Raw genomic sequence first — 57671 nt, forward strand, 5'->3', positions numbered from 1 at the left:
GTTGTTATCAATCTGTCAAAGATATAATTCTGAAAGCAAATCACAACTAAACGAGGAGTGTCTTTAGGCCTTCTTCTGTTGTTATCAATCTGTCAAAGATATAATTCTGAAAGCAAATCACAACACCATCATTTGCCTGAAGATATGCAGCTGTGTTGTTATCAATCTGTCAAAGATATAATTCTGAAAGCAAATCACAACACGCTCAAAGGTGTACTTTCGCTTGGCGACGTTGTTATCAATCTGTCAAAGATATAATTCTGAAAGCAAATCACAACCTCTCCAAATTCAGGAGAAGATAAAACGGAGTTGTTATCAATCTGTCAAAGATATAATTCTGAAAGCAAATCACAACACTCTCAACTAAAGGAGAAAAACAAAATAAGTTGTTATCAATCTGTCAAAGATATAATTCTGAATTAACAATCACGAGGACGTAAAGCCGCAAATTCAATCAAATTCACAGCAATTTGACTATAGAATAGGTCTGTCCCGGAACCGTCACTGTTACTGTGTTGTCCTTTTTCTGTAACTTCAACGCTTTACCAGCCAATACGGATGTTTTGGCATATTTCAACGGGAGATCGAAACGAGCTGTGGCTTCTTTGCCCGAAGGATTCAAAATTACGAGCACGACATCCTTTTTGTTGGCACGGGCATATACAAACGGATAGGTTTTCGACTGCGCGAACAAGGGAATAAATTCGGCATAATTGGCAAGTGCCGGTTCGGTGTGTTTCAAGGCAATCAGTTTACGTGTTTTGTTCAACAACGAATTCGGATTCTTTTCTTCGTCTGCAACATTGGGTGCATTTTTCGCCGAATCAACAGGCAGGTACAGTTTTTCGGATGCAGCCGTCGAAAAGCCAAGATTTTTACCCGATGTCCATTGCATGGGTGTACGTGCTCCGTTTCGGGGACGGTAAGCGCCTTCCACCTGTGGCCAGTCGGATAGCATTTGCTTCATGCCTATTTCGTTGCCATAATAAATAAATGGGACACCCGGCATGGTCAGGCCGAATGCGTAAATCATTTCCAGATCATCATCACTGCGGTTGTTTCCAAGACGCGCATTATCGTGATTGCCCAGCGGTAGGCTGATATATCCTTTGCCTTTGGTCGGATTATACTGAACCATAAAGTTGTCAAGGAAATGTTTGATATCGCCCTTCCCCTCCACGTCAAAATAGCTGTGACCTTCGGAAACGCCGTTCAGAATACGCCAGCCCTCTTTTTGGAAAAGATCGTTGTAGCCGTCAAACCAATGGAAAAAGTCAGCATTGAAACAGCCATCGAGGGCATCTAGCGGATACGACCATTCGGATACCGTGAAAGCATTCGGATACTCGTTTTTCAGCATAGCACGCACCTCTTTCCAGAATTTTTTGGTAGCATCTTCATGCGTATTGAAAAACTGCTGGTTGCCCTGAATATTGGCAGTTTTGGCCAGTGCACCCGCCATGTCGGCACGAAAGCCGTCGGCTCCGAGAGCCATCCAGAAACGCACCACATTTTTCATCTCTTCGCGCATCGACATCACATCGGGATGATTGGTTGGTAATTGCCATTTGCAGGCAGTATCGGGCAATGCAAAGCCATAATTGAGAGCCGGTTCGCAATAGTAAAAATTACGCATATACTGACCGTTGCGGGTACCGTACCCCTTTACAAACGAATCGAGATACCGGCGCGGAGGATTTGTCCAGATATTATCGGTCCAGATATACCAGTTTGTATAGCGATTTTTCTGCTGCTGAGCCGAAGCCTTAAACCACGGATGCTCCATCGACGTATAACTTGCCACAAAATCGAACAAGACATGAAGCCCTCTTTTATGCGCTTCGGCAAACAACGTTTTGGCATCGTCGTTGGTGCCGTAACGGGGCGCTACCTTATAGTAGTCGGAGATGTCGTATCCGGCATCACAAAATGGAGATTCAAAAAAAGGATTGAGCCAGATAGCGTCCACGCCAAGGCTTTTGATATAATCCAGCTTTTGGGTAATTCCTTGGAGATCGCCAATGCCATCGCCATCGGAATCGTAGAATGTTTGGGGATAAATTTGATAAAACACGGCATTTTTAGCCCAATCGGGACAATCGGGAATGGTGTAATTACCCGTTATTTTATTCGCTTCCTGCGTCTGACTTTCGGCACGTTGAAATGAAAGCAGAGCAAGAAAAATAAAAACCACGATAATAAGACCGTTATTTTTCATGAGTAAAAGATTAAAGTTATAACTGTAAGGAGGTTTCAAAGATACGACAACTTTCATAGTTGAACAATAAAAAGCACTTTACTTCTGTGTTTCTAAGGCATTAAGCCACACAAAAGCAAAGTGCTTCTTGTTTCAAATATATACCGCTACCGTTGGGAATCGGTATCTAAAAATTTATTTTTCGGCGCTGACGTACGATGAAACCTGATCGGCAGGTCCGCCAACGTATTTCGGATAGTTGGGATAAGAGCACAATAAATAACCTGCACCTTGTTGTTTCGGGCTGATTCGCCCTTTCGTATCCACCATTAATGTTTTAGCCGGAGCTTGTTTCTTTTCAACCCAGTTTACGAGCATATCCATATTATCATCACCATTGGGAGACGGAATATTCTTCACCTCTACAGGTTTACCTTCTCCATTCATCTTATAACTGCGTCCCGACAAACCATGGCCTGCCTGTGGCACTACATACAAACGGGCAAATTTATCGATTGTAGGACGTCCCATCTTGTCGAGCAACGACTGATAATAATCGAGCTGAGCACCCGGCGACGCAATGTTGTCCATCGTGCCAATGGTAAGAATCATTTTACCACCGTTTTTATAGAAAGTCGAGAGATCGGGATTGGTAGAATCGAGCCATTCCGAGAGCAATTTGCGACGGTCATTCCATTTTCCACCTTCCACATAATCGAGCGGATTGGCCTTTATATCCTGCATCAAAAATCCGGTTACACCCAGCGTGCCCATAAAGTTATGCATCGGAGCGTTTTCGGCAGCTCCCTCCTGACCTTTATAACGACGACCATCAATCATACCAAAACCATCGGGTTCAATCGTGGGCAACCACATGCCAAAGCTTTTTACGCCGTTAGCCAAAGGAGTAGCAAACTTATAGTTGCTGTATTCAAACTCCATTGTTTTAATTTGCTCGTCGGTAAGTTTAGCCGAAGCGGATTTATCAGACGGATCGGGATCTGTATTGTTCGGGGCACGCAAAGCTGCCCAGGGATCTTTCGGGCCAATGCCATCGTTTACGTTGAAAATAGCACGGGCAGCCATGTAGTTGTTGATAATGCCGTCGGAAAGGCCATCAAGGGCATCACACTGACGGAGGAATTCGGCACGAATGGCGTTCACTTTGGCAGGAGTCACCCAGTTTTTTGCCGGTATTTCCTGAATGCGGATCAATTCGGGAGCCAACATCAGGCTAGAGAAGTTGACAATGGGCACGTTCGCAATAATTCCGTTATAATCTTTCGGGTAACGTTGTGCTACAGTCAGAGCTTCGAGGCCTCCGTGCGAAGTTCCCACATAGTAGTTGTAAGCAGGACGTTTTCCGTATAATCTTTCCATAATCACCATAGCGGCATCATGCGTCTTTTTCATCTGCATGTATCCCATGTTTTTGATCGCCTCATCGTTCATGGCCCATTCATCACCCGGAGTTGGACCCGAAGCCAATGGTTTTTGTTGTGCGCCGCCGAAGCCCATACCACCAGCCTGGTGTCCGGAATCACTTCCATAAAGCGCAAATCCCTTATTGATCAACGGATTTCTACCTTCTCGTACGGTAATGGTTCCATTCATACCTCCACCACCGGCCTGCATGGCATGTTGTGTCCAGCTGGCAGGAAGAAGCACCCGAAAATTAATCGGCCAGCCTTGCGGATCGACCGGGAATATGGAACCTTCTACTACTGCATAAGCCGAAGTAGTTTCAGTGGCTTCGATCCAGCGTGGCTCATACAGTTTTACCGACCCTACCGGTTCTCCTATCTGAGAAGGAGCTATGGAGGTGCCGACTTTTTTCAAATCGGCTTTTGTGATGGAAATAGCCTTGTTCTGTGCAAAAGCCATATTCCCAATCAAAAGAAACGATACAAGAATAATACTACCTATTTTTCTCATGTTTTTAAGATTAATACCGGATGAAAGCCGCATGATAAAATTCATCCTTATGCATAAAAAACGAATCATGCTCGTCCGCATTGATAATCAAACATCAACACGCAAATCATTTATTTACTTAATAGATTAAAATTAAATCAATTGCAAATATACAATTTTACAATCGTTTTTTGGAGGCCTTTAAACACTATAACAGGACAGCATATTGCTTGCCGTCCTGTTAAAAACAATATTCAAACACGAATAACCCTTCTACTTTTGAATCTTAAGTTGCAGAATATTGACCGAATAAGGAGCCAGTTTCTGCGAAAACGTCGTCCCGATTCCCTTGATAGCGAATGTAGCAGGCACAATCTTCTGTGGCTCAGTGATGGTATTGGTATCTTCTGGTTTTGAACCCTTAATCACCACCATCGTTGCTTTCTTATCCACTTTCGCCAACCCTTTCAGATTGATTTCCACCGGCTGTATTTTACCCGAGGCATTCACCACTTTCAGATAGATCGTTCCGGTTTTATCATCCTGCGTAGCCGAGTAAAATATGACAGGCACCGGAGCCGGTTTGGTTCCGTTAATGCTGTCCCTTTTAGACAACGGAGGATTCTGAGTAGGAATATTAATCGCTGTCGTCGGTACGATTTTATTGCCAAGATATTCGCTGAATGCTTTCTGAACGTAATAAGACGGCGACCCGAAAGCGCTCAGAGCATTGTAACCAATCAGGTCGGAATCCCACTGCCAGGCTTTGGGTGCGGTAGCTGTAGCCGTATTTACATTGACAAACAGCGGTGCATAACACGACATAATCACATGATCGGAGTTGCGCTCCATACCTGTCATCCAGGCAGCATCGCCCAACGCAGCATGCAGGTTAGTGGTAGGGGCACCTTCGCGCGTAGCCCATTCGCCCACAAAAATTTTAGAACTGTTACGGTCGTATTTATCGTATTGAGATGCATTGGCAAACATCTCCCAAGAAGAGCGATAGTAGTGCTCGTCCATAACATCCGGCTTTTTGCCGGTCACTTTCAGATCGGGGTTCTGCGTATCGGTAATGGTCGAGATGCAGGTCAGTTGCGAATATTTTTTCTCGATAGCTTCGCGGAACTGTTTGAAACGTCCGTCGTAACTGTTGGTACGGTCGAACCAATCTTCGTTACCAATTTCCACGTAGGTAAGCTTAAATGGCTCAGGATGTCCGTCGGCAACACGTTTAGCTCCCCAATAAGTCGATTTGTCACCTATAACATATTCAATTTCATCCAACGCATCTTCCACGTAAGGTTTGAGCAACGGCCCGGGATCCACATGGTCTCCGTTGAGCGAATATCCGGCATACACACCCAGAATAGGTTCTGCACCAATTTCTTCACACCACATCAGAAATTCATAAAGTCCCATGCCGTCGGTGGGTCGGTAACCCCATGAACCTTTATGGCCCGGACGGTTATCAATAGGTCCCAACGTCGTTTTCCAGGGAAAAGCATTCTCAAAGTCGGGCCCTTCAAGAAAATTACCGCCCGGAAAACGCAGAAATTTCGGTTTCATATCCACCATCATTTGCATCAGGTCGATGCGGTTACCGTTCGGACGGTTATTGTAGGTTGGAGGGAACAACGACACTAAGTTGAAATAGTAGAGACCAGTACGATCAGTCGAGATCACAAAACGGGCATCGGCGGTAGGTTCCACATTTGCAGCGGTGGTCAATGTCACCTCGTATTTTTTCCAGAAAGTGCTTTTTTCAAGCGTAACGGTTCCCGTTGCATACACTGTTTTGCCATCATTACTCTCAATGGTAACGTTTATCGGACCGGCGGTATTATTTTCAATAACGGGAGCCGGGGTGGCATTCTGTGGTCTTGCCGGCATACCCGGGCGGCGAGGAAACTGCATACTACCGGTACCTTTCATGTAAAATGAAGCTTTGTAAGTAGTCGACGGCTTAACAGGAATGCCCCAGTAGCCTTCGTTGGCAACCCCTACCCGACTGCCGCCTTTGGCTACGGTAAGTCGCAAGCAAGTGGTAAGAGCTGTATTGATGGAATGCCTTCTTTCGTCGAAAGGAACGTTATCGGGGTCAGCTGCAATCAATTTGATAGAAGCTCTTGAAGCGGTATCTTGTTGAACCAAACTCCATCCTTCCGGTTTGGTTTTGTTGTCTTTGAAAATGCGGTTGCGAATCAATTCGCCATACAAACCGCCGTCGTATGAGTGGTTGATCTCTTCGGTCATCAGTCCGTAAAGCATCGGACTTACATTGGCGCCGGGCTGGGTGAAGTCCAGAGTTAATTTGGTTTTCTGAGCCGAGACAATGGGGCACAGTAACAACATTGCTCCCATTGATAAACAACAAAGAAAAACCTTCGTAGAAGTTAGTTTTTTCATGGAAATATAGGTTTAACAGATAATAAAATCAAAACGGGAAAATAAAAACAAAAATTTAGACTACAAATGAGATAATCGGTTTAAAAACAACCCCGTTTTTTTATCAGTTAGAACTTATATTCGCTGTGGCAATTAATCCGACACGTAATAGCGTATTTATAACATCAATTTAGCCATACGAAAAAGAACTTATCCACTTAAAACTCAATTTTACAAGAACAATGAGTAAATTTTTGTCTATCTCAGTTCGAAATATTGAGTCTTATCTATAAATTTGTGTTTTCCACCCGTAGTGCAATTGTGGTAAATGTTATAAGTAGCGGTATATTAAATGACTCACATTGTAATCTTATCTAACCCCTCCGCTTCGCTCGTCCCCTTTATCCAAAGGGGACACACTGTCGCGAAGGTTGAACTGTATTTTAGGATCTATTGCTAAGATAGCAGATTAGTCTTCCCTTCAGATGAAGGGAAGTACCCGGAACGGGGGTAGGGTTTGATAAGTGGATTGATTTTTGAATAATATATACGCTTGTAATGTAGCGCTTTAATACATTACAAACTTATTTGTGTCTAAATGCACTACGGGTATTTTCAATGAAAAAATAATCTTCAAAAACACTGTTTATGCACCTACAGAATCAACATCTTTTATCGGAACCGGGCAAGTGGTTGACACAATCGGAATTTACGGATGCTGACGGTCGAATCTCAAAAGCATCGGGAGAAACCCACATTTTGATTAAAGGCAGCGAACTGAAAAATAACAGCTGGATAGATCTTAACGGAAAGAAACTTTCGAACGACTATACCATTACCCAAATCAACGAGCGATTATACGAATACGTCTCGAAGAATCCTGCCTTAGGCCTGCAACGAGGGACTTTCAATATCGACCGTAACCGTATCTATTCGAAATTCGTCATCGAAAATACCGCATTCAACGGGTTTGAGGTTATTGTGCGCCGGGGTAACTGTTGCTACAGCGAAGGAGCATTATACGATGGTGATTCGCTGGTTAACATCTGGACCTGTGTAATGGAAAAAGCCTGAAACTTATGACCATTCAATATACTTCTTTTGCCTATACTGAATCCTATTGCCAGGCTGTTGACGCTGTGGCTCGTGAAAGAAAATACCTGGGCTCGACCGAAGGTTTTCCCCTCGATGCTTCGTTTTCCTATGCCAAAGCTATCATTGAGAATAATCTGGCGCAATATTTTGCTATAGACAACAATCAGGTGGTGGGTTGGTGCGATATCATCCCGAAGAGTTACGAAGGATTACGCCATGTTGGGGTATTGGGCATGGGCATTCTGCCGGAATACAGAGGAAAAGGGTTGGGGACATTGCTCCTACAAAAAACAATCGAACACGCCCGCAACATCAATCATCTTGAAAAAATCGAGTTGGACGTATTCGAATCAAATAGCTCTGCCATTGCCTTGTACCAAAAGTTCGGCTTCGAGGTGGAAGGCAAAAGAGAAAACGGAAGAAAACTGGACGGTGCGTACGACACCATTTTGCTAATGCGAAAGTTTATTTGATCAGATTTTTCATTCTTCGCACACTTCACACGTTTTCTTGGCGATAATTTTTTCCACCACACGGATAATTCCTTCAGTGCACTCTTCCACGCCAAGAATATCTGTCCGCACGGAAAGATCATATTTTGTTGCATCCATCCATATCTGACCGGTAAACTGATGCACATATTCCGATCTCTTTTTGTCGCTTTCCTGAATCATTTTCTGAGCTCGCGTTTCGGACACACTGCAATCTTCACACAAACGTTGAATCCGGAACGGAGTAGCGGCATGCAGAAAAATGCTTATATGATTAGGATGGTTGCGCAAAATAAACGAACCACACCTTCCCATTATCACTGCCGAACGCTCGGTTGCCAAACGTTCGATCACTTCCTTTTCGGCGACAAACAACTCCTTATCGGTGGGAGGCAAAGGTTGGTGTTCTATCCGGTCGGGAGTGCGGGTAATCGATTGCAAGAAAGTCTGCCAGGCTGTGATGATTTTTTCGTCACGGTGAGCTATATCTCTTTCATGCAGGGATAATTTCTGCGCCGTCTGGGAAATTATATCGCGATCGGCATACGATATACCGAAATGACTGGCAAGCGCTTCGCCGATATAAGCTCCTCCGCACCCGAGCTGACGGCTAATGGTGATGATTAAAGGCATGTTCTGTGACATAATCTAGTCCTCCTTAGTTTACGCCCTGATTTATTCGCAAAAGATACACATAAATCAGCCTGATTTGCAACTATTTTGCGTTAAAACATTTCCATACTTTCATGCAAAGCCCGCAAAACCGTCGAGGCTATTCCTTAGTACAATTGCAACCATATTTTTTCACTCCGAACAAGACCGTTACTTTGAGCCCCACATAAAGAATATTCAACCTGTTTGAGCTAATGTTATTCAACAAATAGCCACTGACAGCGGGAGTAAAACCTCCTGTAGCCGAAGTATTGACAAAAAGGGACGTTGGCTTCTCTATCCCTGCTAAAGGAGCAAAACCATAGTCGCAAATCATCGACAAACGAATTTTCGGCTTGTTCTTTATTGAATAATCTTCGGGGTTTTTGCCAAACGTATAACCAGCTTCTACCGAACCTGAAAAGATAGCATGCAACCGTAACGAACTGTTTACCGATCGTGTTTCTGTAAAAAGTCCGTGATTTATCATATTGCTCAATATCCCTGTGTTGTTATAGCCGATCAAATTTTCGTAATAAGCTGTTGAGGTGACTGTAGTTGTAGCGCGGCTTTGTCCGCCCAGATTGAGCATGGCCTTGCCGCCTACGGCAAAATAGAGTCCATTGGGAGACTCGTAACCAATCATTAACGGAATTCCCACATTCAAAATCTGCTGCATATCGTGTGTATTCTGAAACGCAAAATGACCGTCGTACAAATTGTTTTCCGTATCTATCATCGGCACCACCAGCAAGGTATCCTGCCGGTTCATTCTTGAAGTCAGACAGGACAGTTCCAACCCTGTTTGCAGCAGTATATTATTCTTAAAGTGCATTTCAAAACCAGCTCCAACTGCCCCGCCAGCATTGCCAACTGCATTTGTAGCAGGAGCATCGTTACTGATGCGGCTATATCCGCCCGAGCCCCAAATCAGAAAATTATTCGTATTGACATTGGATTGAGCAGTCACATTCACAGCATAGCATACCGATAGTACAATGAGTACCGGCATTATCGTCAGGCGTATGATTTCTCTTTTAATCATCATTTCACAATCAATAATTGTTTCTTGCTTTCGCCCTTGCTATTGGTAAGCACTAACACATACGTACCTGCGCTGTCAGGTGCTCTCATGCTATTTTCTCCCGGATTCAATGCCTGCTGCTTAATTTTCAACCCTGAGATATTGAGCAACAACCCTGACCCCTTCTCATCCATTTTTATGGTCACCGGACTTCCTCTCGACAACAAGGTCGGATATACCAATACGTCGGTATGCAGGGTAGGTTGAAACGGACAGGTGAATAGCGAAACACCATCAACGGCTCTGGTTACTTTGACCTGATATTGAGCATTTGTATCCAGTTGTCCGTTCTCTATATAAAGGTAAGATTCAGTAGCGCCATCTATAACCTGGCCATTTTTATACCATTGAAAGACTGAAAAGTCATACCCACCATTGTAACTGCTATTAAGTAATGCCAGCACATCGTTCCATTTTTGCAGAATAATCGACGAGGAATAATTTACCGTAAAACTCACCGGCTGTGTCTTTGTCACCTGACTATTCTCGAATATCACGGAGGCATTATAAGTATCAGGCGTCACGCCGGATGGCAATGGCACATCGATATAACCGTTGGCTGACTGTTTCAAAATATCAACAAAGCCGGCTTGTTGAGCTTTACTGTCAAACACCACAGAATGATAATCGACAGTCCCATATGCGACATCGTAGCTTAAAGTAAAATTCTTATCGTTAGCACAAATCTGAGGCGAAGCTTTCATTGTGGCTGAAAAATCGGGCGATACCGTCAGTTTCAATGTCACAATACTGTCGCACCCGCCCAGAACACTCACAAGAGTTTCCGGATAATCTCCGGTAGCACGGTATTTCTTCCCATTCCATTCGTAGGGCAACTCATTCGTATAAACAGTAACCGTTTTTACCCCTGTAAGCGGAGAATTAAGAACTTTCACGGTTGCAGTATCGGTAGCATCACAACCATCGGCGCTTACATGCACTATGTATGCACCCGATTGAGCAAGAGAAGCACTGGGTACCTGGTAAGAGGGTGTTGCATTAGACGGCGGGAAAGATTGTCTGCCTCCCATTCCATCCGGAACATCCCAGGAATAAAGGACAGAACTCGGATCTACCGTTCGGGAAACGGTAAACGTGGGAGTCAGGTTAATCGGATTGCCCTGACATACATAGACCATTCTGGGATCGAATCTTGCCTGCGAAGACGAATATTCAGAGAAATATCCGAAACGGCAACCGGAACCACTTGTCCCGTGAATAATCCCTACATGAAATTTATTCGTATTGTTTTTCAATGTAACAGTTGCCCCCTGTGGTATTTGCGCTGTAGTGAATGATTTCCTGGCATACAAATATTTTCCGCCTGTTCCCGGAACCGGATTAAAATCGGAAGCGGTAAGTGTGGCACCAGCACCACTGGAGGTCGATATGGTAAAGTTACCTTCTCCTCCGGCTTCAACCAATACGGTAAGATAATAATTATCAGAAGTTGACCGGGCCAGGGTCACTTCGCGCGAGCCGGTACACGACAATTGAGCCAACACGGCAAAGTCTGTCTCACATCCGAAACCACTCATTTGCAGCACACTGATATTTTTATTGGCCTTGATGTAACAGGCATTTTCGGACTGTGTCATATTATACCGGTATATTTCTCCCACATTCGTGATTGTGGTTGTTTTTGAACCGTTAATATAGATATCCGTATTGGGTTGAGTTGCCATCACAAAGACCTGATCTCCATAAAAAGAACTTATTCCCACCCCAAAATTGCCCCTTACAGCGATGTACTCCTGACCCAACAAACTCAAAGGAATAATCTGGTCTCCGCCTTCGTTATAGCAGGTACCTCCTATTGCTGCGCCATACATTGAATCGTCGCAGATGGTAATAGCCACAGGCTTGTCGGAGGTAACGCGGCTTCCTCCAAGATGATTTGCTGCCAACTGAGAAGTTGCCACTGCAGCATATGTCTGTCCTTTGTTCAGGGTAATAGTAAATGGAACTCCGGCCGCATGGCCTGAAATTGCATTTTGGGGAGTTATTGTCACCCTGGTATTATCCGAGGCGGCAACAATGTGAAATGAGTTATATGGCTTAGGGTTGACTGTAGTAACATTGTCCAACAGGTTTTGCCCCGGAATAAGGAAAGATGTGCCCAGAGCATTATCTCCTTTGAGGGCATAAATAGCGGGATTATTCGATCCATTTTCTTCATAATAAACGGAGATGTATTGATCGGAAGTAATCAACAAGCCTTTATTGTTCACATTGTTGTCCGGTGAATCCTCTACCAGACCGAGAAATGTCGTCAGATCACAAGAGCTTAAAGAATTATGAGGAACTGTCAATGTTATCGGAGTAAATCCGGAAGGGTTTGCCGGTTGCGAAATAGTCACTTTCGCGTCGACCGCATTACCATTGACAAGGCGGAACAATATGGGGCTTTCTTCGTGTCCGGAAGAGAGGTCGGGCGCTACAAACCAGAATGTCTTACTTGTTTGTGCCTGCACGCAATTGGAAACACAGATAAAACATTGCACTAAAACCAATGCAAGAATAAAGGAGGTACGCTTGTTGACCATCTATTTGTGTTTTAACGGCTCCCCGCATCCAGACGTGTTTTTTGCAATTGTCATGTCGTTAAACAATCCGAAAACTGCAAAGACATTACAATATACTGGCTCTTTTAGATTTAGGGTAACTTTCGCCACAAAGATAGAAAGATACCCAGAGACTACGAAAATTTATCTGCTTTATTTTAGCTGTAGAGATTTTGCACTTTCATCAATAAAACACAAACTACCGACTTCTCTCATAATATCGATTAAATTCTTTCATCATATCTTCCGACTCAGCCAAAACCTGAGCTATATGAGTTGAATAAAATAAGAAACGATTATTACTCATTATCCATTTAATAGTAAGCAACATACAAATCTTACCTAAAAAAGCGCAAAAATAAAAACCTTTATAGATTATATCTAGAGCACTCTGCAAAGCCACTACAGAAGAATCATCTACCATTTCATTACTAACATATTGATTTAACAGGCCCAAGGGATAAAACATTTGCAAAGCAGCATATAAATATAGACTAAGAATCATCCACTGAGGTATATCCATAAAACTACTATTGAGACGCCCAACCACAGCAATCATGGATATACTTGCAATTAAAGATATTATAAGCTGAATCACTAATTCCCACAAATAATAAGATTTCGAACCATCAACAAAAAGTGCATTAAAATCAAACAATATACATACTAGACCTAAAAATAATAATATAATAATGTATCGATGCATCTCTTTCAAGCTATGATTCGGCACAGCTTGTTTCACTGTTGAAATTGTTATAACAAGGTAAATAAAAAAGAAGGCTCCGCTATTTATCAAATTACAGATATTTTCAAACAAACCCTGAATCTTATATAAATCTATCGAGTTCAGTCCTGGACTGTATGAAAAGTGATCCATTCTAATTATAAATATTAGCTTACCAATATATAGTATAAGCCACACAATCCACACAACAACCCACGAGTAATAGAATTGTTTACACCCCTTACTCATACGCTGATACAACGCCTCACGACCTTCCAAATAAAGAGAGCTTCCACTACCGAATTTATCTTGTACATATCGAGTCAATCTTTCAGCCTTATCATAATCTTTCGAATTCAGTAGAAAATTACTACTTGTTACAACTAAGAGACCAGCAACAATAAACATTATATTACATATATCATAAATATACATACCCAAATAATCATCCTTTGCTATAATGGACAAAAAATGAGGAGTTCCTAATAATCTAACAAATGGGTTTATCAACAAAGGCAAAATAGCACAAAATATTGCCAAAAAAACAGTAAACCGTTGCCCCTTAATCCACTCTCCAAATTCATTACTTACTGGTTTCATATCCCTTATTTTTATTGAATATTCTCGCTAAAACATTTGGTTGGCTAGGTTCCCAATATTTATCTAAACTTCGGATATCGTAATTATCCACACGATTTTCATTTAAACAATATTGATGGAATTCTTTATGCGTTTCACAATAAAATAGTTCTTCCATCTTTTTCACTTTACAAGCATATATATGACTTGGCGCATTATAGCCATTATATTGTTCGACATATATATGAGTCTCTTTTTCAACACGTTCAGTACAAATCACATTATCAGCTAACATGCGTAACTCATCCACATAATTAGAAGTTCGGTCACAAAGAATCACTAAATCCTTTTTATATTCCTTACAAATAGAAACAAGTGTCGTTAAGAATAAGTGATCTCTTTTCAATAAAGGAAAGCTATAATTAATACGCGGAATATTATCGATGATTATTTGCTTTATCTTCGGTTGACTTTCGAATTGCTGAGTGAGATAATAAAAAAATTCATCCGAAGTAATGTTACCCATGCGAACATCCCAAAAATGTATACCTGCATAACAATCGCTACAGTCCAAATTCCCTGATTCGTTATCACTTACTGAATCATGTTCTTTGTACTTGCCAAATTGTTTTATATTGGTTCCTGATTTGGCATTACGATATTCCCAAGTAGGACAAACCATCGATTTTCGCAGTTTCTCGGCATCTTGATCAAGCAATATATACAAAGTATGATTTCCCACAAACGAAGCACTAAACGTTTTGGCTAACGAGAGAAAGCGTTTATATGAATTTGCAGATCCTATTATAGCTGTTGAAGTACCATCAATAGCTTTGTCAACTAATATTTCGGACAGCACACTACTTGTTCGAAGATCTTTTCGTAAAGAATCATATATTTTATGAAGTCTATCTTTTGAGTTTCTCGCTTGATCCTTTTTGAATTCTTCGTAGCGTTTGCATATGTAGGATTGCAAACATTTATCGTCTGCATTATTGTCCTGATTCACATAACGATAATTATCAATATATTGTTGAAATGTGTCTGAGAGGATATCAACATTTGCTCTTGCAATGGCTTTAAGCATATGTCGTCGCCGTTGAAGCAAAACGTTTGAACTTGGATATACTTCAATACCATAATCACGGTTTTTATACTGATGCCAACCCAGTGCTGAATTCTGTAAGATTGCCTTCCGTATTGTTAGTTGATTTATCCAATAATCAATTTCTGGATTTTCAGCAACGCGTAAATCAAACCACACATCCGGATTGATGTCTTTAATCTTGTTCTTCGAATTCTCCAGATATATTACGATTAACGATTGTGGCGCCTTAGAATACAACTTCATGTATTGATCATAATTATCTATCACAACACAGGGAATAAATTCAGTATTAGCAATGCCTAAAGGTGAATATATTTTCTCTCCATTTTTAGTTTTATCCTTTACGCACAAGTTCGGAGCCTCAATCTGACCATAAATATTCACATTGAAGAACTCGCAGGATAAATCCTTTGGTAACATCTGTTGAATATCAGGTTTAATATATTCGTTCATTGAATTATATTTACGACGCGCTATTAAATCATTGATATCAGCATTTGCGCTATTCTCCATATAGGGCTCATAAGGTGTTGTAAAATGTAATGCATTTGTTCTGTTATTATATATCACAACTTCTTCACCAATATACCTATCCATCTCATCAATATCAAACTGACAAATAGATGTACATCCATCAAAATCAAAGATTGAAGAACTAAATTTGTGTCTAATGATTTGACAGTTCTCCTTATTCAAGTTGTGTTTAATAATACGTCTTACACATTTAGCAATAACCATATCTAGCAATATATCTGATAAATTCTGCTCCTGTTTTTTAAAGCTTATAACACAAGGAGCGACCAATGTATATTGCAAAGATTTCTGATCAGGCTGCATCTCCGGTTTACCCTGTTCTGAGTCTTTGAATTTATTCTCTTCAACATCTCTCGGAAATTCATTTTGCAGCTCCATAGAAAGTCCATGAAGCAATTGCATGCCAAATAATGTCCTATATGTTCCACTTTCTCCTGAAATTACAACAGTTAGTGGACGATATGACATTGATTCCCCTTTTTTCGGCATCGGAGGCAACTGTAATCCACCAAAAAGTAACCGATCCAACCCCGGAATACCTGTTTTTATCTTATTATCAAACATAACTAGTAATATTTTAGAATCCAATCTTTGCACTACTGTGGGTCTCCTGACTACATGTATTCGGAAGACCCGCGATTGCGAAGAGCTATTTTTTAAATGTCGTCTGGATTAAGCCATAATTCGTCTGGTTTTGTTATAAGTCTTGCATTTTGATAAGCAGCATCTAATGGTAAAATAGTCTCAGGAGTGTAAATACCATCTTCTAAATCTAGAACTAATGCAAAGTCTGGACTACTCGTAAAAGAACCCGACAAATATATTGGCATGAGCAGTTGTATTTTAGCTTCTTGAGGTCTGTACATTGGAATTACAAGTTTATAATTTCTTTTCGCTATTGCAATTGCATAGTTGATTGAGTTATCTAACTTTCTAGCTAATTCAGTACTGTCTCGCTCTTGGTCTTCTCTCGGGAATCTATCTCTACGTTCCTCTATAATGTGAGTAAATTTGTCATAATTTCTATCAATTTCAATGTCCGGGTGAAAAATAACTTCATTGATATTAGTGAAGAAAGTTGCTGGTTCAGGTAAATCATCTTGTTTTACAACTCTTTTTCCATTCATAGTAAATCCTATCCTCGTCAAGTCTGTCAGACTATTTAGAATGTAAGGGTTTCTGTAAAGCGTTTCGCCTCCCTCTTCAAGCACATGAACAATAATGAAAATTTCGTGGAAAAATTTATCTAAGAGACCTGTATTAAAAACAATATATTTTTTGTCATCACTTTTTATAATTTTTGACCCATTATCTTCAACTTTTAGTTTTTCAAAAGTATTTTCGATATATGATTTTAGGATTGGGTGAGGGATGCCTGATTGGTGACTTTTATAATTCCACTTTTCTGGAATACATTTAGTTTTTAAATCTTCAAGGAACTGTAATCCATCTTGCCAATTTTCGAAATTTAGTGCACCTAGTCGAAACATTAAATTATCTTTTACTTCTTTCTCAAACTCCTTCTCTGTTGTAAAATAGATACCTGTCCAGCCTTTCTCAACTCTTGCTCTGTCATAATATGCAATTAATTCTTTTCCATTAGCTGCCTTTTTAGCAGTTTTGAATAATGCATAAACAGCGTTCTCAACCGTCGTGTTTTTCCCAAATTTATTTTTATAAATGACAGTTTTTTCTTCTGTAATTTTATCTATTAAAGCATTAAAATCAAACGCTCTAAAAGGAGTCTCACTTTCCGCCAATAAATCATTCACTTCTTGAATAAATGTTCTAATATTTGTCACAAAGCCAAAATTTGTCACACCTTTTCTAATTTCTCTTTCATTTGCCATAATCTCATTTATTTTTTTGTTTTTTTATTTTTTCAAACAATAGCGCATAACAATCCCCTAAATAAAACTCATTTTCGCTATGGAAAACTCCGTTTTCCATAACTTCCCCTTACTGGCGCATGTTTAGCGATAGCGTAACTTGTACCCAAAACTAAAGTGGATTGCATCCACAACCAGTTACAAATTGTTTCTATTTTGCGTCCAAGCTACACTTCGTTAAGCTTGAACGAATACCTGCAATCTCCATTCTTGGGTCAAACGGGGTTAGCTAACTATAATCCGTTTTTATCAATCAAAGGGAGCAATCCCTTTCGGCATTACTCCCTGTTTTTATTCAACTCTTCACCAGTTTTATATCTAAACTGCACAAGGCATCGGAGGCGACGGTAGCCGTGATGGTTTGTGGTTGGTAGCCTATCTTATTGATGGCGATGGTGTAGATTCCTTCGGCCATGCTCCGTACCATTATTCCTCCCTTGGCGGCGGTTTGCTTTACAAACTCCGGCTTACTGTTGCCATTGTATGTAAAGGATAGCTTTACATTGGCTATCGGCATTTCGGTGGTGGCATCTTTTACTTTGGCACGCAATTGCACGGTGCTGTAAGATGGCTCTACCTTACGCAGATTTTGGTAATCGGCATAAAATTGCGGGTCTGAATTACGTACAATCTCTACCAACAGGTCGAGATTGTCGATAATCTCATTGGCACTGTCAAAGTTTTCACCCAGTTGAGTTGTCACATTTTTCTGATCGAGTTTCCCTTTTTTGATTTCGGGGATAGCCGTTTCGTAGAGCATAATGTCTTTGAGAAACGTTGCCTGCGTATCGTCCGTCAAGCCGTAAGGGGCAAGATTCGGTAACTGAGCGTTCACTTTATCATACAATCCTTTGGCAACCTGTATCAGTTCCACATCGAGCAGACGGTTGAGATCACTCTCCGTATATTTGGTAGCTTTCTGCAAAGCGCTATCCTTGGTATATACGGCATAGGGTTGAACCTTACGGGATGCATCAAGCACATCCTGCTTCAGATTGTCATGCAATTTGGTTTTATAATCCGTCAGGTCGCTCGTACCCTGTTGTTGCAGCTTACTATTAGCTTCAATCTGCAAGATCACGGCATCCAGTTCGGTTAAAAACTCGTTTACGTTAGGCAACTTGGCAAGCATCCCGGGATTTGCCTTAAACAAAACCCGTAACGTTTGATACATTCTCATTTTCTGAATTTGTAAATTCGTCATTTTACAATGGTTTTAGGTGTAAAATATGCACATTTTACAGAAAAAATCATCTTACATAATCAACCCTCACTTTTCTGTATTTCAAAAATCAGTGTTCGCGGTTTTCTCAATCATTTCTTGTAATAAGAAGCTATTCTTTTTTCAATAAGATATACAAATAATTATATCCATCTTGACTTAAATTACTTGTACCAATCCATTTATTTACCAACTGAGGATAATGTTCTATCAAATAATCTTCAAGCGCATTAGCATTTTTATCAGATGATGTAACATATTTAACAACCATTCGATCCCAATCATAATTTTTTAGATGTTCATCAAATCTATCTTGGGGATCTCTTCCTGTAATACCAACTTTCACTTCTTTATTATATGAAAGTAAAAGACCAACACTCATTTTTAAATGTGATAACACATTCGATAAATGCCCTGTAACATAATTGTATTCAACAATTTTCTTTTCCATATAACACTAAATTATTTTTCAATTTATTCGTTTTTTGTACAACTTTAAGAGAATGCGAAACCAATAAATCATTTTTTCTTCCAACAAATTGGTTTGTTCTTTAAATAAATGACTTTGATTTCAAATTAAACGGTTCTGATTTCAAATTAAATGACTTCGATCGTCCAACAAATGGCTCTGTTTTCAAATTAAATGATCTTGATCGCTCAATAAATGGTTTTGTTTCTTCAACAAACAGTATTGTTTTGCAATTTTATTGAATCGGCAATCTATTTTATTTGTTAATTTACGATTCATAAAATTTTATTTTAGAAAACGGATAATAATTTTAGTATACAATTCAGACTCCTTTTAATAACACATCCGAAGCTCTACGAATAAAACAATCACATGCTAATGTCTATTAATTATCAATATATACACAAATACTGTTTTTTATCACTATTGTTTTCACCATTCAAAGGTCAAAATAATTAATTAAAATCCAAAGCTCATAATTATATGTTTATTTATATTTAACATTATATTTATCAACATAAACCGATGCATTGTTTACAAGATTATCCGCATAGCGACCTCACAGTTTCAATTAGCTCCGTCTGTAGAGCGGAGTTATACCAATTCTGTAGAAGGTCTATTAGAAATCATCTTGACTTTTCGTTATCTACTCTATATTGTGTAAAACAGGCATAAAGTGTCGTACCTACGGCACTCTATGCTACCCCTGAAACATGTCCTGCTATAAACCTATCGTCCCGATGGGACTTAAAATGCCATAGGTATGACAGGTTTATAGAAAATAGTCAACAAATCAAACTAAAAGTTCCGTATGAACGGCAGGGGTTGAAGCATCAAAACAGCTTACACCTTGTTTGTTTTAGCAAATCACCGACCTTGCAAAGAAAGCCAAGACGACTTATTATAAAACAGGCAAAATAAACATTATACCGATTAATATCCATAAATTTCAGCATATGACCTCTCCCCAACCCCTCTCCCAAAGAGAGGGGCTTTGTGCCTGCTTTAATGAGCATTATCTCACAATTTTACTGTCGTGTTCCTCCTCGCCTTTGGAGAGGAGGTTAGGTCAGACGATAAATGTCAGACTCCGACACGAAGTCGTCGTGAGAGGAGAGGTCTGAATAAAAAAGCATTAATCAACTTCGGAACAATCTATTCGATGAAGTCTTCTTGACTTTTACGAATCACACAGGGATAAAAAAATGTCAGTTTACAAGCAAATTCACTTGTAAACTGACAACAGGGTTAAAAACAATTATCTGTAAGATTATTCAATACAAATCACCTCACCTCTTTATACAAGAAGTAAACGACACTTCGATTATTCCTTTGTATACACGGTCGTTTCTCCGGCATCTGTATAATCGCCATCATTGTTATTATCGGTTTTTAGGGTCATTTTAGATCCCGAAATTTCATACACCGATTTAAAGGCCTGTGACTGTCCGGTCTGGGAAAACAAGGAAGTAAATATGTCACTCCCCTCTTTATACATGATAATGGAGCCAGTTGGATAACCTCTGAGATCAAAAGTTGAAACGCCAATCTCTGTCGTTTTAAGATTCATAGTATTGCCGCTCACCGCCATTGTTCCGTTCAGTTTCATATAATCAATAAATCTTCCTGTTGACGGATCACACAGTTGAAGCAGGTCGCTAAAGCCACTTTGAGTAAAAGTGATTTTATCTTTACACTGAATCGAATTACCGCTTTCGGATACAGTAGCCAGTGCGCTCCAGGTACCCATGTAATCTGCCTTTACTTCATCGTCTTTATTGCATGATGACAACATAATTACCGGCACGATAATCATCAACAAGGTTTTACACCATTTTATCACTTCAGTCTTTCTCATCTTTCAGTTCCTCCTGTTTTTAATATTGCAAACGATCAAAATCGTCATTTTCTTCTACTCCGATAGAAGTAAAACTTTTGATATAGTTACTCAATTCTCTTTCTATTGCAGCTACATTTTTCCCTTCCGCCTGTGGCCTGAGGGATATAGCAGACTGCTCATTCTGTTTACAGAAATGGCTTACCGAACCATAATAGATTTTATTCGGATTTCGCGATTTCAGCTGAAGAACACGGGCCTTAATAGTAAACGGAAACCCGGCTATTGGTTCTTCAAACTCTTTTACAATCAACCATTCTTCGTATATCATATATGTTTTGTTTATTTACATCCGCGACTTGGCAGATACTGAGACGTATTCATAGAAATCTTCTACCTTTCTGATCTATTTCAGCACATGTGATGCTAGAACCTTATGCACATCATAAACATTGACAGATTTGTTGAATTGTTTGGTGATACTTGGTAGCTGTTCGCTCGAAATCCATATCTTCAATTCTGCATCCAAGTCAAATGTTCCTGCCGTCTCGATACTGAATCGTGATATGCTCTTATATACAATTGATTTATATTCAGTTTTACTACCTGTAATTCCTTGCTTATCAATGAGAATAAGTCGTTTGGTAGTAAATATAAAAAGATCCCGAATCAATTTGAAACCCAATTCTATTTCCTCTCCTTCAACAAGAAGTCTTCCATACTCTTTCTTCAGATCTTCCTGACTGACAGCTCCGGCATTACCGATTAATGCAGAAAATAATCCCATAATATTTTAATTTTAGGTTTAAGAATCTTCAAAAAATTGCCATGAAACAAAAAATCCCAAAGTCGTGTTCGCTTCAGGCTTAATCGCATTGCACAACAATCTATACTCTACGAATCTCGAAAAGTAATGATTATTTTACTAGAAGTTGGTTAGGTAGGCGCAACAGGAAATCGGTGCATAGACCAAGAACGGACAAAAGAGAGTCTTTTCCTGTGTAAATTTAGGGTATCAAATTTGAAACTATTTTTTTATAACACAAAATAAAACTATTTAATTTTATCATTTTTAACCAATAACTATGTTAAATCAGTCGAATCAACACATAGTTTATACTGAAAATCAACCAACAGGCTGCGCAGAGTAAAGTAATAAATTCTATCTTTGCATTATCAGGTTCAAACTGGCCATCTTTGATTACTCACTTTAACACCACACATACTATGTTTGTACTGATTCTGAAATATGTAGCTCCTATCGAAAAGATAGACGAACTGATACCCGCACATCGACAGTTTCTTGACAAATATTACCTTCGCAACAAGTTTATATGTTCAGGGGCACAGGTTCCGCGCACGGGAGGCATCATCCTGTGCAACGCAACTGATAAAGAGGAGGCAGAACAGATCATTGCCGAAGATCCGTTTTACATTTTCAAAGTTGCGAAATACAACATCTTAGAATTCACTCCATCAAAGTATGCTCCCGGTTTCGAATCGTTTATATAAATCACATTATGAACACTACAGAAAAAAAACAACAATTAGCTATCGCTACGTTTCAAAGCGGTTACAACTGCGCCCAATCAGTATTATCTACCTTTTCCATCAATTTCGGACTGGAACGGGACAGTTTACTAAAACTCGCCTCTCCTTTCGGGTCGGGCATTGCCAAAACTCAGGAAACATGCGGCGCTGTTACGGGCGCATTGATGGCCATCGGCCTGAAATACGGAAAAGGAATTAACGGAAAGGAGGAGGACAAACAGCAAGCTTACGCACTTGCTCAAAAACTGATGACGGAATTTTCGAGCATACACGGTTGCACAAACTGCAAGAAGCTATTGAATGATCTGGATATGAACAACGAAAGTGAAATGGCAAAAATTAAAGAGCTTGATCTTTTCAATACACATTGCCTCAACTATATTCAAACAGCAGTAAAACTGACCGACCAAATTCTGGAAAATAAATAGACACCGGTATCTATAAACTCAAAAATTACATACATTTGTAACAACACTGTATGTAGCGGCTATGTCAACTTTACACTATAATAAGCAACTGTTTATTGCTGGTCTTATTTTTACCCTGCACAACACAGAAGAGGCATTCGGATTCCGGCAATTCCGTTATCCGGAAGGAATACTCAATCATACTCCGTCTGCCAAAGAGATGATAACCGCCATTGTGTTAATCACACTATTTGCATGGATAGCAATTATATGGACAACGGTTCAAACAAAGGCAGGACCAAAAAAGTTTTTATTGACCACTTTGGTTACTGCATTTCTGTTTAATGCATTCATTCCGCATATTCTTGGAGCCATATATTTCGGAGGCTATTTCCCGGCAGTAGTCACAGCGGTAGTACTTTATTTACCGTATGTGTACTGGATATTACCCAGGTTGTATAATGAATTTGAAACCCGGAAAGCATTTTTCAGAACTGTAGCTCAGGGCATAAGTCTGGCACTGTTTCTTGTATTCCTGACTCAGGCTGCAGGATATTTAACCCAAATTCCGCAATAGCGGAATTTGCCCGAAGGGCTGACGAAAAATAATATTTTTGTCAGGGTTAACCCCGACATTTTTGCAGGTAATCTGCAAAAATCGTCGATTAATCAACATAAATTTTTCTATGATTAATTTGGGTTTAATTTACAAATTATGATTAAACTTCCGAACTATCTGATTTTACCCCGAAACGAATTGTATCGCATCAAACCGCTTTGGGAGAAGCTCAACGAGATTCACCTCCGCGACTCAGTCCATTTCAAGGATCATTACTCATCGTTTACGTTCGAAAAGCGAATTATAGCATGGACATCGCTACCCGACGAGAGAGTATGGATTCTGGTTGGAGAAGTAAATGATGAAATAGTAGGCTATTGTGTCGCCACATCCACCGAAGACGGCAAAGGAGAGATAGATTCTCTCTGCGTAGACGAAGCCTGGCAAAACAAAGGTGTGGGAGATACGCTGGTTCGCGAAAGTCTGGCCTGGCTGCAAAGTCAGAATTGTTCGCCCATCCGCCTGATCGTGAGTTACGGGCATGAATCGGTGATGGGATTTTACGAAAAACTGGGATTTTATCCGAGGGCTACTATTCTGGAATTGAAGCAGTAAGCGCCAAAATCGAGTTAATTACCGTCAGGACAACACAGAATTTACCAAACCGTTTAAAATAAAAATCGCCTGCACCTTACTCCGGAGAAGAGTTTGATGCAGGCGATTTTTTATTGTTTTATCAGAACCTTCCGGCGTATTTCTTTTCGCGCAGCTCTTTAATATCTTCGCGGGTAATGTATTCGTCGTATTCCATCTGTTTATCAATAATTCCGAAAGGAGTAAGTTCGATAATGCGGTTACAAACGGTTTGCACGAACTGGTGGTCATGCGACGAAAGCAATACATTGCCTTTGAAATTCTGCAAGCAGTTGTTGAACGCCTGAATCGACTCCATATCAAGGTGATTGGTAGGCGAATCGAGCACCAGACAGTTGGCATTCTTCAACATCATCTTAGCAATCATGCAGCGCATTTTTTCACCTCCGGAAAGAACCGATGCTTTCTTCAACGTCTCTTCGCCAGAGAACAACATTTTACCCAGATAACCTTTCAGATAAACTTCGTGCGTATCGTTTGAATATCCGGCAAGCCAATCCATCAGGTTCAGGTCGGTATTAAAGAACTCGGTATTATCCATCGGCAAGTAAGCCGGCGTGATAGTCACACCCCAGTTGAAGTGCCCTTTATCAGCCTTCATCTTTCCGTCCAAAATCTCAAACAAGGCCGTCATCGCACGCGGGTCGCGTGAAATAAATGCTACCTTATCGTTCTTCTCGATCATGAAATTCACATCATCGAACAGCACATCGCCTTCAACAGCTTTAGAGAGGCCCGATACTTCGAGAATCACGTTTCCGGGTTCGCGTTCAGGGGTAAAGATGATACCCGGATAACGACGCGAAGAAGGTTTGATCTCCTCCACGTTAATTTTTTCCAGCATCTTCTTACGACTGGTAGCCTGTTTCGATTTGGAAGCGTTTGCACTAAAGCGAGCAATAAACTCGAGCAACTCGGCCCGCTTCTCTTCCGCTTTTTTGTTCTGCTGCGCCTGCTGACGCGAAGCCAACTGGCTTGATTCGTACCAGAAGCTATAGTTACCGGTGTAGATTTCAATTTTTCCGAAGTCGATATCGACAACGTGTGTACAAACGGCATCGAGGAAGTGGCGGTCGTGCGACACAACAAGCACCGTGTTGTTATAATTGGCCAAATAATCTTCGAGCCACATCACTGTGTCAAGGTCAAGGTCGTTGGTAGGCTCATCGAGCAACAGGTTGTCTGGATTTCCGAACAGCGCACGGGCAAGCAACACACGCACTTTTTGTTTACCGCTCAGGTCACCCATCTTCATGCCGTGAAACTCCTCTTTAATGCCCAAGCCACTCAACAAAGCAGCCGCATCACTCTCTGCATTCCAGCCTTCGAGTTCGGCAAATTTTTCTTCGAGCTCAGAAGCGCGAATACCATCAGCATCAGAGAAGTCAGCTTTGGCATACAAAGCGTCTTTTTCGGTCATAATCGCATACAACGTACTGTGGCCCTGAATAACCGTATCGAGTGTAGTCAAGTCGTCAAACTCGTGGTGATCCTGCTTCAACACCGAAAGACGTTCGCCCGGCTGCATCATAATGTTACCCTTGGTAGCCTGTAAATCGCCGCTGATAGCACGTAAAAATGTAGATTTACCGGCACCGTTTGCACCGATAATACCGTAGCAATTGCCGGCAGAGAATTTCAGGTTCACATCCTGAAACAAAACCCGCTTGCCGAATTGTACGGCGAGATTGGAAACTGTAATCATTGATTCAATTTGAAAATGTGCCGGGATGGAAATGTATCTTTGAGAGATTGTCACTCCACCAACGGCTTATACTTATTAGCAATATTTCTGAAGTTAGTTTGTGAAAGACAGCACAAACAATGTAATTTTTCTGTCAATTCGGAGATTCTGACCTCTCCCCAACCCTCTCCCAAGGAGAGGGAACAATCTGCCTGTATGACTTCGACAATCCTGTATTCAAATCTCTTCTGAAAAGAAAAATCATAAACTCAGGAAATACCTACTGATTCATTGGCACATTAGCTTCGCTGAACGCTGTTTGGCATATTATCGAATTGACACATAGTATCACTTTTTCGGCTTGCGTTTCTTAGGCTTGCCGTATTTAATTCGCATCAGTTCGGCATGACGCACCTTCTGATTTACCTTTTTGTTTTTATCTATCTTTTCGTGGAAAGCACCTCCACCCTTCAACGGATTGGTGAGTTTCAAACGAATATTTTTAGTTATCTTCTTTTCGAGTTCGTCGGGAGTCAGCACATCCGACAGTTCGAGCTCTTCGGGCAGTTCGTGCATTGGAATCTGATACTGCATCAGCTCTTCCACTGCCAACTGACGTTCCTCCTCGACAGGCGACACCAGAGAAACAGCAGTTCCCTCCTTGTCGGCACGTCCCGTACGACCGATACGGTGAATATACAACTCCGGTTCGTCGGGCATGTCGAAGTTAATTACGTGTGACACATCGGCAATATCGAGACCGCGGGCAATCAAATCGGTGGCGATCAGCACCCGATACGATCCCTCCTGAAAACGTCTCACCGTCTCAAAACGGTTATTCTGCGCCTTATTGGAGTGAATCACCCCGATTTCGTCGGGGAATACATCGGCAACGCGTTCATAAATATTGTCTGCCAGTTTTTTGGTCAGGGCAAACACCAGTACGCGTTTATATTGTTTGCTATGCGAAAGCATAAGCTTCAGCATATTGATTTTTGAATTGAAATTGGGTAACTGATATGCACTCTGAACAATCTTTTCTAGTGGTGTACCCATCGGTGCAGCTTCGATACGTTCGGGTGTATCAAAGAAATCGTGCATCAGCGTTTCTACTTCTTCCGTAAGCGTTGCAGAAAATAGGAGGTTTTGGCGTTTAACCGGCAAAAGATCGAAAATGCGCACCAGCTGAGGACGGAACCCCAAATCCATAATTTCGTCCACCTCATCTATCACCAAACGTTTCACGGACTTTAGGCGAATTACTCCATTGAGCGTCAAATCAAGCAAGCGACCCGGCGTTGCCACCAGCAAATCGACGCCATCCTTCACCAACAACACCTGTTTCGACATATTCACTCCACCATACACTCCGGCAACGCGGATATTCATGTAAGCTGCCAGTTTCTTCGCTTCTTCAACCACTTGCAGCACAAGCTCACGGGTTGGAACAAGGATCAGAATCTGAGGATGTTTCTCTTTGGTGAATTTCCATTGACGAAGGCAAGGCAAGAGGAAAGCAACCGTTTTTCCGGTTCCGGTTTGGGCAATACCCACCACATCACGTCCTGACATGGCCACCGGAAAAGCTTTTTCCTGAATGGTTGTAGGATGAATATAACCAGAATCATCAAGCGCGTTGAGCAATGGTGTATTGAGATTCAATTCTTTAAATGTAGTCATGGGCTATTGTCAATTGGGGTGCAAAGGTAGTGATTTTTACCCGTATTTCAGGTATTTTATTACAGCAAATGCTATTCAGGCATTCAACACAATAAAAACGGGTCTAATGACGGTCACTATACGACAAGGCCATTCAAAATCAGGTCATCAAATCACCAATACTTGATTTCCAAATGCAACAGCAAACATATTTCAATGTGATTGCGCCCGCACCATAATCATCACCGGAAAATGATCGGACGGGCATCGGGCCTTAAGTGGTTGCTGCGAAACATTCCCGGAAGGAGTCCCCGATTCGGGTACATCAACACGATAGGTATCCGTAAGAATACCATATTTCAACACCGAAAACCGATTTGTAAGAAAAATGTGATCGATACGTCCTTTCGATACGCCATTGATATCAAATTCGTTGAACGTACCCGGCTGATCATAGACCAACGCAGCTTTATCATACGAATCCTGTAAGATTCCCGACCCATTCAGCAATCGATAAGAAGGAGAGAATTGGTCGACATTGAAATCGCCGCTTAAAATAACCGGCATATCTTTAGGCATAGCCTGAATCTTCTTCAAAATTAATTTAGCGCTTTCGGCACGTGCCACTACACCAATGTGGTCCATGTGCAAATTGAAATAGACAAACGTAAAGCCGGTACTTATCTCTTTAAATTTTCCCCATGTACAAATACGAATGCAGGCCGCATCCCAACCCCGATTCGGACGAGACTGATCTTCGGACAACCAGAAATCGCCGTGATCCAACATTTGGAATTTATCTGTGCGATAAAAAATGGCCGAATGTTCTCCTTTTTGGTGCCCGTCATCGCGTCCCACACCAATGTATTCGTACTTAGGCAACATTCGCTTCAAATCCTCCAACTGACCATAGAAACCTTCCTGCGTTCCGAAAATATCGAACCCATGAAACTGCACAAGCTTGGCAATATAAGGAACCCGCTGCCCCCATCCATTTCCATTTACAGAATCTTCGTGATTGGCTTGTCTTAAATTATAAGTTGCCACAGTAAAATCCACCGACGATGCGGCTTCAACCGCTCCGGCAAAACCAAAAACAAGTAACACCAAATAAAATAGTCTCTTCATTGTAAATTCATTTTATCGGACTCAAATATAAAAAATTAATTTTTCAAACAATTCCACCAGAATACTTCCGAAGTGACATTGCAATTTTCAAAGGCAACTTCAGAAGTTTTATCCAGATCAGAAAGTTTGTAAGAATATTCAAAGTTAAGCTTTTTCGCCTACAATTCATTGATACCGGTTAACTGCTAAACAGTCAAAAGCCACAGCATTTCTCAATGCCATGGCTTTTCTTAATCACAAGTAAAACTAAAATCCTATTATCTAATGCATGAATTTGAATATTCAGAACTAATCCAAACCGTTAACTCTTCTAACCTATATTGATTGCTATTTACCGCTACGACTTTGTTCTTCGCTCGATGCCGTAGAACGGTTGGCGCGGGTTTTGAAAGAATCTTTCCCGAAACGATAAGTAAATGACACATTCACCCCACGGCTGTCCCAGTGGTTGTCAACATTGAAATCTACATTTCCGTATTTTGCAAAACCTCCGCCTTTATTGGTATTAAAGATATCATCCACCGACACCTTCAAAGTTCCCTTTTTATTGAAAAGGCTCTTCTGCACTCCAAGATCGACAGAATATTGTTCGTAGATGGTAAAGTTACCCCAGAGTTGTTTTGAGCGATAACGTCCGGCCAGCTCCATACTGATGTCGCATGGCAATGTAAAGCTTTGAGTTGTGTTGGCATTATAACTCCAGCGTTTGAACTTATCGGCTGTCGCATCGTTAGATGTTACCGATTTATACATAACGATTGCCGAAGCATTGAAGTGCCACCACTTGGTAACGTCGAGCTGAACAGTCTGCGAAGCATTCAGGTCTATCGATTTGCTCAGGTTGTCTTTGGTCTGATACATTACTTTGGTAATATCGTTTTGTTTGATCACATCGGTAAACAAATCGTTGGTACGGTTCATGCCGATAGAAGTAATAAACTTACTCTTGTAGGTATAATTCAGTCCGAGAGAGTGTGTAAACTGCGGACGAATAAACGGATTTCCCTGATTATAGGTAAATTGATCAAGCAACCACATGAACGGGTTTAGTATCTGATAGCTTGGACGTCCAATGCGATAACTATAAGTCAATCCCAGTTGATTATTTTCGTTCAGGTCTCGTTTAATAAACAGAGACGGAAACAGATCGGTATAATGCTTCGTATCCACACGATTCATCGATTTTGAATCTCCTTTCGAGTTGGTATTCTCCACACGCAAACCTAGTTGTACTGAGGTTTTACCGAATTGCCCTCTGGCGCTGACGTAAGCTGCATTGATATTTTCGGTGTAAATAAACTGGTCATATGGTTTCAGGCCGGTATTCCACACCACATTTGTCGGGTCATCTACCGTAAACTCTGACTGACTGTTTGTTTTTACAAAGCTGGTTTTCAAACCACCTTCGATCGAGAATTTTTTCCCAATAGGATGTACGTAGTCGGTTTTTGCCGTGAAAATATTGATAATGCGTGGCTGATATCCCAGTATAGTAGAATTGATATTCATATCATTCCCGTTTCCATCTACATAATTTCCATGCTGATCGGTTGAAGAATGGTATTTGAAGCGTGCATAATCGGCATCGAATGTCAATGAAGTTCCGGTGCTGTCAATATCCCATTTATAATTTCCATTGAAAGTAATATTGCTCCAGTGTTCGTTTTCGCCCGATTTGGTATGAAGCGCAGAATCGAGCTTCATTGTATTATCAAAAAAAGACGTTACCGAGTTTGTTTTACCGTTACTATGCCCATCAGAACCACGAACCATAAAACTGATTACCTGGTTTTTTGCAACATAATAGTCGGATCCGATTTTATAATTATGTCCGTTACCATTATAGTCGCTACGGTTATATATCTGTTGAACAGCTCCCACATAAGGCCCTGTAACATAATTCCGGACGGCATCCATCGTATTCCAGCCACTCCATCCGTTGAACGAATAGTTCCCGTAAACATTCAGTTTCCCGAAATTCATATTCAGATCTAAACCAACATTTTCTCCAAACTTGCCGCTATATCCTCCACCGGTATAGAAACTACCGTTAAAACCAGTACGCTTGTTGTGCTTTGTTTTGATATTGATAATGCCTGAGTTTCCTTCAGCATCGTATCGTGAAGACGGATTTTCAATTACCTCGATTCGTTCGATATCTTTTCCCTGCATACCTTTCAGCAACGTAGCCAACTGATCGGCTGAAACATACGTCGGCTTGTCGTCGATCATAACTTTCACACCTTCTTTGCCTTTCAAACTAATATTATTATTGTTGTCAACAGTGACGCCCGGAGTCTTTTTCAAAATATCCAGCACGTTTTCCGATGCTGTTGTAATGGAAGCTTCAGGGTTAATCACCATTTTGTCTGCCTGTTGTTCGATAAACTTGCGCTTAGCTACCACTGTAGCCTCTTTCAACATTTGAGTATTTTCTTCTAAAACCACATCTCTCTGAACATCTTTTTTGCCATTAAATGCAAACTGTTCGGTTTCAAACTTCTTATAGCCCACCATCGTCACCGACAAAATATAAGTTCCCTCGTGCACTTTATCGATAACGAAGTCGCCGGTACTGTTACTTTCACTGCCTTTTATCGGCAGTTTGGTTTTTGCATTGATAAGAGCTGCGGTTGCAAATTCAACCGGACGATGATTTTGATCAAGGATCCGACCCTTTACGGTTCCGTCTGCTTTTGCGATTCCGATGCAAAGCATCGCCATAAGCATAAAACTAGCTATTCGTTGCAAACAAGTCTTTGTTGCCATAAAATTTTACTGATTTTTGTGTGTTTCGTTTGTGATAAGATGAAGGAGTAGCGGATCCATTTCTACTCCTTCGTTCTGTTTTTTGTAAGTTAGACGTTCGCGGTTATGCGTTTGGATGAATGTTATGTTTTTTTTAGAATTCAATTTAATCCAACAATCCTTTCAATTCTCATATTATTCCTAATACTTTGCCAATATGAAAATTTTCCATTGCAATAATTCTCGAACATTTTTAATGTTCTACTTTGCCTGCGGCTGGCCTTACTTTTTGGCGCAAAAAGTAAGCAAAAACAGTGACGGAAAGAACTCGTTCGTTCGGCCATGAAATATTTTCTCACTTACAAACTTCTGTAGCTGGCCTACTCACTCAAACAGCTTTCCGTCAGTTTGGTATTTTTGTTTGTCCCTTCGGGCCTGGTTGTCTATACATTATAAAAATAATCCGTTTATATCTTTATAAATCTTGCTCATGCAGATTGGAGCGGCCTTGTCCGGTGAGCAAAAAAACAAGTGAAGCGACGCAAAAATCGTCCTTGTTTGAAGTTTCCGACAAAAGGAGGAAACAAGTTTGGGCGATTTCCGTTGATGAACGCCGGTTTTTTGAGCGAAGCGGGCATAGCCTTGAATTTTTTGTTTACTTTTTGTTTCAAGACAAAAAGTAAAAGGAATATGGGGATTAGCCCAATACAAAAGCAATTATAGCATAGCTCTCTAACACTCAGACAACACTCTTCAACAAATTATTTATCAACAGGTTGTTCAGAGCTTGCAAAAAAAAAATAGATTACCCTACAAACAGGAATGAAAAGTTATTATTCAGGTTTAACCACACCGGTACCGTGCTTACTCAGATGTTTTACCACAGGGTTGCCTTTGTAGGTTATATTGCCTGTACCACTGGCATCTATTGAAATTTCTTTACCGGCAAACAAAGTCACATTGCCTACTCCGGAGAGGTGAACATCCAACACATCCGCTCTGAAATCGCCCGCACGAACGTTCCCTGTAGCCGAATTATGAATTTCGGCATGAGCAGCACTGCCCGATAGATTTACGTTACCTATCGCTGAAAAGTCGGAGTTTAATTGTGTACAATTCAGGTCAAAGTTTATATTACCGGCAGCATTGACCGTCAACTGAAGCATTTTTCCGTGCAGTGTATTCTTGGTTTGAATATTTCCAACTGCCTTAAAATAAGCATTTGTCAGATTACGAACTGTGATATAAACATCCAGTTTCCCATGCCAGTTATGGAGGCCTTTGGTTGTAACCGTGAGCTTATTACCACTATTCTTCACTATAATGTAGTCGGACACGTCTTTGTTTGACTCAATCCGAACCGATTCTTTATTACCCTGAATAAGGTAAACATTACCAACTGTGCGTACATCCAGTTCAGAAAATGCACCAACCGATATTTCCTGAATAACATTAGCGGCCCGAAGGCTAAACGGGACGATCAGCAAACAGATCATTCCCAACAAAATTTTCTTCATAACAATTTGTTTTTTAGATATTTATTTTTATTCCGCTTTTACCGTTCCAATACCATCTTTATGAATATCGGTAAAACGAGGATGACCCCGATAAACGACCTTACCGATACCACTGGCATTAACCGTTATCTTTCCTTTTGCATACACATCCACGTTCCCAACACCCTTAAAACTCACAACAGCCTCATTCGCAATCAGGTCGCTCATTTGGACATTACCGACGCCTTTAGCATCAAGATCCAACCTGTCAGTATTACCTTTAACCGTAAAACTTCCAACACCGGCAAACTGGACATTCAATTGCTTACACTGCAAGTTGATCGACACTTTACCGGCAGATGTCATTGAAAAGTTAAGCGTATCGGTTTTCAACTCGTTGGTACTTGTAACAGCTCCCACATCCTTAAAATGAACATCCTGCAAATGGACAACCGTGATATAAATGTTCATTTGTGGTTTAGCTGCATGTTTAAAATCAATGGTTGAGCTTATCGTCAATTTGTTTTCTTCATTTTCGAGTTCCACCGTACTCATGGTAGTGGTATCTGTTTCAATTCTCACACTTTCCCGATCACCCTGAGTAATGAAAATATTTCCCAAGCCCCGTAATTCCACTTCGTTGAATGAACGAACCGGAAAATCTCTTGACACCAGATCTTTTGCAAACACATTGTTGTTGATTAACAGAAAAAATAGTACCCCTGCGACAGTTTTAACAGGATTGAATTGCATTGTGATTAAGTTTTAGATGATTTGTGTCTCTTTTTATCTGCTTTGTAAAGCAGCGAACATATAGATGACGAAGCCAAAACAAAAACATAACATCGGTTTTAATTTTTATTTTTGCTTTAAAATCACGGACAGAATTATTTCATATCTTTGCAACAGCAAAAAGCATCAGTTTCGTCCCGAAACTAACGATGCTTAACCGTCACAAAGCAATAGGTGGTTATATGAGTAAAAGATTGTCGGCTGTACGTCTCTTTATTCTGATTCTCTTTTCTGCAGGAATCAACCACACACTTTCTGCCCAAAAGTTACAGGACGCAACTATTCTCGAAGGTCGCGTAGTCGATGCTCAGACCAATGAAGGAGTTTCTTTTGCCACATTGATGACTGTCCGTACTGGAGAAGGAACCATAACTGACGAGAACGGCAGGTTTTCCCTCAAAATTACCCGCTCTACAGGAAAAATCAAGTTATCATGCGTCGGCTATAAAACAGACACCGTAACTTACCGAAAAGGTGGAACAACTCCGTTTGTAATCAAGCTCAAACCCAAAATTCAGCAACTTCAGGAAATTGTAATAAAACCGGCAAAGAAACGGTATAAAAACAAGGGAAATCCGGCAGTTGAACTGATTGAAAAAGTAATTGCTCACAAAAAGGACAATCATCAGGGCAACTGGCAATATCTGGAAAATACCAAATATGAAAAGATCATATTCGGACTGAGCAACTATACATCTAAATTTCGTCCTGACAACACGCCAAAAAGTTTTCATTTCCTTTTTAATCATACCGATACCTCTTCTATGAAAGGAAAGAAGTTGCTCCCGCTCTATATTCAGGAAAAATTGTCGGACAACTATTTCAGCAAGTCACCCGCACACGAAAAAGAGGTGGTAAAAGCAACAAAAACGGTGGATTATGGCAAATATTTCAGCATGGAAGGCATTTCCGTATATCTGAAAAATATCTACGAATCCATTGACTTGTATGAAAACAACATCAGTTTTCTTACCAACCAGTTTGTGAGTCCTATTGCCAATGCAGCTCCGACGTTCTATAAGTATTTCATTATGGACACGGTAAAGCTCGATAATATTTCTTGCGTACGCCTCTATTTTTCGCCGCGCAACAAAACCGACATGCTTTTTCAGGGCGATCTCTATATCACCCTCGACAGCTGCTATGCTGTCAGACAAGCCGATTTCAGCGTCAACAGAGACATTAATCTCAACTGGGTAAAAGAGGCCAATATCAACCTGACTTACAACAAAAACGCACAAAATGAATGGCTATTGGAATCGGATCATGTAGGGATTGACTTCGGGCTACCCAAAACTGAACTAGGCGTGTACGGGCAGCGTACAACAACACACACCAACTATAAGATCGACACTCCGCGCGATGAAGCGTTTTACAAAAAGCCAGCAGTAGAGACCGACAGTACCTCTCTGCACTCCGACAGCTATTGGGCGGCAAACCGCCCCCAACCACTTTCAACGTCAGAATCCGGCATCTATACGATGATCGACAGCCTGAAACAGGTGCCCACCTTCAAACGTTCAATGGATTTGGTGTATCTGTTGTTGTACGGATATAAGTCGGTTGGACCATTTGCCATTGGGTCGCTCTACAATTTCGTAGGGTATAATCCGGTGGAAGGTTACCGGGTACAATTCGGAGGCAAAACCACCAGCCAGTTCAACGAACATTTCTATCTTTCTGGCTACGGAGCCTATGGATTCCACGATAAAACATGGAAATATTCGTTTACGGGCGCCATCGGAATGGATTCGAAAAGCATCTTTCGCTTTCCGGCACATTACCTGAAGTTAAGCTACCAGTACGACGCAAAAACACCGGGCAACGAGATGTCGCTCAGTCAGAGTTACAATTTCATTGCAGCTTTGGTGTGGGGCAATTACAACAAATTTTTCTACAACCGGATTTTTCAGGCCGAATATCTCCACGAATTCAAAAGTCATTTTTCATATACTGCCGGCTTTCAATATGTTCGCGAGACTCCCCGCGGAATGCTTTATTTCAACCATTCGGATTACAGCCAGCAAACAAACGACAAGGCATACCTGCCCATTGCTGAAGTATACGGGAAACTCCGGTACGCTCCGCACGAAAAATTTTATCAGGAACAATTGAGTCGCTTCACAATGCCGACCAGTTATCCGATTTTCGAACTGGAATACCGCATCGGGAACAAAGCTTTTGGAAACAGCTACAACTACCAGAAAATCAAATTAGCGGCATTCAAACGGTTCAAATTATCCGTATTGGGATATTCGGATGTAGCGCTGGAAGGAGGCAAACTATTCGGTACGGTGTCGTATCCCTTACTATTTATCCACCCGGCAACACAAAACTACATGTTCGACGACACCAAATACAACCTGATAAACTTTCTTGAATTCGTCAGCGACCGTTATGCTTCACTAAGTATCGACCACAATTTCAACGGATTCTTTCTGAACAAAATACCTCTGCTCAAGAAATTAAACTGGCGTGAAGCCATCACCTGCAAGGTATTGTACGGAGATGTCGGCTCCCGCAACAATCCGGCATACAACGATCAGCTATTTCGCTTTCCCGAAAACAGCGACGGAAGCGCAGCAACGCACAAACTAGGAAGCACACCTTACGTAGAGGTGAGTGCCGGCATCGGCAACATTTTGCGTATCTTTCGGATCGATTTCGTTAAACGACTAACCTATCTCAACAATCCTAACATTTCCGACTTTGGAATACGTGCCAGCATGAAAATGGACTTTTAATAGGTGGTGAGAACGTAAGGTAGTGAGAATGTGAGGTGGTGAGATAGTACGCAGTATTCAGTATTCAGTACGCAGAAAATCGGAATTTTGAATCGAAGATCAGCGAAGCTAAATCTGGGCTAAGCATGTCTTTGCTCTTTGTTCTTTACTCTTTGTTCTAAAAATGAAACATCAAAAAACAAACGCGGCACGAATCCTTGACCGCATGGGAATTACATACGAACTGGTTGCTTACAAGGTTGAAGAAAGCGACCTGAGCGCGGTGCATGTTGCCGCGCAACTTGGCCAAAATGTGGAACAGGTATTCAAAACTATTTTGCTTCGGGGCGACCGAAACGGCGTTTTCGTTTGTATCGTGCCCGGTGCCGAAGAGGTAAACCTGAAACTGGCGGCTTCTGTTTCGGGCAACAAAAAAGCGGAAACAGTTGCCATGAAGGAACTGCTTCCGCTTACAGGTTATATTCGGGGAGGATGTTCGCCACTCGGGATGAAAAAGCCCTACCCTATTTATTTACATTCATCTGCCAGCGAATTTCCGTTTATTTATATCAGTGCCGGGCAGCGTGGATTGCAGCTAAAGCTTGCTCCTGCCGATCTGATCAAGGCTGTAAATGCTGCAGTAGCCGAACTGATTTAGTTAAAAACGACCGTTTTTACTCTGCCATTTGACAGGTAAACTCTAATTGTTTCACAGTTTGGATCTGCTTCTACCCGCGTCACCTGATTCAATTGTTGAGTAGTCCACTTTTCATTCGCATTTTTCCATAGCATCAGCGTGACGTAAACTTTTTTGGTGCCGTTGGCCGGATCAAAATGATCAAAAGCATCTATCACGGCACTTTCGTTTGCTACCGGATTCAAGCCTTTCGTTCTCACCACTTCGGTGCCCTGCCACCCTTTGACAGGAATCATTGCCAACTGGTATTTCCCGTTGTTGACAACATGAAACTCTTTCCCCTGAACTTTACGGAGCTCATCTTTTACGGGAGCTCCAATTTGTGGCAACGAATAGTGCCCCAAACGAATATCGGCTTTTTCTGTTCCTGAGACAACATCCACGCGAAGAATTCCATCAGGCAGTGTAATATCAGCCAACCGAAACGCAAGATTTTTATTGAACTCCATTTCCACATTCCGATAATAGATCCCATTTTCATAGCGATTAAACTTATAGAGATGGAATGGCTCCCATCGGTTTGTCGAAGCTGTTTTTACAACATAATTCATGGCAACTTCACCATTTTTGCCGTCGGCTTGCCAGGGGAAAGCGCTATTATAAGCCAAGCGATTGTAGGATTCCTCTCCACGAAATGGTTCCGAAACTTTGTCAATCTTAGCATCACACCACGCTCTTAATTCGGCTGCCCCGATATTGGGATAGTCGGTAATCAGGATATGCGGACCTTTCTCAAATTTATTGACCACGGTTCCTTTCGCCAGTTCTCCGGTCGCCCAGGGGCCTTCGTTTTCTTTAGCGCTCCAGTATGGATTACTTTCGGGCAAAAGCAGTCCGAGAAAAGCCTTGGCACACCAATAAACGCTTCCCCGGCAGCTGTACGACTGCACGGCGGCATCGAAAGGCCCGTAAAACCCTAAAGTCGGTACATTATCTTTCAAAAAATCAGGATTCTGAAGAAACTGAAGTAAAGCTCCCGATGCAATGCGTCGCATCCAACCATAATTTGTAGAAGGATCGTTTTCAAAGCCCATAAAAGGGAACGGCGCCGTCGCTCCGAAACGATAGGTAATACTGCGCCCCCACATAATCATATCGCCATTACGACCAAACATGTAGGGATAGTTTGACTTCATTGGCTTGAAATTTTCGGCAAATTTGGCTGCGTACTCCGGATAATTTTTTTTGCCAAAATATTCCGACCAAAACATTCCGTACATCTGAAATGCCCACATGCTGTAGTAATCATACGCCGGACGGTCGTTATACCACCCATCGCCATCGTAATGAGCAAGCGCTTTTTGGACATACTCGTTGAGCAAAGGCTCATTTACTTTATAACCCTGATCCTTGAAAAAACTCAGAATGAAAATGTTGAAAAACTTCCAGTTTTGAGGAATGGTAGGACCGTCTCCATAACTCACCATTGTGGCTTCAAGCGCATCCTTTTGTTGTTGTGTCAAGGGATTCCACAAAATTTCGGGAATGGCAAACAAAGAGACAGATAAACCTCCGAATTCCACCAAATTCTGATGAGGCCCCATTTCCAGAGAACGGGGTTTTATATAGGTTGGGCTGGCAGGATCAAGTAGTTTAAGAATCTGATGACGATAATAGTCGGCCACCCTGATACCGTTAATCTCCAGCTGCGGATTCTCTTTCAACAAGGGAGCAGCCATAAACAAGGTTCGGCACAACCCTTCCAGCTTCGCCGTCGGAATTTGTCCATCATTGCGGGGATAGCTCTTACCTTCCTGCTTGGGAAAATACATCGGATCGTCCAGCGTTTTCACATAACTGAAAGCACCCTTCAACAAATATAGAGCAGCCTCTTTCCAGTGTTCTCGGGTCATTCCCGAATAAGGACTTTTCTTTAAATCTGGATTTTCGACCTTAAACACATTGGAATTCGCCGTTTGCCCTTGCGCAAACGTTGACATACAAATAAAAACTGACAACAAACCGGACAGAACAAACTTAAAATACAGATTGAATCTCATGACAAGTATTTTATATGATTTTTGATGCTCAAAGATATTCCGAAGCCTTGAAAACAAAGGACAGAATCATTTCAATATTGGATACAATATGTTCAAACTCTACGCAGTCTGATGCGAATCTCTATACTCACGTGGAGTCATTTCAAATTCAGACTTGAAACAACTACTAAAATATTTGGGATTGTTAAATCCTAAGGCATAGGCAATTTCAGAAATAGGATCGTTGGTACTTACCAGCATTTCGCAGGCATGTTTCAATCTCACGTTACGAATAAATTCGCCGGGAGAGAGGTCGGTCAATGCTTTCAGTTTGCGGTGCAGGGTCGATTTGGAACTGTTCATTGTTTCGGCAAAGCGGTCGAAATCAAAATTAAAATCGGACATATGTTGTTCAACCACTAACACGGCCTTTTTCATAAACTCCTCATCCAAGGAACCGTAATGCATGGCAGAAATATTAACTTCTTTATTTTTCCGAAAATCCATGACGTTCTGCCTTCTACGATTAACCAGATTATTGACCCTGGCTGCCAGCACCTTCAAATCGAACGGTTTAGGCATATAAGCATCGGCTCCGGCATTGAAATAATCCACCTGATCGTCGGCAGAGCTTTTAGCCGTCAGCAGCAAAATATCGATATGGCTTGTTGCAAGATCCGATTTAAGGGTTCGGCACAATGTCAGTCCGTCCATTTCCGGCATCATTACATCCGAAATAATCAGGTCGATAGAATATTCTTTGATAATATTCAACGCGTGCAACCCATTGGTAGCACTGTGCACTGTAAACCTGTCGCACAAATGATCGACAATAATCTGATTGAGTTCTTTGTTATCTTCCACCACCAGAATATTGTAGGAAGCGTGCTCTGGTTGTACCATCGTAGCCACTTCATTCACATCGACAGACTCTTCATAAGCCGGAGTCTGCGGCGAAACCTCGGTATCCTCCGTTGCAAATTCTTCCTGATCAAAAGCATCCTCCGACACCGGGATTTCAAAGGTAAAAGTAGTACCTACATGCAATTTACTCACCACATTGATTTCGCCTTTGTGAATTTGCAACAAATCGCGCACCAGCGAAAGGCCAATCCCGTTACTTTGACTTTGATCGGATGAGTTGCTGATATAGAAACGAGAGAAAATATGCGGTAAATCTTTTTCGTGTATTCCTTCTCCGGTATCGCTTACCGCAAGCTGCAAAAAGGTCAATCCTTCTTGAGTGGGAAAATTCAGCTTCACAATAATGCTTCCTCCCGAAGGCGTAAATTTGAAAGCATTGGACAACAGATTATAAAGCACTTTATCCAGTTTATCGGGATCAAACCAGGCAATAAAATTATCGAACGGAGCCTCCACCGCAAACGAAATGTTCTTCTCTTTAATTAACGGCTGAAAGTTGGTATAGCACACTTCGCGGACAAACGACACAATATCGCCCTTCTTTACTTTCAGCTTCATATTGCCGGTATCGATCTTCCTGAAAGCCAGAATTTGCTTAATCAAACGACGTAAACGATTCACATTGTTTCGTATCAGCTCGATCTGATTTTTATCCGATGCAGATTTAGACTGCAACTCGTCAGTGAGTAATGAAATAATGGTCAAAGGAGTCAGCAAATCGTGAGATATATTTGTAAAATAGCGCAATTTAGTCTGTGCCAATTCTTCCGACTTTTCCTTTTCGATGCGGGAGATCCGTAATTCGTTCCGAAGCCGTACCCTGTTAAATAAAAACCAGACTATACCTCCGGCAATGATCAAATAGAAAAGATAGGCCCACCATGTCTGATAAAAAGGCGGCTTTTTAATAATTACCAGAGAAGTTATCTGATTTCCCCATTGCCCGTTTTCATCGGTAGCCTTTACCTCGAACGTATACCGACCGGGAGCTAAATTGGCATAGTTGACAAAATGGCGATTATTTCCAATGTAAATCCAGTCTTTACTTACCCCAATCAAACGGTAGGCATATTGTATTTTATCTGCTGCTGTGAAGTTCAGTGCCGAAAATTCCAGGCTCACATCATCATCGGTATTTTTAAGAACCAATGCATTGTCTTCTGCTTCATATTGTTTGTCATTTTCCGCTTCAAAAATGGATTGGTTCTTGACCTGAATATCTGTAATCACCACCTTAGGCTTCATTCGGTTAGTCGTTGATATCGCATTCGGAGCGAATGAGCACAATCCATTGTTACCGCCAAACAGCATGGTTCCATTAGATAGTTTTACTGCAGCATTTTGGCGAAAAGAAGTCACCATAACGCCATCACTTTGAGTGTAATATGTAGTAGTATGCGAAGCCGGATTAAACCGAATGATTTTTTTTATTGTTGAAATCCACAACGCACCGGCATTATCCTCTAAAATATCAAAAACAGCTTCTTCGGTGATACCATACTGTTTGCTGACATCATGCATGGAGTTGTTTCGTTCATCATAAAAATAGATGCTCCCCACACGGGTCCCGAGACTCACATTCCCATTGCGCTGACAACAGATGGTCTGAATTGAATTATTGGGCAAATTGCCTGCACTTATGTTAAACGAAACTACCTTCACAATAGATCCTCTGCTATCTCGCTGAAACTTCACCACTCCTTGCTTATCGCTTCCTACCCAAATATTACGTTTATTATCTTCATTAATTGCTGTAATATTAGGAATCGCCCTTACCAGCTTTATCACATTATCTACCATCGACTTACAATACAAACCATTATCAGTCCCAATCCACACATTTCCGTACGAATCTTCAAAAAGATTAGTAATTGTCGTTGATTTGACCGGCAATTTAATTGTTCCCGGAGCCAACGATTGTTGCTTGTCACTCAGAATATAAATCATCGGATTCCCCTCTTCGCATATCCATATCTGATGATGACGTTTTAGATGCTTTATCGTACTGATACTTTTGATAGTTTCAATCATCGGTATACGGGCTTTAGATATTTTGCCGGTCTGCGGATTCAACACATATAACCCGCAACGATTCAACGCCGTATACATATATCCGTCGGCTGTTTCACAAAGTCCAATCACAATAGGAATAGATCCTGTTTCCACTTTAATATTGGTCAATGGATTGGTTTGTATCGACATGTTATTAAAGTTCAACGTAAAAATACCATCACCAATAGAACCCAGCCACAAATTCCCCTTATTATCTTGTACAATCTCATGAAACAATTTGTAGTAGGGTTCAGGAAACAGATCATCGGAATGAACAATGTTGTATGTATTGTCGTCTTTTTTCTCCATCACAACCAAACCTGTGAAGGTAACCACCCACACGTATCCGAATTTTTTATCCCGAAGCAAACTATATGAAATATCAGGAAATGCTATTCTTTTTCCATTCTGAATTACAGAGATTTGTTTGAAAGGATTCCCCGGTAAACGTTTCAAATCCATAGAATACATTCCTTCTCCCCATGTACATATAAGAAAATGGTCGGGATAATCTTCTATCATATTGAATGGATCTCCCATTCCCGGAAAAGGAGGAAACTGTTCAAATTGAAGCTTCTCAGGATGAAAGAGAGAAATTCCTTGATTATTAATCATCGCCCAGATTCTGCCTTTCGAATCTTCATACATTTTCATAATGCTGTTACCTGCAATATGGTATCGGCCTTTTACATTTGCTCCGAATCGAATACTGCTTCCATCGGGATAAATACGAATGAGACCATTGTTTCCGGTTCCCACCCACATGGATCCCTGTTTATCCTTGATAATGGAATTAACTTTATCTCTTCCCACATATTGATTATTGAGAGGCTGAATCCGGTAATTTTTTTTGTCGATGATATTGACTCCGGCCAGCGTCCCAATCCATATTCGGTTATTATCGTCTTCTGCAATTGTCTGAATACTGTTATTTGTAAATCGGTTAGGATTTGTAGAACTCGACCTGAATATTTTGATGCTGTAGCCATCAAAACGACATAATCCATCCTTACTACCGAACCACATATAACCTTCTTTGTCATTATAAAGGCGATTGATAGAATTGGAAGGTAATTGGTCTATATAAGGAAAGTGCTGAAAACTTAGACTGGTAGTACGACCATAAGAATAGGACGCAAAACACACGCAGAGAATGGTTAGGATCTTGGTTAAGTGGTATTTCATGTGTTCAAATATATTTTTCATTAAGGGCACATGGAACTCCATGATAAATTGGTCATTCCCTTGTGTATCAATGCGAGTTAATTTTATCATGTTCGTTTCATCAGTACAAATTTGGACATTCAATATTAACAAAGAATATGCACTCGCAGGTCTAAAATATGTTCACAAATGTAAGTGAAATAAACCAAAAATAGCATTCATTAAGAGTTGAATGCCTTTTTGACCTTTTTGAACGAATTATTGACCTGTGGAAATTTAGAGCTGTTTATATTTGCATTCCTGATTTTTGCAATTATTCACGCTTAAACCAATAAACAATGAATTTCACAACAAGTTAATGTCTTTTATTTATCAATGAATGAATCACGAATGATTATCAGTCACTTTATCAAACACCAAACCTAATTTTTAAAAACTAGACCATGAATGTAAAAAGAAAATTCTTCTTCATTTTGGCTTTAATGACCTTTTGCTTACCGCCATTTAAAGCCATCGACAATGGTATTTCAGCTCAAACCTCTCAACAAAAAGCCGGTGCTGTTACGGGAACAGTTAAGGATTCGAAAGGTGAACCCGTAATCGGAGCAAGCATTAGAGTAAAAGGGAGCTCAATAGGAACTATTACAGATGTGAATGGCAGTTTCACGCTTACTAACATTCATCCGAATGCTACATTAGTTGTGTCGTATATTGGTATGACCAGCCAGGACATCACACTTGACAACAAAAAAACAATCAACGTCACATTACAGGAATCTGCTGTCGGCATGAATGAAGTCGTAGTAGTCGGTTATGGAACAATGCGAAAGAAAGACCTCACTGGTTCTGTTGTTCAAATCAACCCCAGCAAAATTGCCGACCAAAATCCGGGATCTGTTCAGGATATTCTTCGTGGAACTCCGGGTCTGCAAATTGGCTATGACGCATCGGCTAAGGGTAGTGATGCATCCATTCTGTTGCGTGGACAGAACTCATTAGGCACTAGCGCCAGCCCTCTTATCGTACTCGACGGTATGGCTTTTTATGGCGAGCTTTCTGAAATCAATCCTGATGACATTGCTCAGATCGACGTTCTGAAAGATGCTTCCTCAGCGGCCATTTATGGTGCCAAAGCGGCAGCAGGGGTTATCATCATTACCACAAAAAAAGGTAAAGTAGGCAAACCGGTTATTAATGTAAGTGTCAATCTTGCCGTCAATTCCAAGTCAGCTTATCGCGACTATTTTAACGCAAGCGATTATATGCGTTATCGCGAAGATTGGTATATGATGAACTATACTTATGGTAAAGGCGCCGACGGACTTTACGGTTATTACCAAGCCGTTGATTCCAAGACTGGTCTGTTATCTTATCCTGCCGGTTATTTCAACAATCCAAGTAATCTTAGTACTACAGACCAGGCGACATGGGCCAGTGCTACGGGTAAGAGTGGTTTCGGACCTTCAACAGGCGAATCATATCTGAGTTTATATGCTCGTCGTTTGGAATTGAATAATGCCAAGCTTGTGTATGACAACTTCCTCGCCGGAAACACTTATGACTGGAATGACGCAACGTTCCGCACAGGTTATAATCAGGATTACAATGCAAGCATTTCTGGAGCAAACGATCGCGTTAACTATTACATGTCGTTCGGTTACATGAACAATCAGGGAGCTGTACAAGGCAACGACTATCATGCTTTCCGTTCCAATCTTAAAGTGAATGCTAAAGTTACCAACTGGCTTGAAATGGGAGCTAACGTTAACTTTCAGGATCGTTCCGACGGTGACATAGAAGTATCGCTTGGCAGCAATTATTGGGACAACAACATGCTCCGAAATTCACCGTATGCTTCAATGTACAACTCAACTGGTGGTTACCAGCAATATCCCATGACCGGTCAGGCAACCAATGGTGGCTACAATTATTATTTCGACCGTCAATATTATGAACTTGATAAGGGTTACACAGTATTGAATACCATCTTTAATGCCAAGGTAACACTGCCGTTGGGATTCACCTATCAGTTCAATATCACTCCGCGTTACCAATGGTTTTACGACCGTTACTTTATGTCGGCAGAGCTTCCAAACTCTGCGGCTTCATCTCGTGGTGTTAACCGTGGAAATAACAAGAATTTCGATATGAACCTGAACAACACCCTTATTTGGGATCGGACATTCAATGACGTTCATCACTTCACCGTGACTGCAGTTCAGGAGGCTGAAGACCACAAAACATGGAGCGATTACATATATGCCCGCAATCTTGCTCCGACCGATGTCCTCGGATACCACTACACAGCAAGTGCCAACAAACAGCAAAGTTCGTTTTCGACCTACGACAGCCACTACACCGCTGCATCTTATCTGGGACGCGCATTTTACAGTTATAACGATCGCTACATATTCACGGGAACTTTTCGCCGTGATGGCTATTCAGGCTTCGGTGTCAACAATCCGTGGGGTAACTTTGGATCAGTCGGACTTGGATGGACTTTTTCTAACGAGAAATTCCTGGAGTCAACTAACAAATGGTTAGACATGGGTAAGTTGCGTCTTTCATGGGGTACTAATGGTAATCGTGAGTTTGGCGACGTATATAAAACCCTTGCTAACCTTACTTTAGGTAATCCAATGGTTTATTACAATAATGGAACCTCTACAGTGGTTAACTCTTTGAATATGGATCGTCTGGCAGCTCCCAATCTTGAATGGGAAAAGACCAACGCTTATAACGCCGGTTTGGACTTCTCGATATTTGATCACCGTCTGACCGGTACATTCGACTATTACTTTAAGAAAACATCGGGTATGATTATGTCTCAGCGTCTGCCCAGTTTTACCGGATTCAGCTCTATTACTACCAACCTCGGTGAAGTCCAGAATCAAGGTTTTGAAATCTCTTTGACATCGAACAACATTCAAAAGAAAGACTTCACATGGAGTACTTCTGCAGGTTTCTCACTGAACAAGAACCGCATCAATCACATCTACTATACCTATGATGCGAATGGTAAAGAGCTGGATGATACCTCCAATGGTTGGTATATCGGCAAACCTATCGGTGAAATCTGGTATTATAAAACAGACGGCATCTGGCAAAACAATGCAGCCGATATTGCGGCGGCAGCTCTTGTTGGACAAAAACCCGGCGACGTTAAAGTCAAAAATCTCTATACCGCGGATGATAAAATCCTTGCAGACGGAACACATGTTCCTGTTTACAATGATAAAGACAAAGCTTATCTTGGTACAACAGCGCCTCCCATCTATTGGAATATACGTAACGACTTTACCCTTTGGAAAGATTTTACATTCTCATTTTCACTCTATTCTTATATGGGTCACAAGAGCCTATCCAGCAACTGGCTGAATCAGGACAATGGTGGATCACAAGTTACTAATGCATGTAATGTTCCGGCAAAAGAATATTGGACCCCTGACAATCCCACCAATAAGTATGCGCGTTTGAATGCCGTTGGTCCTAATACTGGTTTATCGGGTGGTGTAAGCAAGCTTTACAATCGCGACTTCGCCCGTCTTGATGAAATCTCTTTAGGTTACACCCTACCTCAAAAGTGGACTCATAAATATCAGATCGATAAGATTCGTGTAACTGCCAGTTGCCATAATATATGCACTTTCTCAAGCTGGGAATATGGCGATCCTGAAACTGGTGGTCTGGCAACCCGTACTTTCAATGTTGGCCTAAACATCACTCTTTAAGTTCTGAAATTCAAAATAAAAAACAATATAAAGAAATTCAAAATGAAAAAGAATATAAATAAATTGTTCAAGGGTTGCATGGTTTTCGCTTCATTAACCATGCTGGCAAGCTGTGCAGACAGCTTCCTTAAGCAAGATCCTCTATCGTTCTATGAACCAAAGACGACGTATGCTACCGAATCAGGGTTGCAAGCAGCTCTTGCTATGTGTGACTTGCATTATAAAACCATGCTTATGGATGGCAACGGGAATGTACTCCCCATTGCTTCCGTTTATATTATGAGCGACGTAGGTCTTTATGCAAAAACAGATGCCGGAGGTGGTATCATGGACGACTTTGCCAACAAGATTACTCCAACCTCAGGCATGGCCAGTGGTGGTGACTCCAACGCCATGATCCGTTTTTGGGATGAGGCATGGAATGGCATCAAGTACGCCAACACGGTTCTTTCTTACGTAGACCAGGTTCAGGGACTTGACGATGCTACACGTGACGCCTACAAAGGTCGCGCTTACTTCCACCGTGCCTATAAATACTATCATCAAGCACTTCTGTTCGGTGACATACCTCTGGTTACAAAAATTATTGAAGTACCCAAACAGAATTATAAGTCAACCAGCAAAGAAGCCATTTTTAAAATGTTGATTCACGACCTGGAATTTGCAGTAGCTCACGTTCCTTCTCAAAAGAAAATGCCTTATCTTGGTGCTGTGAATCAAGAGGCTTGTATGCAACTTCTGATTAAATGCTATCTGGTTAACGGCGATTTCAAGAAAGCTGAAGACATGGCTACCGACCTAATTGACAATCATGGACTTGCCCTTATGACTGCACCCTTCGGCACGAATGTACCTTCGGGCAATCCTACCACCTGGGCAGTACAACGCAATGTACTTTGGGATTTGCATCGCGGAGAAAATATTACCGCAGCTGCCAACAAGGAAACCATTCTTCCTATCCTGAACTACAATGACCAGAACTTTACGCAATATCTAACCATGCGTGCTTTAGGCGTTCACTGGTCTAACGGTGACATTATGGACCCAAGCGGTATAGGTTCTCCTACATACAATTGGGCTCGCACCCAAGCCGAATACAATCCACAGCTTGACTGGTTGCGTGTATTGGGTCGTGGTATCGGATGCTTCCGCACCTCTTATCACTACAACAAGACCATCTGGAAATATGATGGAGAAGTTGACACTCAGGATATGCGTCACAACCGCTCTATGGGCAATTGGGTAGAAATGGAAGACATTAAATACAATCGCCCCAACTCAAGCTTCAATGGAAAGAATATGCAGCTTTATGCAACTAACGATTACAAGGATGCAAGCGGCAAGGTAATCGTTGCCAAGGGAACTCTTTTATGTAAGGACACTATCCGTAGCTGGTTCCCTATACCTCTGTATAAAATGTACATTCTCGACGTAGCTGCTGAGGAAAACAAGGGAGCCAATCAATTCAACGGAGCTACCAAAGGCACTTATTGCTCTAACGGAAATATGTACCTCTTCCGCCTTGCTGAAACTTATTTACTCCGTGCAGAAGCGAGGTTCTATCAGGGAAATGCCACAGGTGCAGCTCAGGATGTGAATGTCATTCGTAGTCGTGCCAATGCCAAGAAAATGTTCACAACCGTGACAATCGGCGACATATGTGATGAACGCGCTCGTGAACTCTACATGGAAGAATGGCGTCAACCCGAGCTTACCCGTATTTCATGGTGTCTTGCCAAGAGCGGAAAAGCCGACGAATGGGGCAATACTTACGACGTAAACACATGGGATAAGCAAAGCGGTACCGACCTCAATGGCGGAAGCTATTGGTTTAAGCGCCTCACCCGCTATAGCATTTTCAACCATGGCACGATCCTTTCAAAGGTTAATCTGAACTATCAGGTTGACAAGCACAATCTTTTCTGGCCCATTCCTAATTCTGCCATTACAGCCAACATTGGGGCCAAACTCAGCCAGAATTACGGCTATGACGGCTATGATGCCAGCACACCCAAATGGGCAACATGGGAAGAAGCTGTAGCCGACGAAGACAAGACAAACTAAGTGTTCTTGAGAGATTATCCGGCACTTAAAGGTAACCGGATAATCTCTTTTTTCAGAAAACAAAATTTTATATAAAGTATTAGTATTAGCAAAAAAGATTGTGTTTCTTCGCATTTTTATATGCGAACTGATTTTAGACGGCGGAAATGCATGCCATGTTCCGCACCCTTCATAGTGATTGATTTGCAGAAAAAAGCTCAACCACAGAACCCTATTTAGACAATGATATTAAACAGACCCATCAGCATTCTTCTTTTTTTTATAAGTCTTGTAGCTGTTGCTAGTGCCCAGCAACGACCCGTATCAAAAAACGAAGTCATTAACATCATCAAAAAAGTAAATAATTACTGGCAAAACACGCACACGCAACCGACAAGCGCTTCCTGGGACGAAGCTGCTTATCATACCGGCAACATAGAAGCCTACAAAATCACCGGCATGGAGGCATACCGCAAATATTCCGAAGAATGGGCTGCCAATAACCAATGGAAAGGTGCAAAATCGGACGATACTTCAAAATGGAAATATACCTATGGAGAAACGGATGATTATGTACTGTTTGGCGATTGGCAAGTCTGCTTTCAGGTCTATTGCGACCTGTACAAGTTAGCTCCCGACAACATGAAAATTGCCCGTGCACTCCAGGTGATGGAGTATCAGATGAGCACTCCAAATAAGGACTACTGGTGGTGGGTGGACGGCCTGTATATGGTGATGCCGGTAATGACAAAGCTGTATAAAATCACACAGAACCCACTCTATCTTGAAAAACTTTATGATTACTTCGTGTATGCAGACAGCTTAATGTTCGATTCGGAAGCAAAGTTGTATTATCGCGACGCTCGCTACGTGTTTCCTCCTCACAAAACAATAAATGGCAAGAAAGATTTCTGGGCGCGTGGCGATGGTTGGGTATTTGCCGGGCTGGCAAGAATCATCAATGATCTTCCCAAAAACTACAAACACAAAGCTCTTTTCATCAGCCGTTTCAAACAATTGGCTCAGTCTATTATCAATTGTCAACAAAAAGAAGGCTACTGGACCCGCAGTCTGATCGATCCGCAACAAGCTCCGGGGTATGAAACCAGTGGTACGGCCTTCTTCACCTTTGGACTGCTTTGGGGAATCAACAATGGCTACCTCAAGGACAAGAAATATACCTCATCGGCCTTAAAAGGATGGAACTACCTGACCAGGGTTGCACTTCAACCGTCAGGTAAAATCGGATACGTTCAGCCCATCGGAGACAAAGCGATTGCAGGTCAGGTTTTAAACGAGAATTCGACTTCTAATTTTGGTGTAGGAGCATTTCTGCTCGCTGCGTCCGAAATGGTGAAGTTCGCCAAGTAGAGATTGTCTGTGTACAACATTACAAAAAGATGCCTCAAAAGTTCAACTTACTTTTGAGGCATTTTTATGGATATTCCCCGAAGAATTCATTTCTTAATAATAAACAGAAAATTAGATGTTTGATCCAAAACAACAGAAATTTACTATTGAAGGAAAAACATCCGGCAGATCATACTCGGCCTTTATTCTATACACAACGCTTTATTTTCTTCGCGAATCCGTATCACCAACATCACCATATTGAGAATGGTAAACGCTACTGCCGTGAAATACAAATGGAATACAAGAGGAATCACAGCAATTTCAGCAATCACAATTATATAATTCGGATGTGCCAGATATGCATATAGTCCGTTCTTCTTCAATGGAACTCCCGGTATGCGATAAATTTTTGTATTCCAGAATTTCCCCAGTGATGACACCACCCATATTTTCAATACAACTAGCACAAAATAGAATATCAGGACGAACCGGCTGTAACCTACCGGTTGTCGGGTATAATATTCGACAAGCAATGAGACGATAAACAGAATATGCAGCATTACCATAAACGGATAATGCTTACGTCCATATTCAACCGCTCCATTTTTCAATAACCATCTTGCATTCTTATGCGAAAGCCAAAGCTCTCCAAGACGCAAACAGATGAGGAATGAAATGAATAGTACAAATACCATGCTAGTTTTTTTTCATTTGAAGTAAAACCATTTCGCTTGAAAATCCCGGTCCCATAGCCAACATTAAGCCGTAACCGGTTGTAAATCCTTTCGAAAAGCATCGTTCTAATACGTACATGACGGTGGCACTTGACATGTTGCCATAATCTCTCATCACTTTGCGCGTATTGTTCAGGCAACTACCTTCCAAAGAAAGTGCTTCTTCGTAAGCCGTTAAAACCTTTGTTCCTCCGGGATGAAAAATAAAGTTCCTAATATCAGAGAGCTGCAATTTATGTTTTGACAAAAAAGAGTCAACATCATCCTTGATATTCTGAGAAATGATGTCCGGAATACTTTTAGAAAACAGGACTTTCATTCCTTTGTCAAGAAATTCCCAGCCCATCACGTCAAGCGAATCATAATACAAATTACTTTGAGATGCAAGAAATGTAATGGCATTTTTGGTTTTGTTTGTCCGGTTATCGCCGGTAATTATACAAGCAGCAACGCCGTCCGAGAATAGACTTGATCCGACAAAATTACTTTTACTGAAATCGCTTTGCAAGAACGTCAACGAGCATAATTCAACCGTTAAAAATAAAACCACGGCATCTGGATTTTCTCTTGCCACGATGCTCGCTTTTGCAAATCCGGAGACACCCCCTCCGCATCCCAACCCAAAAACGGGAATGCGATTTATATTTCGGTTAAGCCTCATTTTATTGATAATAAGAGCATCTAAACTCGGAGTAGAAAGTCCTGTGGTAGACACCAAGATAAGATCCGTGATTTCTTCTTTTGCAATTTGAGCAGAGGCAATACAAGATTCAATTGCTTGCACAGAATAATCGAGCGAGATACGAATATATTCTGCATTTTGCTCTTCAAAAGTGTGTGCGTCAGAATAATAGGGAAATGGCTTACACAAATTCCGGATATCTATTTCGGTATGATCAAAAATACTCAATAGTTTATCCATGTGCGGAAAAGAGGGAGCAAATACTTCTTTGGCAAATTGTTTGACTTCCTGTTGCTTTGTGCTGAATGGAAAACGGGTTTTCGATATGGCTGCTAATGTAGGCATGTTGCAAATGTTTATGAATGTAGGAAAGATTTGTCAAGTTAAAACTATCAGGGCTATCCGAGATTTTACATAAACTGTCAACTACAGGATTCTAGCCTATACTTGAATCCCGTTTTCAAATATAGTAAGAAACTGGTTAAAAATCAACCCCCTGTTTCAGATTGGCTGATTCCAACTATCTTCTATTTCAGAGATTAACAGATACACTGCCTTATCCAGGGTATCTTCATTAGGAAGCTGGGCTTGGTAACTTTTTGTTCTCACAAAGTCACTAAGTCCAATCGGTATAATGTCTATTTTCTAAAAGACACTTTCATGGTCCATCAATTTACGGCTTATTTCAGATTGGCTTCTCTGTATTCACTCGGACTCATATTAAATTCAGACTTAAAGCTCCGACTAAAATATTTAGGATCATTAAAACCAAGCACATACGCAATCTCCGAAACAGGATTGGTTGTAGTAACCAACATACGACATGCGTGTTTCAGACGAATGCTTCTTATGAACTCGCCTGGAGCGAGATCTGTCAGTGCTTTCAGTTTACGGTGCAATGTAGATTTAGAGCTATTCATCACCTCTGCAAACTTATCAAAATCGAAATTGACATCTCCCATATTAACTTCAACTACTTCGATAGCTTTTTTCAAGAATTCTTCATCGAGAGAACCATAATTCATGGAAGAAACCTCAACATCCCTGTTCTCCTTGAAATAAGAGATCGATTGCTTCCTTCTTTTTATAAGATTGGTTACCCTTGCTTCAAGAACGTTCAGATCAAAAGGCTTGGGCATGTATGCATCCGCTCCTGCATTGAAGTAGTCAATCTGATCGTCAGATGAAATTTTTGCCGTCAACAACAAAACTGCTATATGGCTGGTAGATACATCCGTTTTAATTGCCTTACAAAGCTGCAAACCATCCATCACGGGCATCATCACGTCCGAAATAACCAAATCAATCTGATTCTCTTTTATTACCTGTAACGCTTCCATACCATCATTTGCAGAGAATACATGAAATAGCGGTGAAAAATGAGCTACAATAATCTGTTTAAGCTCTTTGTTATCTTCAACCACTAGTATAGAAAAATCTGCCCTTTCCGCAGAAGTGTTCTCTGGCATTTGAGTCTCCTCAACATATTCCGCATCCGGACCGGACTCAGCACTCTCTCCCACTGCATTTTCCAGATACAATTCTTCCGGCAAATAAGCTTCTTTAGATATTGGAATCTGCAATGTGAATGTTGTTCCCTTATTCAACTCACTGGTTACACTTACTTCTCCATTATGAATTTCGACCAACTCTTTAACCAGAGACAAGCCAATACCATTGCTCTTACTCTGATCTGAAGTGTTACTGATAAAGAAACGGGAAAACACATGGGGCAAATCTTCGGAACTTATCCCTATGCCGGTATCACTTACCGACAACGCAAGATAAGAGACTCCTTCTTTTTCCGAAAATTCAAGTCCAACAATAATAGTACCTCCGGATGGAGTAAACTTGAATGCATTTGACAAGAGATTATATAAAATCTTATCCAGCTTATCCTTATCAAACCATGCGTTGTACTTATCGTATTCACTCTGAATGCTAAAACTAATATTCTTTTCTGCGATAAGAGGCTGAAAATTAGAATAAGAAAGTTCCCGAACAAACGTCACAACATCAGATTCCTGTACCTTGAGCTTCAGATTTCCCGTTTCTATTTTTCTGAATGCGAGAATTTGATGTATCAGCCTTTTTAACCGATTCACATTCGACTTCACCAACTCTGCCTTGGGCTTATCCGAAGTCATTAATTTCTTTTCTATTTCGTCCGCCAACAAAGCAATAATGGTAAGAGGCGTCAATAAATCGTGCGAAATATTGGTAAAATAGCGCAATTTGGTTTGAGCCAGTTCTTCTGATTTTTCTTTTTCAATGCGGGAGATTTTCAATTCATTACGTAAACGCACCCTGTTGATAATAAACCAAGCTATTCCCGAAAGGAAAATAAGGTAAAGCAAGTAAGCCCACCATGTCAAATAAAATGGTGGACGCTTGATAATGGTAAGCGTTGACACCTGATTACTCCATTGTCCGTTTTCATCCGTAGCTTTCACTTCAAAGACATACTTTCCGGAAGGCAGATTGGTATAATTCACATAACGCCGGCTACTGCCGGGATATACCCAATCTTTATCAACGCCAATGAGTCGGTAAGCATACTGGATTTTGTCAGCAGCAGAATAATTCAGCGATGAAAATTCAAGACTTAAATTGTCATCATTGGGTTTCAGTATGATCTTGTTGTTTTTAAAATCGAAGCGGGAATCGTCTGCCATGTCAAATATCGACTGGTCATTTATATCAATATTGGTGATCTTCACTTTAGCAGTCGATGTCAAATAGCGATTTGCCGGTGTTGGGGTGAACAAACAAAAACCTTTATTGCCACCAAACAACATCTGCCCGTTCTGAAGTTTTAGAGCCGCGCTTTTTGAAAACGAGCTAACCAAAATACCATCGGTAGAAGTGTAATACATTGACACATGATTCTGCGGATTATACCTGATAATTTTCTTGGTCGTTGAAATCCATAGCAAGCCATAATCGTCTTCTATTATATCCAGAATAGCATCTTCTGTAATACCGTATTTATAACTTATATCAACCATCTTACCAGAAGATTGAGTATATTGATAAATACTACCTTCCCTACTTCCAAGGTAAACATTTCCTGACTTACTGCAACACACAGACTGAATAGAGTTGCTTTGCAGATTACCTGTTTTTTCGCTAAAATTATCGATACTAATCAAAGAATGTTTGGATTCATTCATCCGGACACGGAAAGCACCTTGCCTCTCTGTTCCGACCCAGATATTACCTTTATTATCTCCGGCCAAGTTTATTATATTGGTAATCTTGTTACTTACCAGCATGACTTTCCCATCGGGAGGCCGCTTATATAATCCCTGATCAAATCCAATCCAAACGTTACCAAAAACATCTTCATACAAACAATTGATTGTTGAGCTATTGTTCTTATCAATGGTAATAGTCTGAATTTGATTCTGATTAACACCATGACCTTCAGGCAAAATATAAAAATCGTGACTACCTTCTTTTAAAAACCACACTGCGTGCTGACTCTTCACATAATACATCACTTGGATATTTTCATTGCCTGAAAAAAACGGAATAGAAACCTTGTCGAGCACGCCAGTCATTTTATTTAACCGATAAATTCCAAGTCGATCGATTACCAGATAAAGAATATTCGCATCAGATTCGCATACATGATATACATTGGGAGGATAACCCAGTTTGCTTGTTAAGACTGCCAGATCATTTGTCTGAAAATTATTATTGTTAAAATCCAACTTATAAATTCCTTCGCCTACCGATCCCAACCACAAACTACCATGTAAATCATCAATTATTTCATGAAAAAGTTTATTGGAGGATTCCCTAAACATTGTCTTCCGGGTTATGATATTAAACGTTGTATTGTTTACCTGAGATAAAACATCCAGCCCAGAGAAAGAGATAATCCAGAAATTTCCAGATTCAGAATCCTGTATCATTCGGTATATTATATTATTTACGTTAACAGGCTTGCCATCTTTGTAGAATGAAACAGGAGTATATGGATGCTGAATGCTTTTCGGATCAAAAGCATACATACCATCTCCCCAGGTAAATACCCAGTAATGATGGTTTTTATCCTCCAGTATTTTAAAAGGATTATTCGCCTTTCCAACAGGAGGATACGCTTTAAAAGTATCCTTATCTGGCTGATACTGCGCCAGTCCTCCACTCCAGAAGGTAGCCCATATGTTTCCTTCTAAATCCTGAGATATCGTCATCGTACTGTTAGATGGTGTTTTTGAGATCGGAGATCCATTCTGATACAAATGAATACGAAGGTCTGAGTCTACCCGTACAATTCCTTTTGAACCTGTTGCAATCCAGATATTCCCTTTTTTATCGATGCATAAATCGGAGATTCTGTCGCGACCAATGACAGGATGGTTGAAAGGTTTGATCGAATAAGTCTGTTTATCTAATATATTGATTCCTTCATTTGTCCCTATCCACAAACGATGCTGATTATCTTCCACCAAACAACGAATATTGTTATTGGTCAATTTATTGTGATTTGCTGTATTTGAACGAAAAATTGCAATCCGGTAACCATCAAAACGACATAAGCCGTCTCTGGTTCCAAACCACATAAATCCTTCTTTGTCCTTATAAATACACTGAACGGAATTCGAAGGAAGTTGATCATTGTATTGAAATAGCTTGAATTGAGAGTTCTGTTCGCTACCTGTCACATGATAAGACAAGGACAATAAGAAAACAAGAAAAGCAAGGAGAAAGCGTGGTTTCATGTGTTCAAAATTATTTATCAAGGTCACCCGGAGTCAAAATCAGCAAACGACGTAACGTTCTCAACACGTTAATATTCGTCTGCTCACAATCACAATATTCGACAATCAGCTTAACATTGAATTCTGAGTACTGATGAGCTGTTGCAAATTAGAAATTTAACTGCAGTAATATACAATATACAAAGCAATACGACCTTCAGATAAAGGCTTACCATGCTTGGGCTTATTGTAATTTATTACTCCGCAAATATACGACAAAAAGACCACCCAAAACCGAAGCCAAAGATTACAGCATCAAAGATCGCATACTCTATCTCATCGGAGTCTCTGTTTGTATTAAGTGAAAATCATGGACAAACCCGCTTTATTTTCTTTGAGGGGGAGGAGGATTTGAATTGCAAAAAAGTAAAAATTAACTCTTCATACGGCATTCAAATCTCAACCCGGGTATTTGCACTCGAAAAAATAACTATATCAGGATGACTTTAAGATTTACCTTTTATTATTTAGACAATGATTTTAAAAGTCATCCGGCTACCAAGCAAATGTTAATTATATCAACAGCACTGAATTTCATGCATTTGCAATAAAGAATCCAAAAGGGCTTTGCAAAGCAATCGAGAAATGCCATTAAACTTAACAAATAAAGAGGTTTATGAAATCGAAACGCATCCTTTTTGAATGAAAAATCCACCTCCTTTAAAGACAAACCATCTACCTTAGCGATGTTAAAATTAACCAACGAAACATACTCAAAATCAATTTCTATGCAGAACAAAACAGATTAACCTTAATCCACAACATGAAGATGGCCGCCTGCCATCCTCATATGCATTTAGTCTCAGCTAATAAATTATTCTAAAAATTAAAGACCATGAACGTCAGAAAGAAATCATTATGTCTTTTAGCTCTATTTGCATGGTTGACACCTGCACTTACGAGCCACGTGAGTACAATCACTGCTCAGAATACGTCTACTCAGCAAAAAAAGGAAAGCATTTCCGGTAAAGTGAAAGACACAAAAGGAGAAACCCTGATTGGGGTTAGTGTCAAAATTAAAGGCTCCAACGTGGGCACAATTACTGATGCAACCGGAAGTTTCACGCTTAAAAATGTCCCATCATCAGCCATTCTTGAATTTTCCTACATTGGGATGAATCCGATAGAGGTTGCCGTTGGTAACCGCACTTCAATCAATGTAACCCTCGAAGAAAAAACCGTGGGTATGAACGAAGTGGTAGTAGTTGGCTTTGGAACACAAAAGAAAGTAAACCTTACCGGTTCAGTGGGTACTGTTGATGCAAAAGCACTGGAAGCCCGCCCGGTACAAAATGCCGTACAATCTCTGGAAGGGATGGTAGCCGGTTTGAACATTTCACAAAATCAGGGTATGCTTGAAAGTAAACCCAGCGTGAATGTACGCGGACTTGCCACC

37 protein-coding genes and 1 CRISPR repeat array (1 of these 38 running past the window's edge) are annotated in these 57671 nt (G+C 40.9%); of the genes, 12 read left to right on the top strand and 25 right to left on the bottom strand.

Annotation, left to right across the window (positions count from 1 at the left end; all coding sequences use genetic code 11):
* Positions 1-355: direct repeats of the CRISPR family, unit length 47 nt; unit sequence GTTGTTATCAATCTGTCAAAGATATAATTCTGAAAGCAAATCACAAC.
* Between the two features lie 105 nt (positions 356-460).
* From F8N35_RS05665 to F8N35_RS05675, 3 genes are all read right to left on the bottom strand, one after another.
* Complete coding sequence (locus F8N35_RS05665) at positions 461-2218, bottom strand: alpha-amylase family glycosyl hydrolase (protein ID WP_293050366.1); 1758 nt, start codon at positions 2216-2218, stop codon at positions 461-463.
* A 174-nt stretch (positions 2219-2392) separates the two neighbouring features.
* A complete protein-coding gene (locus F8N35_RS05670; RefSeq protein ID WP_293050367.1) occupies positions 2393-4132 on the bottom strand; it encodes a tannase/feruloyl esterase family alpha/beta hydrolase in 1740 nt (579 codons plus the stop codon).
* Positions 4133-4384: 252 nt separating this feature from the next.
* Positions 4385-6520, bottom strand: coding sequence for an alpha-L-arabinofuranosidase C-terminal domain-containing protein (locus tag F8N35_RS05675; protein ID WP_293050368.1), 2136 nt, complete (start codon positions 6518-6520; stop codon positions 4385-4387).
* 627 nt (positions 6521-7147) lie between these two features.
* Between F8N35_RS05675 and F8N35_RS05680 the strand changes: the two genes are divergently transcribed.
* Together F8N35_RS05680 and F8N35_RS05685 are read left to right on the top strand one after the other, a co-directional pair.
* Positions 7148-7573 carry a hypothetical protein gene (locus tag F8N35_RS05680; RefSeq protein WP_293050369.1) on the top strand — a complete coding sequence of 142 codons (426 nt, stop codon included), beginning with the start codon at positions 7148-7150 and terminating at the stop codon, positions 7571-7573.
* Positions 7574-7578: 5 nt separating this feature from the next.
* On the top strand, positions 7579-8067 hold the full coding sequence (locus tag F8N35_RS05685; protein WP_293050370.1) for a GNAT family N-acetyltransferase: 489 nt from the start codon (positions 7579-7581) through the stop codon (positions 8065-8067).
* A gap of 9 nt (positions 8068-8076) precedes the next feature.
* Here the strand turns inward: F8N35_RS05685 and F8N35_RS05690 are convergent, their stop codons facing one another.
* From F8N35_RS05690 to F8N35_RS05740, 11 genes are all read right to left on the bottom strand, one after another.
* Positions 8077-8730, bottom strand: a complete 654-nt coding sequence (locus tag F8N35_RS05690; protein ID WP_293050371.1) for a cytidylate kinase-like family protein — start codon at positions 8728-8730, stop codon at positions 8077-8079.
* A 127-nt stretch (positions 8731-8857) separates the two neighbouring features.
* Positions 8858-9784 (bottom strand): outer membrane beta-barrel protein, encoded by a 927-nt coding sequence (locus F8N35_RS05695; RefSeq protein ID WP_293050372.1) that lies wholly within the window; start codon positions 9782-9784, stop codon positions 8858-8860.
* Positions 9781-12366 carry an IgGFc-binding protein gene (locus F8N35_RS05700; protein ID WP_293050373.1) on the bottom strand — a complete coding sequence of 862 codons (2586 nt, stop codon included), beginning with the start codon at positions 12364-12366 and terminating at the stop codon, positions 9781-9783. Before F8N35_RS05700 ends, F8N35_RS05695 begins: the two co-directional genes overlap by 4 nt.
* A gap of 217 nt (positions 12367-12583) precedes the next feature.
* The gene (locus tag F8N35_RS05705) at positions 12584-13708 is read right to left on the bottom strand and encodes a hypothetical protein (RefSeq protein WP_293050374.1); all 1125 of its coding nucleotides are present in this window, start codon (positions 13706-13708) and stop codon (positions 12584-12586) included.
* Positions 13692-15893 (bottom strand): hypothetical protein, encoded by a 2202-nt coding sequence (locus tag F8N35_RS05710; protein WP_293050375.1) that lies wholly within the window; start codon positions 15891-15893, stop codon positions 13692-13694. The genes F8N35_RS05705 and F8N35_RS05710 overlap by 17 nt, the downstream gene beginning before the upstream one ends.
* 92 nt (positions 15894-15985) lie before the next feature.
* Positions 15986-17179, bottom strand: a complete 1194-nt coding sequence (locus F8N35_RS05715) for a DUF3825 domain-containing protein (protein ID WP_293050376.1) — start codon at positions 17177-17179, stop codon at positions 15986-15988.
* Between the two features lie 334 nt (positions 17180-17513).
* Positions 17514-18422 (bottom strand): carboxypeptidase-like regulatory domain-containing protein, encoded by a 909-nt coding sequence (locus F8N35_RS05720; protein WP_293050377.1) that lies wholly within the window; start codon positions 18420-18422, stop codon positions 17514-17516.
* Positions 18423-18552: 130 nt separating this feature from the next.
* The gene (locus F8N35_RS05725) at positions 18553-18891 is read right to left on the bottom strand and encodes a hypothetical protein (protein ID WP_293050378.1); all 339 of its coding nucleotides are present in this window, start codon (positions 18889-18891) and stop codon (positions 18553-18555) included.
* A gap of 1342 nt (positions 18892-20233) precedes the next feature.
* Positions 20234-20767: a hypothetical protein gene (locus tag F8N35_RS05730; protein WP_293050379.1), complete on the bottom strand. Its 534-nt coding sequence runs from the start codon at positions 20765-20767 to the stop codon at positions 20234-20236.
* Positions 20768-20786: 19 nt separating this feature from the next.
* Entirely contained in the window at positions 20787-21077 is a 291-nt protein-coding gene (locus tag F8N35_RS05735) for a hypothetical protein (RefSeq protein WP_293050380.1), read from the bottom strand.
* 75 nt (positions 21078-21152) lie between these two features.
* Positions 21153-21533: a PH domain-containing protein gene (locus F8N35_RS05740; RefSeq protein ID WP_293050381.1), complete on the bottom strand. Its 381-nt coding sequence runs from the start codon at positions 21531-21533 to the stop codon at positions 21153-21155.
* Positions 21534-21973: 440 nt separating this feature from the next.
* On the opposite strand from F8N35_RS05740, the gene F8N35_RS05745 reads away from it, so the two are divergent.
* From F8N35_RS05745 to F8N35_RS05760, 4 genes are all read left to right on the top strand, one after another.
* A complete protein-coding gene (locus F8N35_RS05745) occupies positions 21974-22258 on the top strand; it encodes a YciI family protein (RefSeq protein WP_293050382.1) in 285 nt (94 codons plus the stop codon).
* Positions 22259-22266: 8 nt separating this feature from the next.
* On the top strand, positions 22267-22725 hold the full coding sequence (locus F8N35_RS05750; protein ID WP_293050383.1) for a C-GCAxxG-C-C family protein: 459 nt from the start codon (positions 22267-22269) through the stop codon (positions 22723-22725).
* A gap of 61 nt (positions 22726-22786) precedes the next feature.
* Positions 22787-23281: an HXXEE domain-containing protein gene (locus F8N35_RS05755; protein ID WP_293050384.1), complete on the top strand. Its 495-nt coding sequence runs from the start codon at positions 22787-22789 to the stop codon at positions 23279-23281.
* 138 nt (positions 23282-23419) lie between these two features.
* Positions 23420-23878, top strand: coding sequence for a GNAT family N-acetyltransferase (locus F8N35_RS05760; RefSeq protein WP_293050385.1), 459 nt, complete (start codon positions 23420-23422; stop codon positions 23876-23878).
* Positions 23879-23999: 121 nt separating this feature from the next.
* On the opposite strand, the gene F8N35_RS05765 is transcribed toward F8N35_RS05760, so the two are convergent.
* The 6 genes from F8N35_RS05765 to F8N35_RS05790 all read right to left on the bottom strand — a co-directional run bounded on the left by F8N35_RS05765 (position 24000) and on the right by F8N35_RS05790 (position 33385).
* Positions 24000-25622, bottom strand: coding sequence for an ATP-binding cassette domain-containing protein (locus tag F8N35_RS05765; protein WP_293050386.1), 1623 nt, complete (start codon positions 25620-25622; stop codon positions 24000-24002).
* Between the two features lie 327 nt (positions 25623-25949).
* Complete coding sequence (locus F8N35_RS05770; RefSeq protein WP_293050387.1) at positions 25950-27281, bottom strand: DEAD/DEAH box helicase; 1332 nt, start codon at positions 27279-27281, stop codon at positions 25950-25952.
* 192 nt (positions 27282-27473) lie between these two features.
* Positions 27474-28388 (bottom strand): endonuclease/exonuclease/phosphatase family protein, encoded by a 915-nt coding sequence (locus F8N35_RS05775; protein WP_293050388.1) that lies wholly within the window; start codon positions 28386-28388, stop codon positions 27474-27476.
* A gap of 327 nt (positions 28389-28715) precedes the next feature.
* Positions 28716-31157 (bottom strand): TonB dependent receptor, encoded by a 2442-nt coding sequence (locus tag F8N35_RS05780; RefSeq protein WP_293050389.1) that lies wholly within the window; start codon positions 31155-31157, stop codon positions 28716-28718.
* Positions 31158-31969: 812 nt separating this feature from the next.
* On the bottom strand, positions 31970-32653 hold the full coding sequence (locus F8N35_RS05785) for a head GIN domain-containing protein (protein ID WP_293050390.1): 684 nt from the start codon (positions 32651-32653) through the stop codon (positions 31970-31972).
* 27 nt (positions 32654-32680) lie between these two features.
* On the bottom strand, positions 32681-33385 hold the full coding sequence (locus F8N35_RS05790) for a head GIN domain-containing protein (RefSeq protein ID WP_293050391.1): 705 nt from the start codon (positions 33383-33385) through the stop codon (positions 32681-32683).
* Between the two features lie 221 nt (positions 33386-33606).
* Between F8N35_RS05790 and F8N35_RS05795 the strand changes: the two genes are divergently transcribed.
* Both F8N35_RS05795 and ybaK read left to right on the top strand, forming a co-directional pair.
* Positions 33607-36168 (top strand): DUF5686 and carboxypeptidase-like regulatory domain-containing protein, encoded by a 2562-nt coding sequence (locus F8N35_RS05795; RefSeq protein WP_293050392.1) that lies wholly within the window; start codon positions 33607-33609, stop codon positions 36166-36168.
* Positions 36169-36331: 163 nt separating this feature from the next.
* Positions 36332-36805 (top strand): Cys-tRNA(Pro) deacylase, encoded by a 474-nt coding sequence (ybaK, locus tag F8N35_RS05800; protein ID WP_293050393.1) that lies wholly within the window; start codon positions 36332-36334, stop codon positions 36803-36805.
* Here the strand turns inward: ybaK and F8N35_RS05805 are convergent.
* Positions 36802-38784, bottom strand: a complete 1983-nt coding sequence (locus F8N35_RS05805; protein WP_293050394.1) for a DUF2264 domain-containing protein — start codon at positions 38782-38784, stop codon at positions 36802-36804. The genes ybaK and F8N35_RS05805 overlap by 4 nt on opposite strands.
* A gap of 159 nt (positions 38785-38943) precedes the next feature.
* The gene (locus F8N35_RS05810; protein WP_293050395.1) at positions 38944-42984 is read right to left on the bottom strand and encodes a hybrid sensor histidine kinase/response regulator transcription factor; all 4041 of its coding nucleotides are present in this window, start codon (positions 42982-42984) and stop codon (positions 38944-38946) included.
* Positions 42985-43445: 461 nt separating this feature from the next.
* Between F8N35_RS05810 and F8N35_RS05815 the strand changes: the two genes are divergently transcribed.
* From F8N35_RS05815 to F8N35_RS05825, 3 genes are all read left to right on the top strand, one after another.
* On the top strand, positions 43446-46694 hold the full coding sequence (locus F8N35_RS05815; RefSeq protein ID WP_293050417.1) for a SusC/RagA family TonB-linked outer membrane protein: 3249 nt from the start codon (positions 43446-43448) through the stop codon (positions 46692-46694).
* Between the two features lie 42 nt (positions 46695-46736).
* Complete coding sequence (locus F8N35_RS05820; RefSeq protein WP_293050396.1) at positions 46737-48758, top strand: RagB/SusD family nutrient uptake outer membrane protein; 2022 nt, start codon at positions 46737-46739, stop codon at positions 48756-48758.
* 222 nt (positions 48759-48980) lie between these two features.
* The gene (locus F8N35_RS05825) at positions 48981-50108 is read left to right on the top strand and encodes a glycoside hydrolase family 88 protein (RefSeq protein WP_293050397.1); all 1128 of its coding nucleotides are present in this window, start codon (positions 48981-48983) and stop codon (positions 50106-50108) included.
* A gap of 182 nt (positions 50109-50290) precedes the next feature.
* Here the strand turns inward: F8N35_RS05825 and F8N35_RS05830 are convergent, their stop codons facing one another.
* The 3 genes from F8N35_RS05830 to F8N35_RS05840 form a co-directional block, all read right to left on the bottom strand.
* On the bottom strand, positions 50291-50785 hold the full coding sequence (locus F8N35_RS05830) for an isoprenylcysteine carboxylmethyltransferase family protein (RefSeq protein ID WP_293050398.1): 495 nt from the start codon (positions 50783-50785) through the stop codon (positions 50291-50293).
* 1 nt (position 50786) lies between these two features.
* On the bottom strand, positions 50787-51851 hold the full coding sequence (locus F8N35_RS05835) for a 3-oxoacyl-[acyl-carrier-protein] synthase III C-terminal domain-containing protein (protein WP_293050399.1): 1065 nt from the start codon (positions 51849-51851) through the stop codon (positions 50787-50789).
* A gap of 335 nt (positions 51852-52186) precedes the next feature.
* Positions 52187-56236 carry a hybrid sensor histidine kinase/response regulator transcription factor gene (locus F8N35_RS05840; protein ID WP_293050400.1) on the bottom strand — a complete coding sequence of 1350 codons (4050 nt, stop codon included), beginning with the start codon at positions 56234-56236 and terminating at the stop codon, positions 52187-52189.
* An 874-nt stretch (positions 56237-57110) separates the two neighbouring features.
* Here F8N35_RS05840 and F8N35_RS05845 point away from each other — a divergent pair.
* A protein-coding gene (locus F8N35_RS05845) for a TonB-dependent receptor (RefSeq protein ID WP_293050401.1) crosses the window boundary here: on the top strand, positions 57111-57671 show its beginning. Its footprint extends 2700 nt past the window's final position; 561 of the gene's 3261 nt are visible here — the first part of the coding sequence; its start codon is at positions 57111-57113; its stop codon lies off the right edge, out of view.

This window comes from Paludibacter sp. (assembly GCF_009712605.1).
Lineage (GTDB): Bacteria > Bacteroidota > Bacteroidia > Bacteroidales > Paludibacteraceae > Microbacter.

Coding starts and splice junctions, on each gene's coding strand:
- F8N35_RS05665 (WP_293050366.1), bottom strand. CDS start 2,218: ATGAAAAATAACGGTCTTATTATCGTGGTTTTTATTTTTCTTGCTCTG.
- F8N35_RS05670 (WP_293050367.1), bottom strand. CDS start 4,132: ATGAGAAAAATAGGTAGTATTATTCTTGTATCGTTTCTTTTGATTGGG.
- F8N35_RS05675 (WP_293050368.1), bottom strand. CDS start 6,520: ATGAAAAAACTAACTTCTACGAAGGTTTTTCTTTGTTGTTTATCAATG.
- F8N35_RS05680 (WP_293050369.1), top strand. CDS start 7,148: ATGCACCTACAGAATCAACATCTTTTATCGGAACCGGGCAAGTGGTTG.
- F8N35_RS05685 (WP_293050370.1), top strand. CDS start 7,579: ATGACCATTCAATATACTTCTTTTGCCTATACTGAATCCTATTGCCAG.
- F8N35_RS05690 (WP_293050371.1), bottom strand. CDS start 8,730: ATGTCACAGAACATGCCTTTAATCATCACCATTAGCCGTCAGCTCGGG.
- F8N35_RS05695 (WP_293050372.1), bottom strand. CDS start 9,784: ATGATGATTAAAAGAGAAATCATACGCCTGACGATAATGCCGGTACTC.
- F8N35_RS05700 (WP_293050373.1), bottom strand. CDS start 12,366: ATGGTCAACAAGCGTACCTCCTTTATTCTTGCATTGGTTTTAGTGCAA.
- F8N35_RS05705 (WP_293050374.1), bottom strand. CDS start 13,708: ATGAAACCAGTAAGTAATGAATTTGGAGAGTGGATTAAGGGGCAACGG.
- F8N35_RS05710 (WP_293050375.1), bottom strand. CDS start 15,893: ATGTTTGATAATAAGATAAAAACAGGTATTCCGGGGTTGGATCGGTTA.
- F8N35_RS05715 (WP_293050376.1), bottom strand. CDS start 17,179: ATGGCAAATGAAAGAGAAATTAGAAAAGGTGTGACAAATTTTGGCTTT.
- F8N35_RS05720 (WP_293050377.1), bottom strand. CDS start 18,422: ATGACGAATTTACAAATTCAGAAAATGAGAATGTATCAAACGTTACGG.
- F8N35_RS05725 (WP_293050378.1), bottom strand. CDS start 18,891: ATGGAAAAGAAAATTGTTGAATACAATTATGTTACAGGGCATTTATCG.
- F8N35_RS05730 (WP_293050379.1), bottom strand. CDS start 20,767: ATGAGAAAGACTGAAGTGATAAAATGGTGTAAAACCTTGTTGATGATT.
- F8N35_RS05735 (WP_293050380.1), bottom strand. CDS start 21,077: ATGATATACGAAGAATGGTTGATTGTAAAAGAGTTTGAAGAACCAATA.
- F8N35_RS05740 (WP_293050381.1), bottom strand. CDS start 21,533: ATGGGATTATTTTCTGCATTAATCGGTAATGCCGGAGCTGTCAGTCAG.
- F8N35_RS05745 (WP_293050382.1), top strand. CDS start 21,974: ATGTTTGTACTGATTCTGAAATATGTAGCTCCTATCGAAAAGATAGAC.
- F8N35_RS05750 (WP_293050383.1), top strand. CDS start 22,267: ATGAACACTACAGAAAAAAAACAACAATTAGCTATCGCTACGTTTCAA.
- F8N35_RS05755 (WP_293050384.1), top strand. CDS start 22,787: ATGTCAACTTTACACTATAATAAGCAACTGTTTATTGCTGGTCTTATT.
- F8N35_RS05760 (WP_293050385.1), top strand. CDS start 23,420: ATGATTAAACTTCCGAACTATCTGATTTTACCCCGAAACGAATTGTAT.
- F8N35_RS05765 (WP_293050386.1), bottom strand. CDS start 25,622: ATGATTACAGTTTCCAATCTCGCCGTACAATTCGGCAAGCGGGTTTTG.
- F8N35_RS05770 (WP_293050387.1), bottom strand. CDS start 27,281: ATGACTACATTTAAAGAATTGAATCTCAATACACCATTGCTCAACGCG.
- F8N35_RS05775 (WP_293050388.1), bottom strand. CDS start 28,388: ATGAAGAGACTATTTTATTTGGTGTTACTTGTTTTTGGTTTTGCCGGA.
- F8N35_RS05780 (WP_293050389.1), bottom strand. CDS start 31,157: ATGGCAACAAAGACTTGTTTGCAACGAATAGCTAGTTTTATGCTTATG.
- F8N35_RS05785 (WP_293050390.1), bottom strand. CDS start 32,653: ATGAAGAAAATTTTGTTGGGAATGATCTGTTTGCTGATCGTCCCGTTT.
- F8N35_RS05790 (WP_293050391.1), bottom strand. CDS start 33,385: ATGCAATTCAATCCTGTTAAAACTGTCGCAGGGGTACTATTTTTTCTG.
- F8N35_RS05795 (WP_293050392.1), top strand. CDS start 33,607: ATGAGTAAAAGATTGTCGGCTGTACGTCTCTTTATTCTGATTCTCTTT.
- ybaK (WP_293050393.1), top strand. CDS start 36,332: ATGAAACATCAAAAAACAAACGCGGCACGAATCCTTGACCGCATGGGA.
- F8N35_RS05805 (WP_293050394.1), bottom strand. CDS start 38,784: ATGTCAACGTTTGCGCAAGGGCAAACGGCGAATTCCAATGTGTTTAAG.
- F8N35_RS05810 (WP_293050395.1), bottom strand. CDS start 42,984: ATGAAATACCACTTAACCAAGATCCTAACCATTCTCTGCGTGTGTTTT.
- F8N35_RS05815 (WP_293050417.1), top strand. CDS start 43,446: ATGACCTTTTGCTTACCGCCATTTAAAGCCATCGACAATGGTATTTCA.
- F8N35_RS05820 (WP_293050396.1), top strand. CDS start 46,737: ATGAAAAAGAATATAAATAAATTGTTCAAGGGTTGCATGGTTTTCGCT.
- F8N35_RS05825 (WP_293050397.1), top strand. CDS start 48,981: ATGATATTAAACAGACCCATCAGCATTCTTCTTTTTTTTATAAGTCTT.
- F8N35_RS05830 (WP_293050398.1), bottom strand. CDS start 50,785: ATGGTATTTGTACTATTCATTTCATTCCTCATCTGTTTGCGTCTTGGA.
- F8N35_RS05835 (WP_293050399.1), bottom strand. CDS start 51,851: ATGCCTACATTAGCAGCCATATCGAAAACCCGTTTTCCATTCAGCACA.
- F8N35_RS05840 (WP_293050400.1), bottom strand. CDS start 56,236: ATGAAACCACGCTTTCTCCTTGCTTTTCTTGTTTTCTTATTGTCCTTG.